Annotated in this window: 47 protein-coding genes and 2 pseudogenes (1 of these 49 cut by a window edge); 24 read left to right on the top strand and 25 right to left on the bottom strand. The window is 73.8% G+C overall.

Going from position 1 to position 56,446, the window contains the following annotated elements; genetic code table 11:
• The 3 genes from ACZ38L_RS08130 to ACZ38L_RS08120 all read left to right on the top strand — a co-directional run.
• Nucleotides 1-19 carry the 3' end of a sugar isomerase domain-containing protein gene (locus ACZ38L_RS08130; protein WP_465690400.1) on the top strand. 731 nt of this gene lie to the left of the window's left edge, so the window shows 19 of its 750 coding nt (coding positions 732-750); the start codon falls outside the window, past its left edge; it ends in the stop codon at nt 17-19.
• Between the two features lie 223 nt (nt 20-242).
• On the top strand, nt 243-1,172 hold the full coding sequence (locus ACZ38L_RS08125; protein ID WP_465690398.1) for a DUF4231 domain-containing protein: 930 nt from the start codon (nt 243-245) through the stop codon (nt 1,170-1,172).
• Nucleotides 1,173-1,234: 62 nt separating this feature from the next.
• Nucleotides 1,235-2,101, top strand: coding sequence for an alpha/beta fold hydrolase (locus ACZ38L_RS08120; RefSeq protein ID WP_465690396.1), 867 nt, complete (start codon nt 1,235-1,237; stop codon nt 2,099-2,101).
• 77 nt (nt 2,102-2,178) lie between these two features.
• Here the strand turns inward: ACZ38L_RS08120 and fxsT are convergent, their stop codons facing one another.
• The 6 genes from fxsT to pdxH form a co-directional block, all read right to left on the bottom strand.
• Nucleotides 2,179-6,246 carry an FxSxx-COOH system tetratricopeptide repeat protein gene (gene fxsT / locus ACZ38L_RS08115; protein ID WP_465690394.1) on the bottom strand — a complete coding sequence of 1,356 codons (4,068 nt, stop codon included), beginning with the start codon at nt 6,244-6,246 and terminating at the stop codon, nt 2,179-2,181.
• Nucleotides 6,236-7,567: a TIR-like protein FxsC gene (locus ACZ38L_RS08110; RefSeq protein WP_465690392.1), complete on the bottom strand. Its 1,332-nt coding sequence runs from the start codon at nt 7,565-7,567 to the stop codon at nt 6,236-6,238. Before ACZ38L_RS08110 ends, fxsT begins: the two co-directional genes overlap by 11 nt.
• 170 nt (nt 7,568-7,737) lie before the next feature.
• Nucleotides 7,738-8,547: an AAC(3) family N-acetyltransferase gene (locus ACZ38L_RS08105; protein WP_465690390.1), complete on the bottom strand. Its 810-nt coding sequence runs from the start codon at nt 8,545-8,547 to the stop codon at nt 7,738-7,740.
• Between the two features lie 5 nt (nt 8,548-8,552).
• Nucleotides 8,553-10,997: an FxsB family cyclophane-forming radical SAM/SPASM peptide maturase gene (locus ACZ38L_RS08100; RefSeq protein ID WP_465690388.1), complete on the bottom strand. Its 2,445-nt coding sequence runs from the start codon at nt 10,995-10,997 to the stop codon at nt 8,553-8,555.
• A gap of 41 nt (nt 10,998-11,038) precedes the next feature.
• Nucleotides 11,039-11,215, bottom strand: coding sequence for a hypothetical protein (locus tag ACZ38L_RS08095; RefSeq protein WP_396558305.1), 177 nt, complete (start codon nt 11,213-11,215; stop codon nt 11,039-11,041).
• A gap of 383 nt (nt 11,216-11,598) precedes the next feature.
• Nucleotides 11,599-12,222: a pyridoxamine 5'-phosphate oxidase gene (gene pdxH / locus ACZ38L_RS08090; protein WP_465690595.1), complete on the bottom strand. Its 624-nt coding sequence runs from the start codon at nt 12,220-12,222 to the stop codon at nt 11,599-11,601.
• A 384-nt stretch (nt 12,223-12,606) separates the two neighbouring features.
• On the opposite strand from pdxH, the gene ACZ38L_RS08085 reads away from it, so the two are divergent.
• Entirely contained in the window at nt 12,607-13,707 is a 1,101-nt protein-coding gene (locus ACZ38L_RS08085; RefSeq protein WP_465690386.1) for a citrate synthase 2, read from the top strand.
• A gap of 155 nt (nt 13,708-13,862) precedes the next feature.
• Nucleotides 13,863-14,981: a phosphoserine transaminase gene (gene serC / locus ACZ38L_RS08080; RefSeq protein ID WP_465690384.1), complete on the top strand. Its 1,119-nt coding sequence runs from the start codon at nt 13,863-13,865 to the stop codon at nt 14,979-14,981.
• A gap of 178 nt (nt 14,982-15,159) precedes the next feature.
• Here the strand turns inward: serC and thpR are convergent, their stop codons facing one another.
• From thpR to ACZ38L_RS08065, 3 genes are all read right to left on the bottom strand, one after another.
• Entirely contained in the window at nt 15,160-15,738 is a 579-nt protein-coding gene (gene thpR / locus ACZ38L_RS08075) for an RNA 2',3'-cyclic phosphodiesterase (protein ID WP_465690382.1), read from the bottom strand.
• Between the two features lie 77 nt (nt 15,739-15,815).
• The gene (locus ACZ38L_RS08070; protein ID WP_465690593.1) at nt 15,816-17,099 is read right to left on the bottom strand and encodes an MFS transporter; all 1,284 of its coding nucleotides are present in this window, start codon (nt 17,097-17,099) and stop codon (nt 15,816-15,818) included.
• A gap of 458 nt (nt 17,100-17,557) precedes the next feature.
• Nucleotides 17,558-17,992: a MarR family winged helix-turn-helix transcriptional regulator gene (locus tag ACZ38L_RS08065; protein WP_465690380.1), complete on the bottom strand. Its 435-nt coding sequence runs from the start codon at nt 17,990-17,992 to the stop codon at nt 17,558-17,560.
• Nucleotides 17,993-18,262: 270 nt separating this feature from the next.
• Here ACZ38L_RS08065 and ACZ38L_RS08060 point away from each other — a divergent pair, with 270 nt between their 5' ends.
• Nucleotides 18,263-18,589 (top strand): hypothetical protein, encoded by a 327-nt coding sequence (locus ACZ38L_RS08060; protein WP_465690378.1) that lies wholly within the window; start codon nt 18,263-18,265, stop codon nt 18,587-18,589.
• 4 nt (nt 18,590-18,593) lie between these two features.
• On the opposite strand, the gene ACZ38L_RS08055 is transcribed toward ACZ38L_RS08060, so the two are convergent.
• Entirely contained in the window at nt 18,594-19,517 is a 924-nt protein-coding gene (locus ACZ38L_RS08055; protein WP_465690376.1) for a DUF4231 domain-containing protein, read from the bottom strand.
• A 186-nt stretch (nt 19,518-19,703) separates the two neighbouring features.
• Here ACZ38L_RS08055 and ACZ38L_RS08050 point away from each other — a divergent pair, with 186 nt between their 5' ends.
• Both ACZ38L_RS08050 and ACZ38L_RS08045 read left to right on the top strand, forming a co-directional pair.
• A complete protein-coding gene (locus ACZ38L_RS08050; protein ID WP_465690374.1) occupies nt 19,704-22,178 on the top strand; it encodes a ricin-type beta-trefoil lectin domain protein in 2,475 nt (824 codons plus the stop codon).
• Between the two features lie 149 nt (nt 22,179-22,327).
• Nucleotides 22,328-23,569, top strand: coding sequence for a hypothetical protein (locus ACZ38L_RS08045; RefSeq protein ID WP_465690372.1), 1,242 nt, complete (start codon nt 22,328-22,330; stop codon nt 23,567-23,569).
• Nucleotides 23,570-23,674: 105 nt separating this feature from the next.
• Here the strand turns inward: ACZ38L_RS08045 and ACZ38L_RS08040 are convergent, their stop codons facing one another.
• Nucleotides 23,675-26,284, bottom strand: a complete 2,610-nt coding sequence (locus ACZ38L_RS08040; RefSeq protein ID WP_465690370.1) for a SpoIIE family protein phosphatase — start codon at nt 26,282-26,284, stop codon at nt 23,675-23,677.
• A gap of 366 nt (nt 26,285-26,650) precedes the next feature.
• Nucleotides 26,651-27,712, bottom strand: a complete 1,062-nt coding sequence (locus tag ACZ38L_RS08035; protein ID WP_465690368.1) for a helix-turn-helix domain-containing protein — start codon at nt 27,710-27,712, stop codon at nt 26,651-26,653.
• A 141-nt stretch (nt 27,713-27,853) separates the two neighbouring features.
• Between ACZ38L_RS08035 and ACZ38L_RS08030 the strand changes: the two genes are divergently transcribed.
• From ACZ38L_RS08030 to ACZ38L_RS08020, 3 genes are read left to right on the top strand one after another with little or no spacing between them, the layout of a single operon-like run.
• On the top strand, nt 27,854-28,186 hold the full coding sequence (locus ACZ38L_RS08030; protein WP_465690366.1) for a hypothetical protein: 333 nt from the start codon (nt 27,854-27,856) through the stop codon (nt 28,184-28,186).
• 5 nt (nt 28,187-28,191) lie between these two features.
• Nucleotides 28,192-28,452, top strand: coding sequence for a hypothetical protein (locus ACZ38L_RS08025; protein WP_465690364.1), 261 nt, complete (start codon nt 28,192-28,194; stop codon nt 28,450-28,452).
• Nucleotides 28,449-29,390, top strand: a complete 942-nt coding sequence (locus tag ACZ38L_RS08020; protein ID WP_465690362.1) for a methyltransferase domain-containing protein — start codon at nt 28,449-28,451, stop codon at nt 29,388-29,390. Before ACZ38L_RS08025 ends, ACZ38L_RS08020 begins: the two co-directional genes overlap by 4 nt.
• Nucleotides 29,391-29,424: 34 nt before the next feature.
• Here the strand turns inward: ACZ38L_RS08020 and ACZ38L_RS08015 are convergent, their stop codons facing one another.
• Nucleotides 29,425-30,336: a helix-turn-helix domain-containing protein gene (locus tag ACZ38L_RS08015; protein WP_465690360.1), complete on the bottom strand. Its 912-nt coding sequence runs from the start codon at nt 30,334-30,336 to the stop codon at nt 29,425-29,427.
• A 72-nt stretch (nt 30,337-30,408) separates the two neighbouring features.
• Here ACZ38L_RS08015 and ACZ38L_RS08010 point away from each other — a divergent pair, with 72 nt between their 5' ends.
• A complete protein-coding gene (locus tag ACZ38L_RS08010; RefSeq protein ID WP_465690358.1) occupies nt 30,409-31,230 on the top strand; it encodes an alpha/beta fold hydrolase in 822 nt (273 codons plus the stop codon).
• Between the two features lie 128 nt (nt 31,231-31,358).
• Here ACZ38L_RS08010 and ACZ38L_RS08005 read toward each other — a convergent pair whose 3' ends face one another.
• From ACZ38L_RS08005 to ACZ38L_RS07990, 4 genes and pseudogenes are all read right to left on the bottom strand, one after another.
• Entirely contained in the window at nt 31,359-31,910 is a 552-nt protein-coding gene (locus ACZ38L_RS08005; RefSeq protein WP_465690356.1) for an NUDIX domain-containing protein, read from the bottom strand.
• Nucleotides 31,911-31,993: 83 nt separating this feature from the next.
• Nucleotides 31,994-32,410: pseudogene (locus ACZ38L_RS08000) on the bottom strand (PIN domain-containing protein); the annotation flags it as partial.
• The gene (locus ACZ38L_RS07995) at nt 32,407-32,607 is read right to left on the bottom strand and encodes a type II toxin-antitoxin system VapB family antitoxin (protein ID WP_465690354.1); all 201 of its coding nucleotides are present in this window, start codon (nt 32,605-32,607) and stop codon (nt 32,407-32,409) included. The pseudogene ACZ38L_RS08000 and the gene ACZ38L_RS07995, both read right to left, overlap by 4 nt.
• 123 nt (nt 32,608-32,730) lie before the next feature.
• Nucleotides 32,731-34,197: an NCS2 family permease gene (locus ACZ38L_RS07990; protein ID WP_465690352.1), complete on the bottom strand. Its 1,467-nt coding sequence runs from the start codon at nt 34,195-34,197 to the stop codon at nt 32,731-32,733.
• A gap of 276 nt (nt 34,198-34,473) precedes the next feature.
• Between ACZ38L_RS07990 and ACZ38L_RS07985 the strand changes: the two genes are divergently transcribed.
• Nucleotides 34,474-34,749 carry a DUF2530 domain-containing protein gene (locus ACZ38L_RS07985; protein WP_465690350.1) on the top strand — a complete coding sequence of 92 codons (276 nt, stop codon included), beginning with the start codon at nt 34,474-34,476 and terminating at the stop codon, nt 34,747-34,749.
• An 87-nt stretch (nt 34,750-34,836) separates the two neighbouring features.
• A complete protein-coding gene (locus ACZ38L_RS07980; RefSeq protein ID WP_465690348.1) occupies nt 34,837-37,350 on the top strand; it encodes an HAD-IC family P-type ATPase in 2,514 nt (837 codons plus the stop codon).
• A 36-nt stretch (nt 37,351-37,386) separates the two neighbouring features.
• Here ACZ38L_RS07980 and ACZ38L_RS07975 read toward each other — a convergent pair whose 3' ends face one another.
• Nucleotides 37,387-40,716, bottom strand: coding sequence for a sacsin N-terminal ATP-binding-like domain-containing protein (locus ACZ38L_RS07975; RefSeq protein ID WP_465690345.1), 3,330 nt, complete (start codon nt 40,714-40,716; stop codon nt 37,387-37,389).
• A 153-nt stretch (nt 40,717-40,869) separates the two neighbouring features.
• Nucleotides 40,870-41,748 carry a DUF3027 domain-containing protein gene (locus ACZ38L_RS07970; RefSeq protein ID WP_465690343.1) on the bottom strand — a complete coding sequence of 293 codons (879 nt, stop codon included), beginning with the start codon at nt 41,746-41,748 and terminating at the stop codon, nt 40,870-40,872.
• A gap of 545 nt (nt 41,749-42,293) precedes the next feature.
• Here ACZ38L_RS07970 and ACZ38L_RS07965 point away from each other — a divergent pair.
• The 4 genes from ACZ38L_RS07965 to ACZ38L_RS07950 are packed head-to-tail and all read left to right on the top strand — an operon-like array spanning nt 42,294 to nt 45,835.
• Entirely contained in the window at nt 42,294-43,682 is a 1,389-nt protein-coding gene (locus ACZ38L_RS07965; protein WP_465690591.1) for an MFS transporter, read from the top strand.
• Between the two features lie 26 nt (nt 43,683-43,708).
• Nucleotides 43,709-44,287 carry a hypothetical protein gene (locus tag ACZ38L_RS07960; protein WP_465690341.1) on the top strand — a complete coding sequence of 193 codons (579 nt, stop codon included), beginning with the start codon at nt 43,709-43,711 and terminating at the stop codon, nt 44,285-44,287.
• Complete coding sequence (locus tag ACZ38L_RS07955) at nt 44,284-44,964, top strand: futalosine hydrolase (protein ID WP_465690339.1); 681 nt, start codon at nt 44,284-44,286, stop codon at nt 44,962-44,964. The genes ACZ38L_RS07960 and ACZ38L_RS07955 overlap by 4 nt, the downstream gene beginning before the upstream one ends.
• Nucleotides 44,957-45,835, top strand: a complete 879-nt coding sequence (locus ACZ38L_RS07950) for a 1,4-dihydroxy-6-naphthoate synthase (protein WP_465690337.1) — start codon at nt 44,957-44,959, stop codon at nt 45,833-45,835. The genes ACZ38L_RS07955 and ACZ38L_RS07950 overlap by 8 nt, the downstream gene beginning before the upstream one ends.
• Nucleotides 45,836-45,930: 95 nt before the next feature.
• Here the strand turns inward: ACZ38L_RS07950 and ACZ38L_RS07945 are convergent, their stop codons facing one another.
• On the bottom strand, nt 45,931-46,314 hold the full coding sequence (locus tag ACZ38L_RS07945; protein ID WP_396566674.1) for a cold-shock protein: 384 nt from the start codon (nt 46,312-46,314) through the stop codon (nt 45,931-45,933).
• A gap of 438 nt (nt 46,315-46,752) precedes the next feature.
• On the opposite strand from ACZ38L_RS07945, the gene ACZ38L_RS07940 reads away from it, so the two are divergent.
• A complete protein-coding gene (locus ACZ38L_RS07940; RefSeq protein ID WP_396566673.1) occupies nt 46,753-46,977 on the top strand; it encodes a hypothetical protein in 225 nt (74 codons plus the stop codon).
• Nucleotides 46,978-46,983: 6 nt separating this feature from the next.
• Here ACZ38L_RS07940 and ACZ38L_RS07935 read toward each other — a convergent pair whose 3' ends face one another.
• Entirely contained in the window at nt 46,984-47,610 is a 627-nt protein-coding gene (locus ACZ38L_RS07935) for an HAD family hydrolase (protein WP_465690334.1), read from the bottom strand.
• A 115-nt stretch (nt 47,611-47,725) separates the two neighbouring features.
• Here ACZ38L_RS07935 and ACZ38L_RS07930 point away from each other — a divergent pair, with 115 nt between their 5' ends.
• On the top strand, nt 47,726-48,679 hold the full coding sequence (locus ACZ38L_RS07930) for an ABC transporter substrate-binding protein (RefSeq protein WP_465690332.1): 954 nt from the start codon (nt 47,726-47,728) through the stop codon (nt 48,677-48,679).
• Nucleotides 48,680-48,720: 41 nt separating this feature from the next.
• Nucleotides 48,721-49,608 carry a class I SAM-dependent methyltransferase gene (locus ACZ38L_RS07925; protein ID WP_465690330.1) on the top strand — a complete coding sequence of 296 codons (888 nt, stop codon included), beginning with the start codon at nt 48,721-48,723 and terminating at the stop codon, nt 49,606-49,608.
• Here ACZ38L_RS07925 and ACZ38L_RS07920 read toward each other — a convergent pair.
• Entirely contained in the window at nt 49,584-49,829 is a 246-nt protein-coding gene (locus tag ACZ38L_RS07920) for a hypothetical protein (RefSeq protein ID WP_465690328.1), read from the bottom strand. The two genes, ACZ38L_RS07925 and ACZ38L_RS07920, sit on opposite strands and share 25 nt — an antisense overlap.
• A gap of 117 nt (nt 49,830-49,946) precedes the next feature.
• Here ACZ38L_RS07920 and ACZ38L_RS07915 point away from each other — a divergent pair, with 117 nt between their 5' ends.
• A complete protein-coding gene (locus ACZ38L_RS07915) occupies nt 49,947-50,528 on the top strand; it encodes a TetR/AcrR family transcriptional regulator (protein ID WP_396566664.1) in 582 nt (193 codons plus the stop codon).
• Between the two features lie 40 nt (nt 50,529-50,568).
• On the opposite strand, the gene ACZ38L_RS07910 is transcribed toward ACZ38L_RS07915, so the two are convergent.
• Nucleotides 50,569-51,513, bottom strand: a complete 945-nt coding sequence (locus ACZ38L_RS07910) for a hypothetical protein (RefSeq protein WP_465690325.1) — start codon at nt 51,511-51,513, stop codon at nt 50,569-50,571.
• A 163-nt stretch (nt 51,514-51,676) separates the two neighbouring features.
• Here ACZ38L_RS07910 and ACZ38L_RS07905 point away from each other — a divergent pair, with 163 nt between their 5' ends.
• Both ACZ38L_RS07905 and pgeF read left to right on the top strand, forming a co-directional pair.
• Complete coding sequence (locus tag ACZ38L_RS07905) at nt 51,677-54,214, top strand: helicase-associated domain-containing protein (protein ID WP_465690323.1); 2,538 nt, start codon at nt 51,677-51,679, stop codon at nt 54,212-54,214.
• 24 nt (nt 54,215-54,238) lie between these two features.
• A complete protein-coding gene (gene pgeF / locus ACZ38L_RS07900; protein ID WP_465690321.1) occupies nt 54,239-54,964 on the top strand; it encodes a peptidoglycan editing factor PgeF in 726 nt (241 codons plus the stop codon).
• A 346-nt stretch (nt 54,965-55,310) separates the two neighbouring features.
• Here pgeF and ACZ38L_RS07895 read toward each other — a convergent pair.
• Nucleotides 55,311-55,904 (bottom strand): annotated as a pseudogene (locus tag ACZ38L_RS07895) (AAA family ATPase); the annotation flags it as partial.
• Between the two features lie 127 nt (nt 55,905-56,031).
• Nucleotides 56,032-56,334, bottom strand: coding sequence for an AAA family ATPase (locus ACZ38L_RS07890; RefSeq protein WP_465690319.1), 303 nt, complete (start codon nt 56,332-56,334; stop codon nt 56,032-56,034).
• Nucleotides 56,335-56,446: the final 112 nt, after the last annotated feature.

Below are 56,446 nucleotides of genomic sequence, written 5' to 3'. Positions count from 1 at the left end.
GATCTTCTACGCGTACTGAACGGGGCTTTCAGCCCCGCGCCCGCCGGTTCCCCGCGCCCACCGCCCGCCACCGCCACCCCGCGAGCCCCCCTTCACTCCGCTGCCCCCGAGAACGGCGCGTACCGACCTGTCCGCGGCGGCCCCGACCGCTCATACTGGCCGGACGCAAGGCGTAGTCGCCCTCCCCCGAGGGCAGTACGTCAGCGTCCGGACGACACGACGCCGCGCTACGGGGGGACCGGATGGCAGCCGGTACGGGACCGACGGGCTTCGTACGCGAGGCCGAGCTGCTGCCTGAGCTCTTCCGGATCGCCGACTCCGCCTCGCTGCGCGGCCAGCGCCGGGCCGTCACCCTCTCCCGTGGCGAACTGCTGCTGCTCACCGCCGCGGCCGCGGCCGGCTCGGTCGGCGGGGCACCCAGCGCCTGGCTGGCCGCCGCCGCCTACCTGGCCACCGCCTGCCTCGCCGTGCTGCTCAGCCGGCAGAACCCGCAGGGCCTCTGGTACGAGGGGCGGGCCGCGGCCGAGTCCGTCAAGACGCTCGCCTGGAAGTTCGCGGTCCGGGCCGACGCCTATCAGCCACCGCCGACCACCCTGCCGGACGCCGAGGGCCTCTACCGGCTCCAACTGCGCGGCATCCTGCGCGGGTTCGAGCACAGCCGGGCGCTCCCCGCGGACGCCGTCGCGCGGGCCGGCGGACTCACCGCGGCGATGCGGGAGTTGCGCGAGCAGCCGCTCACCGTGCGCCGCGAGGTGTACCTGCGCGAGCGGGTTCGGGCCCAACACGACTGGTACCAGGCCAAGGCCCGCTACTGCGCCGCCGCCAACCGGATCACCGGGCTGCTCGGGGTGGCCCTTCCACTGCTGGGCGTGGCGCTGGCGGTGCCGCGCGCGCTCGGCCGGCTCGACCACGCCCCGCTCGGAGCGGTCTCCGCCGTCGCCGCGGCGGTCACCGCCTGGGCCCACCTGCGGCAGTACCAGCCGCAGGCCACCGCCTACCAGCTCGCCGCCGACGAACTGGAACTGATCCGCACCCAGCTCACCGGCCTGGACCTCACCGCGACCGACGCGGAGGAGCTCTGGGCCCGGCTCGCCCGGGACGCCGAGGACGCCGTCTCGCGCGAGCACACCACCTGGCAGGCCCGCCGCGAGGTGCGCGGGCTGGACCGCTGACCGATCTTCCGAAACGCACAGCACCACCTCGTCCCTGTCCCCTAGGCATCGGAGGCCCCGGCGTGCAGCCGCGACTGGTCAAGACCGCCGACGGCCGGAAGCTGGCGGTGGAGACCTTCGGATTTCCCGCCGGCAAGCCGGTCTTCCTGCTCCACGGAACGCCCGGCAGCCGCATCGGGCCCACCCCACGCAGCACCGTGCTCTACAACCTGGGTGTCCGGCTGATCGCCTTCGACCGCCCCGGCTACGGCGGCTCGGACCGGCTGCAGGGCCGCCAGGTGGCCGCGGCCGCCGCCGACGTGCAGGCGATCGCCGACGAGTTCGGGCTCGCCCGGTTCGCCGTGGTCGGCCGCTCCGGCGGCGGCCCGCACGCGCTGGCCTGCGGCGCCCTGCTGCCCGGCCGGGTGCACCGGGTGGCGGCGCTGGTCAGTCTGGCCCCCTGGGACGCCGAGGGGCTGGACTGGTACGGCGGGATGACCCCCTCCAACGTCCGCGACTACCGGGCCGCCGAACGCGACCACCAGCGGATCGCCGCCACCATGGAGCTGCGCGCCCGCCGGATCCGGGACGACCCGGCCACCCTGCTGGCCGGCCTACGCCGCGAACTGCGCGGCAGCGACCGGGCGGTGGTCTCCGACGCGGGCATCCGTCGGATGCTGCAGCGCAACTACCGTGAGGCGTTCCGGCAGAACGCGGACGGCTGGATCGACGACGTGCTGGCCTTCACCACCGACTGGGGTTTCAAGGCCCAGGACGTCACCGCGGCCACCTGGCTCTGGCACGGCGCCGACGACGCCTTCTCCCCGGTCGACCACTCCCGCTGGCTGGCCGCCCACATCCCCGACGCCACCCTCTTCCTGGAGCCCGGCGCGGCCCACTTCAGCTCGTTCCGCGTGCTGACGGCGGCGCTGAAGTGGGCGGCGGGCTGAGCCGCCGTCGGGCGACCCGCGCCTCCGGGGCCGCGGGCGGGTGCCGCCGGCCCACCGGGCCGGCCGTTCCCGGACGCTCAGACCGGCTGCGGTTCCAGGTCGCGGTTGATGCGCTTCCAGCCGCGGGCGGAGACCGTGTTGGGGTGTTCCTCGCCCAGCTGGCGGATGAACTCGGCGACCGCGCGGGCGCGGAGTTCGGCGGCCTGGTTGGCGCGGCCCGCGCCGCGCAGGGTGATGGCGAGGTTGGCCTGGCAGGAGACCGCGTCCGGGTGGCGCGGGCTGTAGCGGGCGCACAGGCCGCGGTAGGAGGCCTGCTCCAGCTCCTCCGCCTCGGCGAACCGGCCGAGGTCGCCGTAGCAGTTGGCCAGGTTGATCATGCCGTTGAGGGTGAACGGGTGGTCCGGACCGAGCACCCGGCGCAGGGCGTCCACCGTCGCCCGGCCCAGCTCCGCGGCCTCCGCGACGCTGCCGCTGCCGCGCAGGTAGATCACCAGGTTGTTGGCGCAGGCCAGGGTGAACGGGTGCTCCTCGCCGAAGAGTTGCTGGTGACCGACGTGCACCTGGCGGGCCAGGTCGCGGGCCGCGTCCTTGTCGCCGCCGGCGCTGTAGTCGGCGGCCAGGTTGAGCGCGCAGGCCAGCGTGTCCGGGGCGTTCTCGCCGTAGCGCTCCAGGTAGCGCTCGTAGGTCTCCTTGGTGAGCCGGCGCGCCTCGGCCTGCCGGCCCGCCTTGCGCAGCGAGACGGCCAGCGACTTGGCGTTGCGCAGGATCTCCGGCACGTCGATGTCGAGCACCTCGGCGTAGGCCTCGACAACCTCCTGGTGGATCGTCACCGAGCCTTCGTAGTCGCCGCCTTCGCGCAGGTCGCGGGCCAGGTTGGACTTGCTGGAGAGGGTGTACGGGTGCTTCGGCCCGAGCACCAGGGCGCGCCGGTCCAGGGTGTCCTGGTCCAGCTCCTGGGCCGCCGTGCTGTCGCCGACCAGCCGGTAGTCGATGGCCAGGTTGTTGGCGATCGACAGGGTCCGCGGGTTGTCCTCGCCGAACTGCTCGCGGAACCGGTCCAGGATCTCCCGGTCCAGCTCCAGCGCCTTGGCGAACTCGCCCAGCGCCCGCCGGTCCGCGCTCAGCGAGCCGGCGGTCATCAGGGTGTACGGGTGGTGCTCGCCGAGCACCCGGCGCTGGCGTTCCAGGGTGTCCTCGTCCAGCTCCATGGCGTCCGCGTACTGGCCCTGCGAGCGCATCACGTTGGCGAGCTGGAAGCGCAGCAGCAGGGTCTGCCGGTCGTCCTGGCCGAGCTTGGCGGTCCAGGCCTCGTCCAACAGGTGGCCCATCCGCCGGGCCTGCGCGAACTCGCCGCGCTTCCACAGGTAGCGGACCCGGTCGATCATCAGCTGGCGGGTGTCGGACTCGTCGCAGTCGTGCGCCCGCGACGGCGACAGGTGCGGCCAGATCTCCTCGAACGCCGGCCAGTTGGCCGGGTCGTCGGTGTCGCCGACGACCGGCCGGGCACCGATCAGGATCCGATGCACCTCGTGCACGGTGTCGTTCTGCTCCTCCGGGGTCATCTCCGAACGGATGACCTCCTGGACCAGCCGGTGCACCTGGATGCTGTTGGCGCCCGCGTCCACCTTGGCCAGCGCGTACCGGCCGATCGCCTGGATCACCCGGCCGAGCAGGAACTTGTCGCTCAGCCCGGGGTCGAACGGGACCAGCGCCCGGATCATCTGGTCGCTGTAGAAGAGGTTCATCGAGATCGGCTCGGGCGCGAAGTACGCGCAGAGCTGGAGCATCCGGGCGGCGGCCGGGGACTGCTGGCGCAGCCGGGCGATGGAGACCCGCCAGGTGGCGCCGACGGTCATCGGGTAGTCCACCGGCCGGCCCAGCTCCAACACCCGGGCCGCCTCGGACTGGAGCGCGGCGATGTACTCGGCGACCGGGGTGCCGGTGGCCTTCAGCCAGGCGCCGGCGACCTCGACGGCCAGCGGCAGGTCGCCGACCGCCTCGGCCACCGCGTCGGCGTCGGTCCGGCTGAGCGCGCCCTCGGTGCGCCGGGTCAGGTGGTCGATGCTCTCGCCACGGGTGAAGACGTCCATGGTGAGCGCCTCGGCGTGGGTGGACCAGGCCTGGTTGCGCGAGGTGACCAGGATGTGGCCGGCCCCACCGGGGAAGTAGCGACGGATCTCGGACGGCTCGTCGGCGTTGTCGAAGATCAGCAGCCAGCGCTTGGCCCGCTCACCGCGGCGCAGCGCCTCCAACGCTATGTCCGCCGCGAGCGCCACCGGCTCGTTGCTGGCCCGGCCCATCTTCCGCGCGAGCTCGGCCAGTTGACCCTGGATCTCCTCCTCCTGCTCGGCCGAGATCCACCACACCAGGTCGTAGTCGGCCATGAACCGGTGCGCGTACTCCTGGGCCACCTGGGTCTTGCCGACCCCGCCGAGGCCGTACAGCGTCTGCGGCACCGGCAGCACCGCCGTGGTGCCGCCGCCGAGCTGGTTGCGCAGCCGTTCCAGCACCTCGGCCCGGCCGGTGAAGTAGGTGTTGCGCGGCGGCACGTTCCAGATCTCCGGCTGGGTGCCGGGGAACCGCGGGCCGACCGTCGGGTCGATGTGCGGCAGTTCCTCCCGCCCGAGCGCCTTGACCAGCGCCGCGAGTGCCTGCGGCTCCTTGAGGTTGACCAGGTCGACCGGGTTGCGGCTGCTGAACGGCGCGGCCAGCGGGGTGGAGCCGACCCGGACCGGGATCAGCTGGCGCCGGGTGCCGGACGGGTCGGACCCGACCACCGACTCCCACAGCGCCCGGGCCTGCGGCGAGCGCAGGTAGGCGGGCGAGAGCACCGCGACGGTCCGGAACGCGGCGTCCACCGAGCGCTCGGTCTCGGCCCGGGTGTCCGAGCCCGCGCCGACGTCCCGCGGCAGCACCCGGAAACCGGCGGCGCCGAGCACGTACTCGATCCAGTCCGCCCACATCCGGTCCTCGGGCACGTAGCTGAGGTAGATGTCGGCGGGCACCGCCGGGCGGCGCCGGGTGAACGCCTCGATGTAGCGCAGCCGCACCTCCTCGTCCATCGGCGGCAGCGCGGAGACCCGGCCCTCGGTGAGCACGTCGCAGAGCCGCTCGCAGGCGGAGAGCATGGTGGTCGGGGTGCCCGGCTTGTCGCCGAAGGTGGCCAGGATCTCCTCGTAGGCGTAGAACGGCCGGTACGGGATCTCCACCGAGCCCCAGTAGTGCACCAGGTCCTCGCCGACGTAGCCGGAGGGCAGACCGTCGAAGCGGATCCGGGCCAGCGAGCGGCCGGCGTCCGCCTTGTCCTTCTCGAAGTCGTCGATCCGCATCGGGACCGGCAGGATCCGGATGCCGCGGTCGCGGTAGCGGTCGGCGATGTGCTGGGCGATCCGGGAGGCGCCGTCGATGCTCTGGTCGCTCAACGTGAAGCAGACCACCAGGTCGTCGGGCATCTGCACGGTGCAGATCTCGGCCGTGTCGGAGAGACCGGTCCGGCTGTCGATCAGCACGTAGTCGTAGCGCCGGCGCATGTCGGCCCGGAGCGCGTCGAAGAACTGCCCGCCGTCGAACCGCTCGTAGAAGATGTCCCAGTCCAGGCCGCCCAGGGTGCCGGAGTAGTCCCGGTCCTGCCGGCCGGCCGAGAGGAACTCGATCCTGCCCCCGCCGGGGAACCCGTTCCAGGAGAGCGGCAGCGCGTGTCCGGCCACCTTGGCGTAGTCCAGGTGCCAGCCGGGCGTGTGGCCGATCGAGGCCAGCTCCTCCCGGTAGCGCTCGGGTTCCAGCAGGGCGTCGGCGTGCAGCTCGGTCTCCCGCAGCGCCTCCTCCCGGTAGTCGTTGATCAGCGTCATCACGCCCGGGGCCTCGACCAGTTCGGCCGGGTCCAGGAAGGGGTGGAAGAACTTGGCCAACCCGGGGGCCTCCAGGTCCCAGTCCACGGTGAGCACCCGGAAGCCGTTGGCGGCCAGGATCCAGGCGGTGTTGGCCAGCGCCATGGTGCGCCCGGTGCCGCCCTTGTAGGAGTAGAAGGTGATGATCCGCCCCTGGCGGTCCTCCTGGTCCCCCCGGGAGGGCACCGGGGCGCCCCCCGGTGCCTGGGCCGAACTGCGGCCGCTGACGCGGAGGTTACGGGTCCGTTCAGACGTCATGGAAGCCTCCGTCGTCGTCCTCGCCGGGCTCTGCCGGTCTGCTGGGAAGTGCGCGTGCGGTACCGCTGAACGCCCCCTGGAAGCTGGGTCGGCTCTCGCCGCCGCCGGCCGCCGGCCGGGACAGCCCGCGTTCCTTGAAGGCCTTCTGGGCACGGATCGCGGCGTGTTGGAAGACCAGGCCGAAGTCCCGCGCGGTGGGCACGCCTTCGGCGTCGGAGCCGTCCACCGGGCCGGGCCGGAAGGACGGTCGGGCGGAGGACCGGCCGCGCTGGCGCAGCACCTCGTCGCTGAGGGCCGCGAAGGCCGCGTTCTCCGCCGCGCACTGCGGGTCGTCCCGGTTCCACGGCTCCACGATGGTCACCCAGGCCGGGTTGCGGCGGGCGAACTCACGGACCACCTCCCGCCGCCCGGGGTCGCGCAGCACCCAGCGGTCGACCAGGACGACGCCCGGGCCGAGCGGCCGCTCCAGCTCCATCAGCCGGGCCGCCTCGACGTCGAACTCGTGGATGGTGGGATTGAGATCGCACTGCCGGGCGAGCTGGGCGGCCTTCTCGGCCAGCGCGACGTCCGAACCCCGCAGGTACGGCTGCCAGTCGACGCGGCGCTCGCCGTAGTACGCCGGGTCGCGGTGCGCGGGCAGCTCGGCGGCGGTGAACGACAGCACGGCTATGGTCAGTTCGTCGGCCGGCGAACGGCCGGGGAACGCCGAGGGGTTGGTGGTGAAGTCGACCGGCTCGACCACCGGGACGACGGTCTCCAGCGCCACCTCGACGATCCGCCGGGCGAGCTTGTAGACCACCTTCTCGTACAGGCCCTGGTGGTGCCGCTGGGCCATCAGCGCGTACAGGCCGTCCTCGGTGTAGGCGCGCGGGAAGCTGGAGTGGTTGTACTGCACCGCACTCGCCACCGGCGGCAGCGCGCCCTCCCGCATGCCGACCCAGAGCACCGGCACGATCGCGCTGTTCTGGGCCGGCCCGCCGGGCGCGTTGGCGGCCCGCTGCGCGAAGGTGTACCACTCCTGGCCGCAGGGCGTGCTGCGGAACAGCCGCGGGTGGTAGAGCGGCACGAACACCCGGCAGGTGGCCAGCGCCTCGGAGATCTTCGCCGCCCAGTTGTCGCCCTGGTGCATGGTCTCGTCCATGAAGCCCACCGGCTCGGCGGTGGGCAGCGGCGTCAACTGCAGGACGGCTTCGCAGAGGTCCTCGTAGAACTGGCTGACCCGCAGGTTGGGGTTGCGCGAGCCGACCGGCGGCATGTGCGCGTAGCTGAGGAAGAAGTGCGGCTTCGCCGAGGCCTTCCGCTCGCCGTCAGCGTCGTTCACCCGCGCCTCCCCCGGGCCAGTCGACCATCTGAACCCCCGCCGGGGCCTTCAGTGTAGGAAGGTCGGCTTCCCCAGGGGAATAGCGCAACCGGCCAACCCTCTGATCATGCGGCAGAGCACCGTCAACTGTCAGTCCCTTTGCCGGATCTGCCGATCAGCCGGGCCGGGGGTCAGCCGTCGAGCTGGTCGGCGAGCCAGCGGGTCGCCTGGTCGACGGCCGGGACGACCGGCAGCAGCACCGCCCGGGCCGCCCCGACCGTCCCCTCGCGCACCTCGGTGAGCCGCGGTCGGACGGTCTCCAGCATCCGCGGGAAGTGCCGGTCGTCCAGGTCGACCCCATCGAACCGGAGCCACTCGGGCCGGCCGTCGGCGCCCAGCACCCGGCAGCCGTAGCGCTTCCGCGGCACCTGCGGAAGGCGGTACTCGGCCAGGTGGAAGACGGTGCAGCGGGTCAGCGGCGCGCCCAGCATCAGCACCTGGGCGCCCGCCTTGTAGAGCCGCCCGACCGGGGAGCGCTCGCCCAGGTGGCACTCCGGCGGGTGGTCCTCCAGCAGCTCCCGGGCGAGCGGGCCGAGCGCGGCGAACGAGGTCTGCGGATGGGCACTGCGCAGCGCGCCCGGCGTGGTCCGCAGCTCCTCGGAGAGCCGGCCCATGGTCGGTGAGCAGGGCGTGCGCAGCGGGTCGAAGGGCGGCATGGCGGCCCGGTAGGCGGCCAGCGCGGCGGCGTCCAGCCCGGCGGTGGCCTCGGCGTGCAGCCGGGAGGTGTCGGAGTTCTCCGGCGTCGCGGTGTAGCCGACCACCGTGCCCTCCGGGCCGAGCGCGGCGCGCAACGCGGCCAGCAGCCCGGTCGAGCCGCCCGCCACCGGGCCGATCGCGCGCAGCGAGGCGTGCACCAGCAGGACGCCGGTACGCGGCGACAGCCCGAGCTCCCGGAGCGCGCCGGTCAGCTCCTCGACGGCGTGCCGCTCGACGGCGTGCACGGCCGTCAGGACCCCGCCGGCACCGGCGCGGCCCGCCGGGCCTGCCAGGCGGCCAGGTTCTCGGCGATCGCCCGCTCGGCGGCGGCCGTCGCGGCCGGCCCGACCGGGACGGCCAGCCAGGGCGCCACGGCGGCCCGCATGCCGCCCGCGAAGCGCTCGCCGAGCGGGGTGAGCGCGCCGGAGCCGGCCAGCGTGTCGATCGCCCGGTCGGTCAGTGCCCGCCAGGTGGCCAGCTGGGTCCGGGCGTGCTCGGCCGGCTCGCCGGGCAGCCCGTCGTAGGCGGCCACCCGGGTGCCCCAGAACTCGGTGACCGCGAGATGCGCGTACGTGCCCTGCAGCAGGCCCTCCAGCGGGCGCGGGTCGGGGCGCCAGGGGGCGTGGTAGCGGCCCTGGTCGGCCGGGTCGTAGAGGTCGTGGAAGTCCAGCACCGCACCCAGCTTGACGTGCTGGAACTCGTGCGCGACGAGCAGCGCGAGGATCGGCGCGGTGGCCGGGCGGGCGATCCCGACCGCGCCGAAGGCCTGCCGGGCGGCGGCGCTGACGTCCCGGCCGGCCGGACCGGGCCGCAGCGGGGTCAGGGTGCCGAGCCCGGCGGCGATCCCGGCCGCGTGGTCGGGCAGGTCACGGACGGTCAGCTCCCAGGCCTCACGCAGCGCGCCGGTCCAGCCGGCCAGCGCCTCGGCGGAGAGCCGGGGCTCGACCGGCCACTGGTGGCTGTCCCGCTGGGGGTCGGTGTCCTCCAGGGCCACCGTCCAGCCGGGCAGCGCGACGCGGCGGACCGGCTGCCAGCGCTCGTCGGCCTCCTGGTCCCAGCCGATCCGCAGCCGCTCGCCGTCGGGGGTGCGGACGGTGCAGCCCTCCGCCGTGCCGCGCAGCACGGCCGTGCCGCTGCCGCCGGTGAACAGCCGGCCCAGCGTGGGCAACTGGACGGCGCCGGCGCGCACCGGCAGCGCCAGCTCGTCCTGCCGGCCGGCCCGCAGCATCGCGGCGGCCGCCACCTCGGCCAGGCCGGCCTGGTCCGCGCCCGGCTCGCCGCGCAGGCAGCGCACCGCCCAGGTCCGCAGGTAGGGGTGGGCCAGCACCGCGTCCACCGCCTGCGGCGCGCGCTGGTCCAGCTCGGTGAGCAACGCCCAGGCCTCGCCCGGCGCGTCCGCTCCGACCGCCGCCAACAGGCCGCGGCTGAGCCCGAGTTCGGCCGCCGCCAGGGCCCGGACGGCGGCCTCGCCGCCGTGACCGCGGGCGAGCTCGTCGAGCTGGGGCTCGGTCAGCACCGGCGGCTGCGGCTCCCCGGCCGGCGGGGCGCCGGCCGCCTGGGCCGGCAGGACGGCGGCGGGAACGATCCGGTCCCGGATCGTGCCGATGAGCTGCATCAGGTCCCCGCAGAAGACGGACGGGTTGTCGAAGCCGCTGCCGGTGCGCCAGCGGTGCGCGTAGAGGCCGCCCCCGCAGCTGCGGACCACCGGGCAGGCCCGGCACTGCGCGCTGAGCCCGGCCAGGCCGGACTGCCGGGCCAGCATGCCCGGGTGCCGGGCGACCTCGTCGAGGCTGTGCCGGAAGACGTCGAAGCCGGTCGCGGGGGCGCCGTCGTAGGCGGTCTTCAGGCTGTCCGCCTGCTCCAGCGTGCCGTCCGTCTCGACCACCACCAGGTCGGCGGGGTCGAGGCCGAGCGACTCGGTGAGGCTGGAGGCGCCGCGCAGGGTGCGGTGCACGGAGTCGAAGGTGCGGACCGGCACCGGGCGGCCGTCGGCCTCCCAGCGCCGGTGGACGGCCAGCAGCCAGTCCGCGTACGGGGTGGGCCCGGCGCCGCCCGGGCGCGCGGGCGGGGTGTCCCAGGTGGCGTGCGGCAGCAGGAAGTCGATCCGGGGCGGTTCCAGCGCGACCAGCGCCCGGTACACCGCGATCGGGTCGTTCGCCACGTCGATGGTGCAGAGCAGGCCGGCGTAGAGGTGACGGTATTCGGGCCGGCGCAGCAGGGCGACGGCGGCCAGCACCTGCGGGTGGCTGCTGCGGCCGTCGGCGAAGCGCCGGTGCCGGTCGTTGGCGGCCCGGTCACCGTCGAGCGAGATGCCGACCTTGATGTCCAGCTCGGCGAAGAGCTCGCAGAACGCCTGGTCCAGCCGGACCCCGTTGGTATGGATCCGCAGGTCGAGCGCGCAGTCCGGCGGGAGCGCGGCGCGCAGGCTCTCGGCGGCCCGGCGCAGCAGCACCGGGCCGGCGAGCAGGGGTTCCCCGCCGTGCAGCACCACGTGGACGGCCGGCAGCCGGTGGGCGGCCGCGTGCTCCGCGATCCGCCGGGCCGTCTGGTCCAGCACCTCCGCGGCGATCGCCCTGGGCCGGCCCCGCCAACTGGTGTCGGCGTGTTCGTAGACGTAGCAGTGGTCACATGCCAGGTCACAGCGGCTGTGCACCTTCACCACGAACTGCGAGAAGGGGACCGCGGGGTGCGTCATGCGGATCTCCCGCCGAGGAGGTGGCCGCCCGAGGGGTGCGGTCAGATCGAGGAGTTGAAGGCCGCGACCGGGACCAGGCCCGAGTCGTCGGCGGGCAGCGCCCGTCGGTAGGCCGCCGTGAGCCGATCCGCGCCCTGGGCCGAGAGGGTCTCCAGTGGGACCCGGACGACCTGCTGCTCGATCTCGTCCACTGGCTTGACGTCCAGCATGGTAGGCATATCTGAGATCCCCTCAGAAATGATGCGCTTCAAGTGCATCGGGTGTGGGTAGAGAAGAGCATCGGGCGGATCCACGACACCCGAGCGTCCAAGGTATCCGCCCAACAGGCGATTATCACTCCCTGAAGTTGGCACACTTCGCCCCGGTTTGGCGCCGTGTGCTGCCGCGAGCTGCGCGGACGATCCCCGACGGGCCGATCGAAGTGAGCCGGTCAGCAGCCAGAACCACCCCCCAGGGTGAAATCGGGCTACGTCATTCGGCGTACCCGTGATCATGCCCGGTTACGCCGCCGTCCGCGCCGGCTGGACGCCCTGACAACGGTCGCGCCCCCGGCGCGCGAAACGGCGGAACCGGGGGCGCGCGGTACGTCGATCGCCCGGCCTCAGGGACAGAGCCGCTCGACCCGCCAGCCGTCCGGGGCCGCGGCGTAGCGCAGCCGGTCGTGCAGCCGGTTGAGTCGCCCCTGCCAGAACTCCACGGTCTCCGGCACCACCCGGTAGCCACCCCAGAACGGCGGCACCGGCACCCCCTCGCCCTCCGGGTAGCGGGTGGCCAACTCGGCGTACCGCCGCTCCAGCACCGCGCGGGAGTCCACCGGACTGGACTGCTCGCTCGCCCAGGCGCCCAGCTGCGAGCCGTGCGGCCGGGTCCGGAAGTACGCCGCGGTCTCGTCCCGGCCGGTCTTCTCGACCCGGCCGATGACGATCACCTGACGGTCCATCGGGTGCCACGGGAAGAGCAGCGACGCGTACGGGTTGACCGCCAGCTCGACGCCCTTGCGGGAGCCGTAGTTGGTGTAGAAGACGAAGCCGCGCCGGTCGAAGCCCTTGAGCAGGACGGTCCGCGAGCTCGGCCGCCCCTCGGCGTCCGCGGTGGAGAGCACCATCGCGTTGGGCTCGACGACCCCGGCCTGCTCGGCCTCGGCGAACCAGCGGACGAACTGGGCGACCGGGTCGGCGGCCAGATCCTGCTCGGCCAGGCCGGCCAGGGCGTACTGGCGGCGCATCGCGGCCGGATCGGGCACGGTACTCAGGGGCGCGGGCTGGGCGCGTTCCGGGGTCTGCACGTCAACATCATCCCGTACGACAAGCGACGGGCCGAGCTTCGCCTATGGAATCTCGACATCGAGAGATATGGTGTCTCGCCACCGCTTCGCCGCCCCTGCCTCGAAGATCTGTCCGGAATCGCCGGGTATGACCGGAAGATCCCCGGTCCATCGCCGGCTCCGGCGCGGAGGAAGCCGTCCCATAGGGGAAACATCACCGCAGTGGTGTATGGCGCAATGCACCCAGTGCCTGTCACTCTGGCACCGAGTGCCAAACACCCACTAACGGTCACAGGCCGCACCACCCACGGCGGCCGGCCGGTCACGTCACTGAGGAGCCGCGTGATGTCCGATTTCGTACCCGGGCTTGAGGGAGTCGTCGCCTTCGAGAGCGAGATCGCCGAGCCGGACCGCGAGGGCGGTGCGCTCCGCTACCGCGGCGTCGACATCGACGACCTGGTCGGCCACGTTTCCTTCGGGCACGTCTGGGGCCTGTTGGTGGACGGCCGTTTCAACCCCGGCCTGCCCGCCGCCGAGCCGTTCCCGATCCCGGTGCACTCCGGCGACATCCGGGTGGACGTGCAGTCCGCGCTCGCCATGCTGGCACCGGTCTGGGGCCTCAAGCCGCTGCTGGACATCTCCGCCGAGCAGGCCCGGGACGACCTCGCCCGGGCCGCCGTGATGGCGCTCTCCTACGTGGCCCAGTCGGCCCGCGGCCAGGGCCTGCCGATGGTCCCGCAGCGCGAGATCGACAAGGCCGAGACGGTGGTCGAGCGGTTCATGATCCGCTGGCGCGGCGAGCCGGACCCGAAGCACGTCAAGGCCGTCGACGCCTACTGGACGTCCGCCGCCGAGCACGGCATGAACGCCTCCACCTTCACCGCCCGGGTGATCGCCTCCACCGGCGCCGACGTGGCCGCCGCGCTCTCCGGCGCGGTCGGCGCGATGTCCGGCCCGCTGCACGGCGGTGCGCCGTCCCGGGTGCTCGGCATGATCGAGGAGATCGAGCGCACCGGCGACGCGGCCGGCTACGTCAAGAAGGCGCTGGACAAGGGCGAGCGGCTGATGGGCTTCGGCCACCGGGTCTACCGCGCCGAGGACCCGCGCGCCCGGGTGCTGCGCCGGACCGCCATGGAACTGGGCGCTCCGCGCTTCGAGATCGCCGAGGCGCTGGAGAAGGCCGCCCTGGAGGAGCTGCACAACCGCCGCCCGGACCGGGTGCTGGCGACGAACGTCGAGTTCTGGGCCGCCATCATGCTGGACTTCGCCGAGGTCCCGGCGCACATGTTCACCTCGATGTTCACCTGTGCCCGCACCGCCGGCTGGTCGGCGCACATCCTGGAGCAGAAGCGCACGGGCCGGCTCGTGCGTCCCTCCGCGCGCTACGTGGGTCCGGGCCCGCGCAGCCCGCGCGAGGTCGAGGGCTTCGAGGCCATCGCCGGCTGATCCGCGGCGCCGCCCGGCCCGGCGCGTTCCAGGTGAACGCACCGAGCCGGGCGGCGGCGCCTTCCGGGCCGCACGGCCGGAGACATCTCACCCCAGATGTCTCAACGGCCGGACAATCGGCGGACATCCACGATGTGGACCAGTAGGCTGCCCGGGTGGCCCAGATCCAGATCCCCGCTGACCTCAAGCCCGCCGACGGCCGTTTCGGCTGCGGCCCGTCCAAGGTGCGCCCCGAGGCCCTCCAGGCCCTCGCCGCCACCGGTACCTCGCTGCTCGGCACCTCGCACCGCCAGGCTCCGGTCAAGGACCTGGTGAAGCGCGTACGTGCCGGGGTGGCGAGCCTCTTCTCGCTCCCCGACGGCTACCAGGTGGTGCTCGGCAACGGCGGCTCGACCGCCTTCTGGGACATCGCCGCCTTCGGCCTGGTGCGCGAGAAGTCGCAGCACCTGACCTTCGGTGAGTTCTCCTCGAAGTTCGCCTCCTCGGTCAGGGCCGCCCCCTGGCTGGCCGAGCCGACCGTGGTCAAGAGCGAGCCCGGCACCCACCCGCTGCCGGTCGCCGAGGCCGGGGTGGACGTCTACGCGCTGACCCACAACGAGACCTCGACCGGCGTCGCGATGCCGATCCGCCGCCCGGCCGGCGCCGACCAGGACGCGCTGGTCCTGGTGGACGCCACCTCGGGCGCCGGCGGCCTGCCGGTGGACATCACCGAGACCGACGTCTACTACTTCGCGCCGCAGAAGTCCTTCGCCTCCGAGGGCGGTCTCTGGCTGGCCGTGTTCTCACCGGCCGCGCTGGAGCGGGCCACCTCGATCGCCGGCTCCGACCGCTACATCCCGCCGTTCTTCGACCTGCCGACCGCGATCGACAACTCCTCGAAGGACCAGACCTACAACACCCCGTCGATCTCCACCCTGTTCCTGCTGGCCGACCAGCTGGACTGGCTGAACGGCAACGGCGGCCTCGACTGGGCCGTCGCCCGTACGGCTGAATCCGCCGGGCACCTCTACGGCTGGGCCGAGAAGTCGCCGGTGGCCCGTCCGTTCGTCGCCGAGCCCTCGATGCGCTCCCAGGTGGTCGGCACGATCGACTTCGAGGACGGCGTCGACGCCGCCGCGATCGCCAAGGCGCTGCGCGCGAACGGGATCGTGGACACCGAGCCGTACCGCAAGCTCGGCCGCAACCAGCTGCGGATCGCGATGTTCCCGGCGGTCGACCCGGCCGACGTCCAGGCCCTCACGGCCTGCATCGACCACGTGGTCGAGCGGCTCTGACCCGGTACCGGTGGAGGGGGTCAGCGCCCCCTCCACCGGTCACTTCAGCAGGTCACTCCAGCAGGTCACTTCAGCAGGGAGCCGATCACCACGGCTGCCAGCAGCAGCACCAGAGCGCCGGTGACGATACGCATACGAGTCTTGGGGTCCACAGTCCCCGAGCGTACCCGGGTCGCCCTCAGCCCGTGCGGGCGGCCGGTTCGGCCCCGGCCAGCGGCCAACTGCGCAGCACCGTGTAGCGCGACCGCCCGCCCGTGAAGTCGCTGCGGACCAGGTGGAACTCCGCCACCTCCCACTCGGTGCCGCGGAAGTCCGCCAGCGCCGCCGCCTCCTCGCGCAGCGCGCCACGCCGCCGGTGACGCCCGGAGCGGGCCACCGTGAGGTGCGGGTGGAACGAGAACTCGCCCTCCCCGCAGCCGAGTTCATCGGCCACCTGGGTCACCGCGCGGGCCAGCGCGTGCAACGCCCAGGTCTCCCCGTCCAGTCCGACCCAGAGCGTCCGGTCACCGAACCGCCCGCCGCCGGCCAGCCGCAGTCGATGCGCCCGGTAGCCGGCGGCAGCCTGGGCCAACCCGTCCTCCAGCGCGGGCACCCGCTCCTCGGCCACCTCACCGAGGAAGGCCAGCGTCAGGTGCCAACCGTCGACCGGCGCCCAGCGCAGCTCGGCGGCGCCCGGCAGCGCGCGCAGCGGCGCGACCTCGGCGGCGAGCTCCGCGAGCGCCCGTTCGGGCGGCATCACGGCCACGAAGAGCCTCATGGCTCCATCCTGCCCCGCCCTCTCCGCTTCCGCTCCGAGCGGGCCGGAAGCGGAGAGGGCGGGAAAGGAGTGCGGCCTCAGCAGGCGGTCGCCAGCTCGGACGCCGGCTTCGCCGCCTGGCGCGGCACGAAGGCCACCACCCGGCTGCCCCGGTGCAGGTCCACCCGCAGCCGCAGGTCGGCGCAGCGCGCCAGCACCAGGCCGACCGAGACCGCCGCCACCGCGGAGACCGCGCCGCAGGCCAGCAGGCCCACCCGGGCGCCGTAGGCGCTGGTCACCCAGCCGACCAGCGGCGCGCCGATCGGCGTCCCGCCGGTGAAGACCAGCACCAGCAGGCCCATCACCCGACCGCGCATCTCCGGCTCGGTGGCGAGCTGGATGAACGAGTTGACCGAGGTGTTGAAGGTCAGCCCGCAGACCCCGACCAGGGTCAGCAGCACCGCGAAGGCCCAGTAGTCGGGCGCACCCGAGGCGGCCACCTCCAGCACGCCGAAGCCCACCGCGGCACCGACCAGCCAGCGCAGCCGCGGGGCACCGCGGCGCGCCGCGTAGAGCGCGCCGGCCAGCGAGCCGAGCGCCATCGCGGTGTTCAGCAGGCCGTACTGGCCCGGACCGACGTGGAACGTGCCGTACGCGAAGCCCGACAGCAGGGTCGGGAAGTTGAACCCGAAGGTCCCGATGAACCCGGCCAGCACCAGCGGCCACATCAACTCGGGACGCTCGCGCACGTAGCGCAGTCCCTCGCGGAGCTGGCCCCGCTCGCGCGGAATCCGTTCCACCGGCCGGAGTTCGCTGGTCCGCATCGCCAGCAGGCCGCCGATCACGGCCGCGAAGGAGAGCGCGTTGAGCGCGAACGCCCAGCCGCTGCCGACCGCCGCGATCAGCAGACCGGCCACCGCCGGGCCGACCAGGCGGGCGGTCTGGAAGTTGGCCGCGTTCAGGCTGACCGCGTTGCTGAGGTGCTCCGGGCCGACCATCTCGGAGACGAAGGCCTGCCGGGTCGGGGTGTCCACCACGGTGACCATGCCGAGCAGCAGCGCGAAGGCGTAGACGTAGTACGCGGTCACCACACCGCTCATGGTCATCGCGGCCAGGCCGGCGGCCAGCAGACCCATGGTGCCCTGGGTGACGACCAGCAGCCGGCGCTTGGGCATCCGGTCCGCGAGCACGCCGCCGAACAGGCCGAGCAGCAGCGTGGGCAGGAACTGCATGGCGGTGGTGATGCCGACCGCGAGCGGACTGTGGGTGAGGCTCAGCACCAGCCAGTCCTGCGCGATGCGCTGCATCCAGCTACCGGTGTTGCTGACGATCTGGCCGGCGAAGAAGTACCGGTAGTTGCGCACCCGCAGGGAGGAGAACATCCCTCCGGGTCGGGTGAAGCGGGCCCCGGTGGGGCCGGTCGCCCCGCTGGGGCCGGATGCGACGGGGGAGTCCGCCGCGGTCCGTTCGCAGGGGTCGTCGTCGCCGGGCAGGTTCACCGGCGAGGGCACCGCGGCGGCAGCGGCCGGCGGTACGGGGGTGGTGGTCGAGGTCTGGGCGGTGGTGTCGTCGGGACGGGTTGCGGCGCTGGCGGCGGCCGGCGTGGTCACGTTCTTCTCCCCTCGGTGCGCGGCTGTGGCCGCGCTGCTGGTTTTCCTGGACTGGGCTGCGGTGATGCCGTGTCCTCTCGTTCCGACCCGGCGGGTACTTCCCGCCGGGGCCGTCCCCCGGTGGCCGGGTCCGTCCCGGCCGGGGGCCAACAGGTGCTACGGGTTTTGCGGGCTTGGCAGTTCTTGCGGGTGTCGCAGGTGTGGCCGATCCCACACCGGTGTCACGGGTCCTACAGGTGCGCGAGCTTGTAGAGCGCGGGAGCCGCCGCGCGGATCGTCTCCCACTCCTCCTCGGTCAGTCCGGAGGCCAGGTCCGCGAGCCAGGCGTTGCGCTGCCGGCGGCTCTCGACGAGGATCTCCTCGGCCTGCTCCGTCATGCTGACCACCACCTGGCGGCGGTCGTCCGGGTGCGGCTCGCGCCGCACCAGGGCCTTCTCCTCCAACATCGCGATGATCCGGGTCATCGACGGCGGCTGGACGTGCTCCCGCCGCGCCAACTCCCCCGGGGTGGCGCTGCCGCACCGGGCGAGCGTGCCGAGCACGCCCATCTCGGTCGGGCTGAGCGACTTCTCGACGTGCTGGTGCCGCAGGCGGCGGGCAAGGCGCATCACGGACGACCGCAGCTGACTGACGGCAGCGAGGTCGCCCTCGGACATCTCGGGCATGTGCTTAGCTTAGCTCATTACTCTTCCTAACAAAAACTGATTAACGTTTCTCCACCCCCAGGTCGGGCGCGGTTCACCTCGCGCGCCTTGGATTGACCGCATCAGAGCACGGTCCGACCTTGCTTTCCTTGGGAACCGCCGGCGGCACCGGGGCCCGGACTGCGCCATTCCGGCGACACGCGGCACGCAGCAGGAGAATCGTTTCCCCTCGAGTCGGTGACTCTAGGGTTTCGCCCAGAAGCCCTGAGCAACCAGAAAGAGGGGTCCCTCATGCGTGTCCGCCAGACCGTCGCCGCCGCGCTCGGCGCGCTCGCGCTCGTCGTCGCCGTGCCCAACTCCGCCTACGCGGCCACCGGCACCTTCGAGTACAGGGACGGTATCGGCCTCCCCCAGGTGCTCCTCAACCCGCAGAGCCGCGACTGCATCGACCTGCCCGGGGCGACCGACGAGCTGCCGGCCTTCGCCCCGAAGAACTTCACCGACGCCACGGCCACGGTCTTCCTCGACTTCGACTGCGCGGGCGACACCTCCTACGTGATGCCCCCCGGCAAGCAGCTGGGCGACCGCCTCAAGCTCCGCTCGGTCGTCTTCTCCTGAGACCTCAGCGCGGGAAGGCCCGGCGGGCGCGCCAGCTGGTGTGTTCCCGGGCCACCGTGTCCTCGACGTCCCCGGCCAGCCGCGACCAGGCGGCCTCGGCGTCCGGCCCGGCGAGGTCCAGCGTCGACAACTTGCCCCACACCACGTCCAGTTCCTTCGCCGCCAGCTGGTACGCCGACACCAGCGGGCGCAACTGCTTCAGCTGGGTCCAGGCGATCACCGCGGTGGCCCCCGCCGAGCAGGCGCCGAACAGGTCGAGCGAGAGCGCCCCGGCGGCCTGCGCCACCGCGGCCGCCACACCGAGGATCATCAGGGCGGCGATCCCGAGCCCCCAGGAGACCGACTGCGACTCGCAGGCGTCGGCCTTGGCCCGGTACCAGGTGCGCTGACCCTCAACCCGCAGCCGCAGGTAGAACATGCGCCGGGCCATCAGGCTCGATGCGCGCAACTCCCGCATGCCCTCGGTGATCTCGGGCACGGCACCGGGAGAGATCACCCCGGAGTCCTCGAACGCCCGCAACACGTCGGCCACTTGCTCCCGGTAGTCCTCGTCCACCTCCGGCGAGTTCGCCGGACCGTCGAACGGCCGGGCCCGCACGGTGTACTTCCAGGCCAGTGTCTTCACCGACTCGGCCGCCGCCCGGGCCTCGTGCCAGCGCGCCTGCGGGTTGCTCTGCCGCAACCGGGTCCAGAAGTATCCGGCCACCAGGAACGCCGCCACCGACACCAGCGGCGCGAGGTCGGTCCGCCCGTGCTTCGGCGCCCCGACCACCGCGCTGACCACGGCGGCGGCCACCAGCATGAGGATCAGCCCGCGGTACCAGCGCAGCGCCTGCCGCTGACCGGAAATCGACGCCTGGTCAGCCGTCTGGAACGACTCGGGCAGGAAGTCCGCCTCGCCGATCACGGTTGGGTCCCATCGCGCCATCAGCCAGTGCCCCCTCACGACTCACCGGCCAGTATGCCCATCTCCCAACTCCAATACACAGCACGCTTTTCGGTCATCCACCGGACCGACCGAACCACCCACTTGATCAGCGTCTCCCCCGGCCCTGGTATATCTGTCGCCCTCGAACCATCAACCGGGCCCGACCACGGCCCTGAGGGGAAATCCATGCGGGAGCGTTCTGACGCCCCGATACGTCGGCTGCCCGGCCTGGCCGGGCGGCTCGCGGCCGTCGCCGCACTGACCAGCCTGGCGGGTGGCCTCGCGGCCCCCGCCCAGGCCGCCGCCCCTCACGCGTCCGCCGCGCCGGGAGTGGCGGTCCCGGGCGACCTCACCGGGGCCGGCTTCCCCGACGACATCGTGATCTCGGGCAACGCGAACGCCTCGTCGTTCTACGTGTTCTCCAACGGCGCCGCGCCGTACCGGGCCTCGGACGACGCGCACAGCCCGGAGCACAACAGCTGGGACCGGTACCTCGTCACCCACCGCGGCAGCCTCACCGGCTCCCGGACCGACGACCTGTTCGCGCTGAGCCAGGCCTCGCACAAGCTCTACCTCTACCCGAACGACGCCAACTACGGTGGGACGTCGGGTCACTTCACCCACCCCGAGCACGCGATGACGATCGCCAAGCCCGCCTGCTCCGGCGCCGACTGCACCGGCTACGACCCGACGTGGAACTCCACCACGCAGCTGGTCGCCAGCGACGGCATCGAGAACTCCGCCGGCCTGCCCGATCTGATCACCGTCGAGAACGGCAAGCTCTGGTACTACCCCGGCCGGGCGGACACCATCCTGGGCAACCCCGTGCTGCTCGGCAGCGGTGACTGGTCCAGGACCACCGTCGTCGCGCCCGGCAAGGTCAACGGCGCTCCCACCCTGTGGGTTCGCGACACCAACACCAGTGCGCTGGTCAGCCGCACCCTGGCGTTCAACGCCGACGGCACGCCCACCGCGCTGCTCACCCCGCCGGTCGCGTCGAGCATCCAGTCCGGCCTGCCCGGCGCCGGCCCGCTCTGCCTCCAGATCCTCGCCGGGGCGACTGCCGCCGCCTGTCCCGCGGCCCCCGGGCCCGACCTCAGCTGGGTGCTCGGCACCGACGGCACGCTGCGCACGGATGGTCAGTGCCTGGACTCCGCCGACCACGTCGTCGGCACCACGCATGAGCTGACCGAGCAGAACTGCGACGGCCGGCCGACCGAACGGTGGCAGCCCGGCCCGTCCGGCTCCCTGATCGCCGCTCAGGGCGGCCAGTGCCTCACCGCCGCGATCTCGGGCGACGGCAGCTGGGCAGCGGTGACCCTGACCACCTGTGTCGGCTCGGCCGGCCAGAGCTGGGGCAGCGCAGGGTCGGGTCAGGGCCTCGGTCCGCTGCCCACCCAGCAAGCGGTGGCCGCGCAGAGCATCCAGCAATACCTCAACAGCTCCACCGCATCCATCTCGTCGGGCGGTGACGCGAACGGGACCATCAACCCAGGCCTGTTCGTGACCGACATGGACGTCTACGAGTACCCCGGTGAGCCGGCCGCAGCCGACGGAACGCCGAACCTCGGTGCGCGTCAGTCGCTCGGCATCGAGGTCCCGGAGCTGCGTTCATCGATAGGTGCCGCCCATCCCGGGACCTCCACGGTGTACACGGACTACCCCCTGTACTCGGCCTGCGCGCGGCTGGGCCTGGACGACAACGGCAACCTGGTGCTGACCGAGCTCAAGACCGGCCGGCAGCTCTTCTCCGCCGATGTCCAGAGCCCCAACGGCCCTGGCTACCTGGACGTGTCGGCCGCCGGCCTCACCCTGTACGACGGCAACGGCAAGCTGCTGTGGTCCGCCGGCCCGGCCAACGAGGGCACCAACGCGACGCTGACCCTCCAGGACGACTGTGACCTGGTCCTGCGGGACAGTTCCGGCACCCCGGTCTGGTCCACCCGTACCTACGACGCGAGTTACGACACCACCGGCCAGGTCGTCGCCCCCGGCACCACCCTGCAGTCCGGCACCACCATCACCGCCGCGCAGACCAAGCTCAGCATGCAGCCGGACGGCAACCTCGTCCTCTACTCGCAGCGCAGCGGCCAGCCGCTCTGGTCCACCGGCACCTACGGCAACCCCGGTGCCCACGCCGTGCTGCGGAACGACGGCGGCTTCCTGGTCCTCGCCGCCGGCGACGCCACCCTGTGGTCCAGCGGCACCTCGGGGAACCCCGGCGCGCACCTGACCGTGCAGAACGACAGCAACGTCGTCCTGTACGACACCGACGACAAGCCGCTCTGGAACAGCGGCACTTACTACGCCAACCCGGCCCTGCTCGGCCACGCCATCACCAGCGGCGGCACCGTGGAGTCCGGTACCGACATCGGCTGGAGCCGCGGCAGGCTGAGCATGCAGGCCGACGGCAACCTGGTGCTCTACACCACCAACAACCGCGCGGTCTGGAACACCGGGACCTACGGTCACCCCGGCGCCTACCTGACCATGCAGACCGACGGGAACCTCGTCCTCCACAGCGCCACCGGCAGCGCACTCTGGTACAGCGGCACCTACGGCAACCCCGGCGCCCAGGCCGTGATGCAGAACGACGGCAACTTCGTCATCTACACCGCCGACGGCAAGGCCATCTGGTCCACCAACACCTACGGCGTCTGACCCCGCAACACCCCGCGGCCCGGCACTCCGGCAGTGCGGGGCCGCGGGGTGTTGCGCGGGCCCTCCCTGCGGATCCGTCCTTGGTCCTTGGTATACCTATCGCAGCTCATCACTGATCAGGCCTGTTCAGGCCCCAGGGGGAGGAACCCATGCGGGAGCGTTCAAGCGCCCCGAGACACCGCCTGTCCACCACCACCGGACGGCTGGCGGCCATCGCCGCACTGACCACCATCGCGGCCGGCCTCGCCGGGCCCGCGTACGCCGACGGGCGTGGCCCCGCGCCCACCAACTCCGGTACGGCCACCACCGCCCAGGCCGCGCCCGCCGCCGCCCGCCCCTCGACCAGCTCGGTGCTCGGCGGCGGTTCGGACACCCAGCTCGCCGCGGGCGCCAGCATGTCCTCGGGCTGCGCGCAGTTGACCCTGCAGAGCAGCGGCAACCTGGTGCTGACCGAGCTCAAGACCGGCAAGGTGCTCTTCACCACCAACGTCCAAGCCACCAACGGCGCGGGCTTCCTCAACGTGTCGACCGCCGGCCTCACCCTGTTCGACGGCAGCGGCCGACTGGTGTGGCAGGCCGGTCCGTCCGCCGAGGGCGGCAACGCGACGCTCACCGTGCAGGACGACTGCAACCTCGTGTTGCGCAACGGCTCCGGCACCCCGGTCTGGTCCACCCGCAGCTACAACGCGAAGTACGACACCACCGGCCAGGTCGTCACCGCCGGCACCACCCTGCAGTCCGGCACCACGGTGACGGCCGCGCAGACCAAGCTCAGCATGCAGCCGGACGGCAACCTCGTCCTCTACTCGCTGCGCAGCGGCCTGCCGCTCTGGTCCAGCGGTACCTACAACCACCCCGGCGCGTACGCCTTCGCCCAGCGTGACGGCAACTTCGTGATCTACGGCGCCGACGGCACCGCGCTCTGGTCCACCTGGTCCTGGGGCAATCCCGGCTCGCACCTGACCGTGCAGAACGACAGCAACGTCGTCCTGTACAACGCCGACGACAAGCCGGTCTGGAACAGCGGTACCTACTACGCCAACCCGGCCCAGCTCGGCACGGCCATCACCAGCGGCAGCACCGTGAAGTCCGGCGCCGCCGTCGCCTGGAGCCACGGCACGCTGAGCATGCAGGCCGACGGCAACCTCGTGCTCTACACCACCAACAACCGCGCGGTCTGGAACACCGGGACCTACGGTCACCCCGGCGCCTACCTGACCATGCAGACCGACGGAAACCTCGTCCTCCACAGCGCCACCGGCAGCCCGCTCTGGTACAGCGGCACCTACGGCAACCCCGGCGCCCAGGCGGTCATGCAGAACGACGGAAACTTCGTCATCTACACCGCCGACGGCAAGGCCGTCTGGTCCACCAACACCTACGGCGTCTGACCCCGTCCACGCGGCAACACCCCCGGCGGCCCGGCACTCCCGCAGTGCCGGGCCGCCGGCGTGGGTGCACACGAGCGGTGGCCGGCCGCCCGGGTCGACGGCCCGTCAGGCCGGTGTCGGGGCATTCGCGGGGAGCGCCTGCTCACACCAGATGATCTTTCCGTTCGCGGTCTGTCGCACGCCCCACCGCTGCGTGAGCTGCGCGACGAGCAGCAGTCCACGACCGCCCTCGTCGAGCACGCGGGCTCGGCGCAGGTGCGGTGCGGTACTGCTGCCGTCGGTCACCTCGCAGATCAGCGTCCGGTCGTGGATCAGCCGCAGCCGGATGGGCGCGCCACCGTACCGGACGGCGTTGGTGACCAGCTCGCTGACGACCAGTTCGGTGACGAAGGCGGCCTCGTCCAGGCCCCAGGCCGACAGCCGGCGGCTGGCGTCCGCGCGGATCCCGGCCACCGCCGCGGGATCGACGGGCACCTCCCAGGTGGCGACCCGCCCGCCGTCGAGGCGCCGGACCCGGGCCAGCAGCAGGGCGGCGTCATCGGCGGGGCGCTCCGGCAGCAGGGATTCGACGACCCGGTCGCACTGGGCGTCCAGGGAGAGTTCCGGGATGGCGAGCACCCGCCGCAGCTCGTCCAGCCCGGTGTCGATGGCACGCTGCCGGGACTCGACCAGGCCGTCGGTGTAGAGGGCGAGCAGGCTCCCCTCGGGCAGGACCGCCTCGACCGCCTCGAACGGAAGCCCACCGAGGCCGAGCGGGGGTCCGGTCGGCAGGTCCAGGACGGCCGGAGTGCCGTCCGGGTGGGTCAGGACGGGTGCCGGGTGTCCGGCGCGGGCCAGGGTGCAGCGCCCCGACACCGGGTCGTAGATCGCGTAGAGGCAGGTGGCGCCGATGTCCCCGGCCACGGCGAGGTCCGCGTCCGTCTCGGATTCGGCGGCCAGCCGGATGACGAGGTCGTCGAGCTGGGTGAGCAGCTCGTCCGGAGCCAGGTCGACGTCGGCGAGCGTCCGCACCGCGGAGCGCAGCCGGCCCATGGTCGCGGAGGCGTGGATGCCGCGCCCGACCACGTCGCCGACGACGAGCGCCACCCGCGCGCCGGACAGCGGGATCACGTCGAACCAGTCGCCCCCCACCCCCAGCCGGGGATCCGCCGGCAGGTACCGGAAGGCCGCCTCCACGGCGGACTGCGCCGGTGGCCGCCGGGGCAGCAGGCTGTGCTGCAGGGTGAGGGCCGCCGTGCGCTCGCGGTTGAAGCGCCGGGCGTTGTCCAGGGAGACGGCGGCCCGGGCGACCAGCTCCTCCGCCAGAGCCAGGTCATCGGTCTCGAACGGTTCGGGGCGCCGGTAGCGGACGAAGTCCGCCACGCCCAGCGTGATGCCCCGCGCGATCACCGGCACCTGGATCCACGAGTGGAACCCGTACCTGCGGCTCCTGGCCGAACGCGCGGGGTCCTCCGCCACCCAGGCGCCGATGGCCCGGTCCAGCACCGAGTGCAGCTCGGACCGCCCGGTCGCCAGGCAGCGGGCGTGCGGCGAGTGCTCCGTGTAGAGGTCGACCTCGCCCACCCTGACCACGGACTCCGGCGTGCCCTCCAGGAGCGAGTGGTGCGCCACCCGGCGCAGCACCGCGCCCGTGATCGGCCCCGGGAGCGGCTCGTCCCCGCTCAGCAGGGTCTCCAGCAGGTCGACGCTGACGAAGTCGGCGAGCCGGGGTACCGCCACCTCGGCCAGTTCCTGCGCCGTACGGCCGATGTCCAGGGTGGTGCCGATGCGCGTGCCGGCCTCGTTCAGCAGCTTCAGCCGGTCCTGGGCCTCCGCGGCCCGACCGGCCAGCGCACGGAGTTCCGTGGTGTCCCGCAGCGTGGCCACGGACCAGGAGGGCCCACCGTGGACCGCCGTGGGCCGGAGGTTGACGGCCAACAGGCGGTCCCCGGCCGGGTGCACCTCGTCGGTGACCGCGCGCCCGGACGCCAGCAGCGCGGCCATCTCAGGGGCCAGGCCCAGGTCGCGCAGCGGCAGCCCCTCCACGGGCGCTCGCAGGCCGAGCAGCTGACGGGCCTCGTCGTTGGCCAGCACCAACCGCTGGTCCGCGTCCAGGATCAGCACACCCTCGCGGACCGCGTGCAGGACGGCGTCGTGGTGCTCGTACATCCGGGTCATCTCGACCGGCCCCAGGCCGTGGGTCTGGGACCGCACCCGCCTGCTCACCACCGCCGCCCCGCCCGTGGCGAGAGCCAGCACGACCGCCGCGGCGCCGAACAGGAGTGGCAGCTGACGGTCGACCCTGGCGCCGATGTCCACCGTCTGCACGCCCGTGGAGACGATGCCGACCACGGCGCCGTGCGCGTCGGTGATGGGAACGAGGGCTCGCACCGCGTCCCACGGCCTGCCCTTGAAGACCTCGGTGAGGGGCTGCCCGGCCGCCGCCCGTCCGACGTCGCCCTGGGCACGCTGGCCGATCAGTTTCGGTACCGGGTCGGTGAGACGGATGCCGCTCGTGCTCAGCACGTCGACGAAGTCGACACCGGAACCCCGCTGGGCCGCCACGGTGAGCGGCTCGAGGACCGACGTGGGATCGGGCGAGCGCAGCGCCGGCGCCAGGCCCGGGGAGTGCGCGAAGCCCTCCGCGACAGCGAGTGACCGGTGGCGGGCGTCGTTCCGGGCGTCGTACGTGGTCTTGAGCACCAGGGCCGCGATCGCGGCGGCCGCAAGCAGCACGAGGACCGCCAGCTGCCAGACGAACGCCTGACCAGCGACGCTCCGCAGGCTGAAGAGCGAGGCCAGGGACTCCTTCCAGGACCGGCCGCCGGGTCGACGTGGGGCCGGGCCACCGTCTCCGGCCTCACGCCCTCGCTCGGGGCCCGAGTGGCCCCGCCGATGGCCTGGCTCCCTGTCGGGCGGCGGGCGGCGCGACGGCCAGGGCAGGCGACGGAAGACCGGAAACCGACCCAACCTGTACATATCGTCATTTCTAGCATCTGCCCTCATTCCGGACCGCCGACGCGGCGGGGTCCGGTGGGCAGGCGCCGTCACCACCCTCGCGCCAGCCTCGATCACGGCAAGTGACGGCGCGAGTGATCGCGATCAGACCGTGCCGAAGCGGCCCGCCTTGATGCCGTCGACGAACGCGGCGAAGGAGCCGGCGGGGAAGAGCAGCGCGGGGCCGTCTGGGTCCTTCGAGTCGCGAACCGGGGTGACGCTGTGGAAGCCGTCGGCGACCTCGATGCACTGACCGCTGTTCCCACCGGAATAGGTGGACTTGCGCCATGGGGCGCCCGGAAGTTCCTTGGGCGGCAGCATGTTGATCATCCCTTCCAGGATGGAGCGGATCAGGCGGGCCGACTCACCCACACTCAACGCATGGGCTTTTGCCTGATCATAGCGGCGTAGCCACTTCTGATACTCCGTCTGATCAGTAATGAGGTGTCCGCGCGTAAGGCTTTCGGAATAGACCACATGCCGACCATCTGCCATCTCAAGCAGGTTGATTGAGACACCCGGCCCAGCCAACTCGCCCAGCTCGAACGGAAGTACTTGCACGGTGATGTTGGGCCGCCGAAACGCCGCGAGGACTGCCTGGAGCTGCCGGTACATCACCACTGGGCCGCCGACCCGGCGACGAAGAGTATCCTCGTCGAGCAGGAGGTCCAGTGTCACGCTCTGATCGAACAGGCGCTGCTGCCGCTCCAGACGCGCCGTCACGCGCTCATCGATCTCAGCCGGAGTAGCGGTGGGATCGAAGTCGATGAAGAGCGCCCGCATGTACTCCTCGGTCTGCAGGAGCCCCGAGATGCGGCCCGTCTGCATCTCCCGGATCGCCCGGGCCCGCCGTTCGGCTTCGACGAACGCCCGGAACCAGTCGGGGTAGAGATCCTGCGACTCACACTCAATCGCGGGGATCATTCGGCTCAACACTCCTTGTGTGCCCAGGATTTGGTCTGCCGATTTGGCAAAGTCGGCCGTCGGCGTCCGTCGGGTGTTCTCGATCGCCGAGATCCAGGACTGATCGCAGTGCATCCGGCTCGCGAGCTCGGCCTGGGTCATCAGCGCGACCGACTCACGCCAGTGCCTCAGCTCGGCGCCGAACCGTTCGGCCGCGCTGTTGGCCGTCGTCGAGTCCGTCGTCACCCGTCTGCGAGGTGCCATCTCCCGCCGTCCTCTCTATGACAGATCGTCCGTCCTGCGGAAACGCTTGGTAGTCGGTTCGTCACCGGCCGACACTCAGTGTGACCCCGGCCGGCCCGACCTGTCCCGGGGTTCGTGGACAAAACACCTCGGGAGGACTTCATGTCGCACACCAGGCCGACCCCCGTACCGGACACGGCCCAGCTCCGCCAGGAACTGGACCACCGAGCGGAAGCGGAGTTGGCGGTGAGAACCCTTGTCCGAGCGTTGGAGGTGGCCGGACTCCCGCCGCTGGTCGGCCTGGAGGCGTTCCGGATCACCAACACCCGGCACGGCGCGCACGTCGAGCTCGGCGGCTGCGGCGCCCGGACGCTGCTGGCCATCGCCGAGCACCTCCTGGCGCACGCGCTCTGCGTCGCCCGGGTCATCCCCGGTGTGGCGGTGCCCGCTGGACTGGCCGAACTGCCCACTGTGCGGTCGGGGTTGAGCAAGTGAGCCGGATGACGATCCGCACCTACCGGATCACCACCACCGGCGAGCGGATCGACCTGGCCCCCGAAGCGACCTACCGGGCCGACCGCCGCGGCAGCTTCGCCCCGCTCGGGAACGGCCCGTGCGCGTGTCCCCGCTGCGGATGCACCGGGCCCCAGGAGTACGACCGCGGCCGCGAAGCCTTCCACGCCTCGGTCGCGAACGGCCTGCGCGACCTCGCCCGCTCACCGCTCAACACCGATCAGCTCCCGAGAGGCCCGCACACGTGACCGCCCCCGCCACCCCGCTCGAACAGCTCACCACCGTCGACCCCACGTGGCGCAGGGTCGCCGAGGCCGTGCCCCGGGAAGCCTTCCCCTCCAACGCCTTCGACGAGCTGGCCCTGCCGATGTGGCAACGGCTCGAAGTCCGCAGCGGTCACCGGGTGTTGGAGATCGGCACCGGCACCGGCTACTCCGCGGCCCTCGGCGCGCACCGGCTCGGCGACCAGAACATCGTCAGCGTCGAGGCGGACCCCGAGGCCGCCGACCGTGCCGCGACCGCGCTCAGGACCGCCGGGTACTGCCCCACGCTGGTGGTCGGGGACGAACTCGACGGCCACGCCGGAGCCGGCCCGTACGACCGGCTGATCGCCACCCGCGCGGTCCGCTACCTGCCGCACCGCTGGCTCCACCAGGTGAAGCCGGGCGGGAGGATCCTCGCCACGCTGTCCGGTTGGTCGCACGGCTCCGGGCTCGCCCTGCTCACCGTCACGGCACCCGGCCACGCCGCCGGCCGGTTCCTGCCCGACTGCCCGAACCTCCCACTGGCCCGGTCCCACACGCCGCCGCCCCGGCGGAGCGTCACCCTCGCCCCCGGCGACCAGCGGCCCAGCCGGATCGACCCCGCCACACTCGACACCTGCACGGGCGCCTGGGTGGCCCAGCTCGGCGCCCCCTCGGCGGAGCGCACGGGCGCGGGCGAGCGCCAGATCCTGCTGGACGTCGCCACCGGCTCGCAGGCCCGCACCGAACCGAACGTCGCCGGCGGCTGGACCGTCACCCAACGCGGACCGCTCCGCCTCTGGGACCAGGTGGAGCACGCGGTCCTCCAGTGGCAGCGCCAAGGCGCGCCGCGGCAAGGGGAGTTCGGGATCACGGTGACGCCACGAGGCCAGCTGGTCCGGCTCGGCGCCGAGGACGGCCCCGGCTGGCAGCTGCCGGTCTGAGCGGCCGGGAGCCGGAGTCGGCAAGGGCCGGGGTTCAGCGAGCCGACGAGGCGGGCTGAGCGTCCAGCGCGGTGCGGAGCCAGTCGTGGGCGGCGCCCATGGTCGGCTCCGGCGGGCCGGACAGCTCGGCGGCGAGCTGCCAGTAACGGCCGATCAGCGGATCCGCGGTCCGCGCGAGCCGGACGCCGAGCTGCCGGCGGAAGGCGGGCGTGTCCCGGGTGCCGCGGGAGTGGGCGTGCGCGGCGACGAAGCAGTCGAGCGCCTCGCCCTGATACGGCTGCCGCCGCGCCCGCAGGTCGGCCGAGGCCAGCGCGTACGCCTCGCCGAGCCCGTCGTAGAGCACGGCCGGGCGCTCGCCCTCGTGCCGGGCCTCGGGTCGGCACTGGTCGCTGTCGAACCGGGCCCGTGAGGTCAGAGCGTGCAGCCGGGCGAAGGCCAACACCTGGGCCGGGGTCGGATCCGCGGGCGGCTGCGGCACCGCCGCCTCGACGATCGCGGAGACCAGCCGGGCCGGCAACCGCGCGGGCAGCAGGCGACGCCAGAAGCGTGCCGGGGCGTCCGTACCGGGCGGAGTGGTCATGGCACCGACCAGGTGCAACCGGTCGGCGCGCTCCTCGGCGGGGCAGTCCCGGAGCAACTGGAGCGCGGCCTCCCGCCACCGCAGGGCGGCCAGTTGCGAGCCGACCTGCCGCAGCTGGCCGGCGATGACGTCCTCCAGCGCGTCCTCTTCCGCCAGGACCCGGCCCACCTCCGGGACCGGCAGGTCGAGGGTGCGCAGCGCGCGGATCATGCGCAGCCGGTCGAGCGCCTCGAGGCCGTACCGGCGGTGTCCCCCGGCACTGCGGACGGCCTCGGGCAGCAGGCCGCGATCGGAGTAGAAGCGGACGGTCTTGACGGTGACGCCCGCGCGCTCGGCGAGCTCTCCGATACTCCAGGTGCCGGACAAGACTTGAACCTCCCTCAGGGGGAGTTCCTACCGTACCGGGGAGCGCGGAGCACCGCGCGGGAGGAGGAGACCATGACGACGTTCGTGCTGGTGTCGGGTGGCTACACCGGCGGCTGGATCTGGCGTGAAGTGACCGTTCGGCTGCGGGAGTCGGGATCGGAGGCGCACCCGGCGACGCTCACCGGCCTCGGCGACCGCCGGCACCTGGCGGGACCCGGCACCGACCTGGAGACGCACATCGAGGACCTGGTGCAGCTGATCGACCACGTGGACGCCGGCGACGCGGGGCTGGTGCTGGTCGGGCACTGCTACGGCATCTACCCGGTGCTCGGCGCCGCCGACCGGCGCCCGGAGCGGATCGCCCGGGTCGTCTACCTGGACGCGCCGATGCCGGAGGACGGCCTCTCGGTGCTCGAGCAGACGCCCTGCGAGCTGCGCGAGCGGGTGCGGCAGCGGGCCGGGGCGTCCGGGGACGGCCGGTCGATCCCCCCGCCGCCACTCGAGGACCGGGAGATCTGGGGGAGCCTGGCCGGCATCTCCGAGGACGCCCGGGCCCGGCTGGTCCGCCTGGCCGCACCGCAGCCGCTGGGCACCCTCACCCAGCCGCTGCGGCTGTCCGGAGCGGTCGCCGCGATCCCGACGTCCGGGGTCTTCTGCACGGACAACGGCCTGAGCATCGCCATGGCCCGGAGCCTGGTGGCCACCGGCGACCCGCGCTTCCAGGTGCTCGCCGACCCCCGGGTGGGTTTCTTCGAACTCCCCACCGGGCACTGGCCGATGCTCTCCTCCCCCGTCGAACTCACCGACGTCCTGCTCCGGGCCGCCGCGGGCGAGGGGCACCGGCTGGCCGGCCCGAAGGCGGCGCCACCCGTGGAGCGGAACGTCCGCGCGTAGGCGCCACCGGCGCCGCGGGTCCGGGTGAACGGCGCGCGGCCGAGCCGTCGGCGAGCCGGTGGCCACGGGGGAGCCACCGGCTCGCCGGCGCGCCCGGAGAGGATCGGGCGGCATCGCCGCCCGACGCCTCAGACCGCTTGCCCTGCCTGCGAGTTGTCGACATCCAGCAGCAGGTGCAGCACGCCCACCAAGGTCGCGCTGCTGACGATCTCCCGGCGGTCGATCATGCCGCGCAGCTCGGAGAGCGGGATCCACTCGATCCGGTCCGACTCGTTGCGCTCGGTCGGCGGCCCGGCGTACTCGACGGGGTCGGCCCGGAACACGAAGTGCTCGGAGTCGGTGATCCCGGCCGCCGGCTGGGCGTAGACCAGCGGCCGGACCCCGTCGACCCGCCAGCCGGTCTCCTCCAGCGCCTCCCGGGCCGCCGCCTCGGCCGGGCTCTCGCCGGCCTCGACCAGGCCCATCGGCAGCTCCCAGGCCCAGGTGTCGGTGATGAAGCGGTGCCGCCACATCATCAGCAGCTCCCGCTCCCCGTTCACCACGGCGGCCACCGCGAGATCCCGCAACTTGACCACGTGGTGCTCGAAGCGGTTCCCGTCCGGTTGCTCGACATCGGCCAACCACAGGTCCAGCCACGGATCCTGGTAGACCGGCCGCTCCCCGTGCACCTTCCACCGCATCGCTCCCGCCCCTCTCCGTGATCACGCCGTTGCGAGCGGGAAGCTACCAAAGACGCTCGCCGACCGGTCGGCCCCCTGCCTCGGTCGGCGGTGCCCGCTGGGACGACCCAGCGGGTGGGCTGTCCGGTGATGGCCGCGATCACGTCGTAGTCGCCGTCATGGCGCAGGACGGTGACGCCGTGGCGCTCGGCCGTCGCCGCGATGAGCACGTCGGCCATGGACAAGGCGCGATGACTGCCCCGGAGCAGCGCCTGATGCTGGATGTCCTTCGCACGGTCCCAGACTTCGTCCGTACAGGGGAGGTAGTCGAAGCCGGTGAGGAGGTGTCGAAGCCGGTCCGCCGCCGCGGCCGAGCGAGCGCTGTGCAGAACCTCCATCTCGACTGCCGCACTCACGGCGAGCAGCGCCCGCTGTGAGAGGTCGTCGAGCAGTGGCCGCACGGTGGGCTTGCCCCACCGGGCGAGAGCCGATCTGTCGATCAGATAGCGCTCCCGGCTCACGCCGCCGCCTGATCGCCCGGCTCGTCCAGGAGGTTGAACTCGCCGTTGGCGATGGCGTCCGCGAGCTCTGTCCGGCGAGCCAGCTTCACCACCTCCAACAGGGCGGCGTTGACCGTTGCCACCTTGGTCGTGGTCCCGAAGAGGCGCTGCGCTTCGGCCAGGAGGTCGTCGTCGAGGTCGATGACGGTTCGTGCCATGGTCACTCCTCCAGTAGCCGACTACGAGAAACGATGTCGAAAGCAGCGGAACTCAGATATCGAAATCCCCGGCCCTCTCGCGCGGGGCGCGGGAGGGCCGGGGACTCGGGCTGCGAGCGGGGGCTACTTCGCCAGGCCCAGGGCCGGCATCAGGTAGTAGAACGCGAAGACCGCCGCCACCACGTACAGGGCGACCGGGACCGAGCGCCCCCGGCCGGTGGCGAGGCGCAGCACGCAGAAGGTGATGAAGCCCATGCCGATGCCGTTGGTGATGCTGTACGTGAACGGCATCAGGACCATGGTCAGGAACGCCGGGATGGCGATCGTGAAGTCGGCCCAGTCGATCTCCCGGATCGAGTTCGCCAGGATCAGGAAGCCGACGGTGACCAGGGCCGGGGTGGCGGCCTGGGCCGGGACCATGGTGGCCAGCGGGGTGAGGAAGAGCGCGACCAGGAAGAGGCCGCCGGTGACCAGGCTGGCGAAGCCGGTGCGGGCGCCCTCGCCGACGCCCGCCGTGGACTCGACGAAGCAGGTGTTGGCGGAGGCGGAGGTGGCGCCGCCGGCGGCGGTGGCGATGCCGTCGACCATCAGGATCCGGTTGATGCCGGGCAGGTCGCCCTTGGCGTCCAGCAGGTGGGCCTCGTCGGCGACGCCGAGGATGGTGCCCATCGCGTCGAAGAAGCAGCTCATCAACACGGTGAAGACGAAGAGGATCCCGGTCAGCGGGCCGACCCGGTGGAAGCCGCCGAACAGGCTGACGTTGCCGACCAGGCCGAAGTCCGGCGCGGCGACCGGGTTGCCCGGCCACTTCGGGACGGTCAGGCCCCAGAGGTCGGCCGGGACGGTGGCCAGCTCGTCGATCACCAGGGCCAGCACGGTCATCGCCACGATGGAGATCAGGATCGCGCCGGGCACCTTGCGCACCACCAGCACCATGGTGAGCAGCAGCCCCAGCACGAAGACCAGCACCGGCCAGTGCAGCAGGTGGCCGGTGCCGCCGAGCTGCAGCGGGACGGTGGTGTGCGCGGCGTCCGGGATCCGGCTGACGAAGCCGGAGTCGACCAGGCCGACCAGGGAGATGAAGAGGCCGATCCCGATCGCGATGGCCTTGCGCAGGCCGAGCGGCACCGCGCTCATCACCCGCTCGCGCAGTCCGGTGGCGACCAGCAGCATGATGCAGAAGCCGGCCAGCACGACCATGCCCATGGCGTCCGGCCAGGTCATCTTGGGGGCCAGCTGGAGCGCCACGATGGTGTTCACGCCCAGGCCGGCGGCCAGCCCGATCGGGACGTTGCCGATCACGCCCATCAGCAGGGTGGTCAGACCGGCGGTGAGGGCCGTGGCGGTGACCAGCTGGGCGCCGTTGAGGTGGGTGCCGTTGATGTCGACCGCGTTCGACAGGATGATCGGGTTCAGCACGAGGATGTACGCCATCGTGAAGAAGGTGGCGACGCCGCCGCGGACCTCGCGGACGAAGCTGGAGCCGCGCTCGGAGATCCGGAAGAAGCGGTCGACAGCGCCGGCCGAGGCGTTCGGCGACTGCTGGCTGGGCTCGGGCGACTCGATGGTCGGCTGGGCCACGGGTGGCATGCGGTGTCCTCTGGTGGGGGCGGAGGAGGCGGGTGGCAGGAGGCCGGGGCGACGGTGACCGGCACTGCGGCGGGGATGGCGAAGCAGCAGGTCAGGCTGATGGGCAAGCTGACACGCCGCGATCAACCGGCGTCTTTAGTATGAATTGCCGTTCGGGCCCGCGCTATCTTCGCGCGTAGAGCAGCGCCACTTACCGCGTGGCGCCCGGTCGCTTCCCGCCTGGCGGCCGGCCGGCCAGCCCGGCCGGCCGCCAGGCAGCAAGTAAGCTTGCTCCTCGTGCCGAAGATCCCGCTGCGCCCCGCGCCCCCGCCGCTGGAAGCCAACGACGTCGCGATCGTCGGCGCCGGCACGGTGCTCTGGTTCGTCGCCTTCCTGGTGCTGCTCCCGTTCCACCACAGGCTGACCGCCGACGGCCACGGCAACTGGCAGTGGATCTGCCTCTCCGGTGGCCTGCTCGGGCTGATCGGCCTCTGGTACTGCCGCTCCCGCCGGGCCGCCATCCAGCGCAGCCGCGCGCAGCAGGAGGCGGAGTCCGGCCCCGCGGCCGGCTGACCCCCACCCGAGTCCCCCCACCCGGTCGGCCGGAGATAGGGCTTTAGTAGCACGCACCGGACATTTCACCCCCGTAGAGTCGGTGCCATGACGCACCCCGCGGAGGAGACCACCGACCCGGACGACGCCGTGGCGGCCGCCGGCTCGGCAGCGGCCCCCGGGGCACACGCCTGCGGCCCGTCCGGCGGCCGGCGCGGTGGGCTGAGCAGCGCCGAGGTGGCCGAGCGGGTGGCCCGCGGCCAGGTCAACGACGTGCCGGCGCGCTCCAGCCGCTCGGTGGCCGAGATCGTCCGGGCCAACGTGTTCACCCGGTTCAACGCGATCATCGGCGTGCTCTTCGCGATCATCCTGGTGGTCGGCCCGATCCAGGACGGCCTGTTCGGCCTGGTGATCGTGGCCAACACGGCGATCGGCATCGTCCAGGAGATCCGCGCCAAGCGCACCCTGGACAGCCTGGCGCTGATCGGCGAGGCGAGACCCGAGGTCCGCCGGGACGGCCAGCCCCGGCAGATCGCGGTCGCCGGTATCGTGCTGGACGACACCGTGCTGCTCGGCACCGGCGACAAGGTGATCGTGGACGGCGAGGTCACCGAGGCGGACGGCCTGGAGATCGACGAGTCGCTGCTCACCGGCGAGCCCGACCCGGTGCTCAAGCAGCCGGGCGATGCGGTGATGTCCGGCAGCTTCGTGGTGGCGGGGGTCGGCGCGTTCACCGCCACCAAGGTCGGCCGGGAGGCCTACGCCGCCCAGCTCGCCGAGGAGGCCAGCCGGTTCACCCTGGTGAAGTCGGAGCTGCGCACCGGCATCAACAGCATCCTGCGGTTCATCACCTACCTGCTGATCCCGACCGCGCTCGGCCTGGTGATCAGCCAGTGGACGGTGGAGCACAACGACTGGCGCGAGGCGGTACGCCGGACGGTCGCCGGGATCGTGCCGATGGTCCCCGAGGGCCTGGTGCTGCTGACCTCGGTGGCCTTCGCGATCGGCGTGGTGCGGCTCGGCCGCCGGCACTGCCTGGTGCAGGAGCTGCCGGCGATCGAGGGCCTGGCCCGGGTGGACACCGTCTGCCTGGACAAGACCGGCACCCTCACCGAGGGCGGCATGGACGTGCTGGCGCTGCGCCCGCTGGACGGCGCCACCCTCACCACGGCCGCCGACGGGACCGGTCCGGGCGGCCGGGCCCCGCTGGACCACGGCGCGCTGCGCCAGGCGCTCGGGGTGATGGCGGGTGCGGACGCCCGGCCCAACCCGAGCATGCAGGCGGTGGCCGACGCCTTCGGTGCGGACGGCCGGCAGCCGGACGGCCGGGAGCGCGAGGACTGGCGGGTGCTGGAGGCCATGCCGTTCTCCTCCGCCCGCAAGTGGAGCGGGGTGCAGCTGCTGGAGCCGACCGGCGGCGAGGCCAGCTGGCTGCTCGGCGCACCCGACGTGCTGCTGCCGGCCGGGCACCCGGCGCTGACCGAGGTGGACGAGCTCGGCGCGCGGGGCCTGCGGGTGCTGCTGCTCGGCCGGACCCCGGTGCCGCTGGACGCGCCCGACCCGGCCGCGCGCCTGCAGCCGCTGGCCCTCGTGGTGCTCCAGCAGCGGGTCCGCGCGGACGCCGCCGCCACCCTGCGCTACTTCGCCGACCAGCGGGTCGAGGCCAAGGTGATCTCCGGCGACAGCGCCGTCTCGGTCGGCGCGGTCGCGGCCGGCCTCGAACTACCGGGCGCCGAGCACCCGTTGGACGCCCGGGCGCTGCCCGCCGAACCCGGCCGGCTGGCCGACACCGCCGAGCGCACCACGGTCTTCGGTCGGGTCACCCCGCGGCAGAAGCGCGCGCTGGTCGGCGCCCTGCAGTCGCGCGGGCGGACGGTCGCGATGACCGGCGACGGCGTCAACGACGTGCTGGCGCTCAAGGACGCCGACATCGGCGTGGCGATGGGCTCGGGCAGTGAGGCGACCCGGGCGGTCGCGCAGATCGTGCTGCTCGACGACCGGTTCGCCACGCTGCCCTCGGTGGTGGCCGAGGGCCGCCGGGTGATCGGCAACATCGAACGCGTCGCGAGCCTGTTCCTGGTGAAGACCGTCTACTCGGTGCTGCTGGCGCTGCTGGTGGTCTTCACCCAGCTGCCCTACCCGTTCCTGCCCCGGCACTCCACCGTGCTGAGCGCGCTGACCATCGGGATCCCGGCGTTCTTCCTGGCCCTGGCGCCGAACAGCGAGCGGGCCCGGACCGGCTTCGTCCGCCGGGTGCTGCGGCTCGCGGTGCCGGCCGGGGTGATCGCCGGCGCGGCCACCTTCACGGCGTACGCGCTGGCCCGCGCCGACCGGGGCACCGACCTGACCGCGGACACCAGCGTGGCCACCCTGACGCTCTTCCTGGTGGCGATCTGGGTGCTGGCGATCGTGACCCGGCCGTACAGCTGGTGGCGGCTGCTGCTGATCGGCACGATGGGGCTGGCCTTCACCCTGGTGCTGACCGTGCCGTTCCTCTCCGACTTCTTCCAGCTCAGGCTGGTCGGCGAGCGCGACCCGTGGACCGGGGTCGCGCTCGCGCTGGTCGCCGGCGCGCTGCTGGAAGTGGTCTGGCACCACATCCGGCGCGGCCTGGATCAGTAGACCGACAACAGCCGCGCCGGACGGTGGGTCACCGCGTCAGGACTCGAAGTCCCGGGCCGCCGACAGCTCGTAGGCGCGGTCCGGCTCGGTGAGCGCGGCCAGCACCTCGAACCGGCGGTGCCACTGGCCGACCGACCAGGCGAGCCCGGCCGCCAGGCCCTCCGGGGTCGCCGCGTGCAGCAGTCCGGGAACCGGCGGGTTCTCGAACTCGTCGTCCTCATCAGCGAGTTCGGTCGACTCCGGGTCATAGGGCAGCTCCGGTGCGGGCGCCGAGGTGTCCCAGCGCCAGTCCACCGCCGCCTCCTCGCCGTCGGGGCCGACCACCAGCAGCTCCTCGTGCTCCTCGTAGGCCACCGGGCAGCCGGGCAGCAACTCCCGCACGAACGCCGGGACTCGATGCAGCGATCCCTCCGAGAGCACCCGGCCGCCGGCGATCTCGCTGGCCAGCGAGACGTGCAGCCGCTCGGCCAACTCGGCCGCCAGCGCGGGCGCCACCGGCACCAGCGGGTACGGGTGCAGCAGTTGCACCAGGTCGGGGGCGTCCGCGACGACCGCCTCGGTGGCGTCCACCAGCACGGTGTGCGCCGGGCGCCGGCCGGTCGCCGGGTCCAGCGGCGGCAACGCCCGTACCGTGTCCTGGGGGGAAGCCGGCGCCGGCTCCACCTCCGCCCCGGCCAACGCCGAGTAGACGCCGTGCAGTTGACGGTGCCCGACCTCGCTCGCCGGGTCGGTCAGCCGGTCCAGCAGCTCGTCCGGACCGTGCGGCTCGGCGAGCAGCGCGGCCAGCGTGGTGCGCACCCCGAGCGCGTGCAGGAACTCCTCGTCCAGCGTGGTCCGCGCCTCGTCGTAGAGACCGCGCAGCAGCGGGTCGGCGCCGGCCGCGCGCAGCCCGGCCGGCTCCCGGCCGTCCAGCACCGGGTGGTCGCGCAGCCACCAGGCGGTGTACGGCGGCAGGTCGGCGTACCGGCCGTCCGCCAGCAGCGCGCGGACCGGGGCGACCACCGCGTCCCGGTACGGCGGCCGGGCCAGCAGCGCGAGCGCCTGCGGCCAGGCGTCCTCGTCCACCAGGTCGAGGTCGCGGACGGCCAGCAGCTCGGCGGCCACCGGCGGCACCCCGAGCGCCGCGGCGTCCCCGGCGTCCGCGTAGACCGCCTCCAGCGTCTCCTCGCACCAGTCGGCCAGCCCGTCCGGCGCCTCGTCCAACAGGCCGGTCGGCGCGCCGCCGGAGGCCCGGTCGTGCGGCACCGTCGGGTCCAGTCGCTCCAGGTCGTCCGGGTCCAGCACTACGTCCTCCGCCCGGACCAGCACGAACTCGCTCAGGACCCCGACCGCGGAGAGGACTTCGACACCCCAGCGGTCCAGCAACTCCTCGTCCACGTACGGCGCGTCCTCCGGGCGGACCAGCGCCGCCAACGGGCTGTTCGGCAGCACCAGTTCACCGGCTCGGACCGGTTCGCCCTCGTCGTCCAGCAGCGCGAGGCGGGCCAACCACGGGTGGTCGCCCGGCTTCGCGTCCGCCGCCTTGACCAACGCCAGGACGGCGTCGGCGAGTTCGCCGGCCATCTCGTCGTCGTCCTCGGCGATGTCCAGCGAACGGGCCACCGCGGCCCGCACCTCGGGGGTCTCCAACACCCCGGCCGGGGTGGCGGTGACCGCGCCCAGTTTGGCCAGCAGCGGGTGCGCGGCGTCGGGGTGGGCCAGCCGCAGGTCGAGCAGGGCCAGCGCCTCGGCCAGCGCTTCCGGGTAGCCGGGGAAACCGGCCCAGTTGGCCGCGTCCGAGGGCAGCAGCACCCGGCGCGGGCCGGTCACCGTCCGGCCGGTGGCCAGCGGCACCGGCAGCGCGCCGAGCGCCTCCGGATCGGCCCCGGCCAGCGCCCCGTACAGGCTGCGCCACCAGGCCGGCTCCCGCTCCAGACCGCCGAGCTGGTCCACCACCTCGGCCAGCGGCACCCGCCGCACCTGCAGCGCGCGCAGCTCGGCCCGCCGCTCCAGGCCGGCCGGCAGCAGCCCGGGGAAGATCGGCGCGAGCGCCTCGACCACCGAACTGTCCGCCCCCTCCAGCAGGGTGGCGTCCTTCGGGCGCAGCGCCGGGGTGCCCGGCTCGACCGCCGCCGGGTGCGGCAGGAACGCGGTGCCCGGCAGCCGGCCGAGCACCGCGGTGCGCAGCGCGTTGTCCAGCGCGCCCTGGCCGAGCGGCCCGGGCACGAGCGCGAGCGAGCCGAGGTCGGCGCCGCGGGCCCGCAGCAGGTCGGTGTAGGCGTCCGCGGCCCGCTCGGTGACGAAGTCGGCCAGCGACCCGGGCGCCACGTGCCGGCGGGTCGGGTCCAGCGGGTAGGAGGCGATCAGCAGCGCCGGGATGCCCAGCGGCTCCTCGCTCGGGGTCGGCGCGTGCAGCACCGGGGCGACCGGCAGCGGCTGCGGGGTGCCCACGGCGGAGACCGGGACCGCCCAGGTCACCGTCCAGTACGGCCGGGCCCGCTCCTCCACCGGACGGTCCGCCAGCAGCTCGGGCGGCAGCGCGCCGGTCGCGGTGACGGTCTGCCAGAACGACTCCTCGATGCGGTCCGCAGTGCGGTCGGTGAGGGTGACCGTGCCGAGGCCGTCCTCGGTGCGGGTGGCGGCCGAGCGGGTCAGCGTGCGGCGGCCGCCCTCCGGGGTCTCCACCACCAGCTCGGCGATCCCGGGCAGGGTGAGCAGCAGCGCGTCGTCGATCCCGTCCAGCAGCCGGCGGGCCAGGTCCTCCGCGGCGGCGTCCCGCAGCGGCAGCAGCACCACGGTGTCGTAGCCGGCAGGCGGGGTGCCCTCAGTCGGCAACGGCAGCCGCAGCAGCGGCAGATGGCCACCCCGGCGGAGCAACTCGTCGGCCAGCTCCGGGTGTTCGGCGGCCGACTGGTCGAGCAGCCCGCGCGCCTCGCCGAGCGACCAGCGGACCCCGCCCGAGCCGCTGAGGATCGCCGGCTCGTCACTGACCGCCAGCACGGCGGCGAAGCCGATGCCGAACCGGCCCACGGTCGGGCCGGCGTCGGCCCGCTTGGAGGAGGCCCGCAGGGTGGAGAGCGACTCCACCGCGCTGGCGTCCAGCGGCACGCCGGTGTTGGCGGCGGCCAGCACACCGTCGGCCAGGGTCAGCCGCAGCCGGCCCGCGCCACGACCGGCCCGGGCGGCGGCGTCCGCGGCGTTCTGCGCCAGCTCGACCACCAGCCGGTCCCGGTAGCCACCGAGGGCCAGCTCCTCCTCGGCGTTGGCGTCCTCACGGAACCGGGCCGGGGAGGCCGTCCAGGCGTCCAGCACACGTCGGCGCAGCGCGGCCGTGCCGAAGGGGTCCGCGACCTGCTCGTCGCCGCTGCCGATGATGCGAGGCTCCACTGGACCCGCCGCCTTCCCCGTCTGTCACACCAGGACCTGCCGTCTGGGGCATTCTCCCCCGAGTGAGCGGTCCGACCGACCAACAGGGCCCTTGACAGCCGCACGCCGCGGCCCGTTCTCGGGTCGCGGCGGGTACGGAACAGCGGGGTGGGGTCAGGAGTGGCCCAGTTCCTCGGCCGGGGCGTCCGGCTCGACCGAGCCGCCGGCCCGGTCCGGGTGCAGCTGCATCGGCTCGACCACCGTCTCGTCCAGGATCAGCTCGGCCGGCACCGGCGGGGCCGGCAGCACGGCGGCCTCCGAGTGCCCGCCGCAGCCGTAGGCGAGCGAGACGATCTGGCCGTCGGCCGGACCGTACTCGTTGCCGCAGACGCCGAAGGCCTGGCCCAGCGAGCCACCGATCGGGATCAGGAAGCCGCAGCTGGTGCAGCTGGCCGGCGCGGACTGGGCCATCGCGGTCTGCGGGCCGTACGCCTTCTCCCAGCGGTCGGCGGCCAGGTGCAGGCCGAGCCGGGAGAGCACCCGGGCCCGGGACATCCCCAGCTCCTCGGCGACCGCGCCGATCTGGGCGCGGGCCGGCGCGGGCTGCACCGTCGGGTCGGTGACCTCGAGGTCCTCCTCGCCGTCGAAGACGGCCGAGTTGGGCGCCGGCTCGTCCTCGCCGGTCCAGCCGGGCTCCAGCCGCAGGTCGTGCGCGTCGGTCGGCAGCAGGTCGCCCGGGCCCAGGTCGCCGGGGCGCAGCCGCTCGCTCCACGGCACCCACTGCGGGGCCAGCACGGCGTCCGGGCCGGGCAGCAGCACGGTCTCGTCCAGGGTCACCACCTTGGCGCGCGGCGCCCGCGCCACGGTGACCGCCCAGTGCCAGCCGCGGTAGGCGGCGTCCAGGCACTCGAAGGTGTGGGTGACAACCCGCTCGCCCTCGGCACGGGCTCCCAGGTGGGCACCGACGACCTCCGCGCCGACCGCCTCGTCCGCTGCTTGCCTGGCGAGTTCGACGGCCTCGGCACAGAGCCGGTCGGGGGTACGGCTTCGCATCGCAGCACTCACGGCGTCGGTTCTCTCCCAGTCTTCTTACCTGCAGCCTATCGCCGGCGGCCAGCGGCCGTGGCCGGAACGGCGCGGCCACCGGACGGCGGCGGCCCACCGGGGCCCGGACCTCCGGACCCGTGGCCGCCGCGCCGTACCGTAGTGCCCGCGCCGGTACCGCTCGCTCGTGGTACCGCCCCTATTCTGCGCGACCCGGAGCGGTCCGCGGTCCGGCCGCGCCGCCGCCGGCGACGCCGTCCGCACGCGCGCCCTGAGCGATACGTGTAGTGCAGGCTACCCGCCGCCCGGGCCGCCGCGACAGCCCGGCGATCCGGCGCGCGGCCCGACCGCGCCGAGCGAACCGGAATCCCTCGTCCCGCGGCGGTTCGTCGGGCAGGATGGGCAGCGTGGCGGACGACACCCCGTCGCAGCACGCCCTGCCCGGCCCGCCCCCGAACAGGCCGGGCGAACCGGTGGCGGAGCCGGCCGACGTGCCGCGACTGCAGCCCGCGGTCCCCCCTGTGGACGGTCCACAGTCGGCGGACGGCTCGCCGGTGCCCGAACCGGACGCCGAGCAGCGCCCCGGCCCGCTGGTCCGCCTCGCCTCCGCCGCCGGCCTGGGTACCGGCCGGGTGGTGCACGGCACCGGCCGCCGGATCCGCCGGGCCACCTCCGCCGACGGCGCCGGCGAGTCCGGCCTGGCCAAGCTGATCGAGCTGCACGCGCTGAACTCCTTCGGCGACATGCTGATCACCGTCGCGCTCGCGTCCACCATCTTCTTCTCCGTCCCCACCGGCGAGGCCCGCGGCCGGGTGGCGCTCTACCTGCTGGTCACCATGGCGCCGTTCGCGCTGCTCGCCCCGGTGATCGGCCCGCTGCTGGACCGGGTCCCGCACGGCCGGCGGGCCGCGATGGCGATGGCGATGCTGACCCGGGCGGTGCTCGCCTGGAGCATGGCCGGCTCGATCGGCGGCGGCGACCTGACGCTCTATCCCGAGGCGCTCGGCGTGCTGGTCGCGTCCAAGGCGTACGGCGTGGTGCGCAGCGTGGTGGTGCCGCGGCTGAAGCCGGCCCGGGTGACCCTGGTCAAGGCCAACTCCCGGGTCACCCTGGCCGGCCTGCTGGCCACCGGCCTGGCCGCGCCGGTGGGCGGACTGCTGCACCTGGCCGGGCCGTCCTGGCCGCTGCGCGGCGCGTTCCTGGTCTTCGTGATCGGCACCCTGATGGCCTTTCACCTGCCGCACCAGGTGGACTCCGCCAAGGGCGAGCAGCGCGCCGTGCTGCACGCCGGCGCCGAGCCGGACGCACCGTCCGTTCCCGGCGCCCCGCCGGCCCCGACGCGCGGGCGGCTGCGCACGGTCGGCCCGGCCGTGGTGCTGGGCCTGCGCGCGGTGGCCGCGCTGCGTGGGCTCTCCGGCTTCCTCACCCTCTTCCTGGCCTTCCTGCTGCGGGTCGACCCGGTCGGCGGGCTGCCCGCGACGGCCGCGCTGGGCCTGCTGGCGGTCGCCGCGGGCGTCGGCAACGCACTCGGCTCGGTGCTCGGCTCCTGGCTGCGCACCCGGGGCTCGGAGCCGACCATCACCGCGATGCTGCTGCTCGCCACCGGTGCGGCCACCGCCGCCGCGCTCTGGTACGGCCTGCCGACCGTGCTGCTGGTGGCCGCGGTCGCCGGGGTGGCCGGCTCGCTGGGCAAGCTGGCGCTGGACGCGCTGATCCAGCGGGACGTCCCGGAGGCGGTGCGCACCTCGACGTTCGCCCGTTCGGAGACCCTGATGCAGCTGTCCTGGGTGGCCGGGGGCGCGCTGGGCATCCTGCTGCCACTGGACGGGACGCTCGGGCTGGCCATCGCGGCGGGGCTGGTCGGGGTGGCGCTGCTCTGGACGGTGGTGGCACTGCTCCGGCTGGGCGTCCGTGGCGGCGCACCGCACCCCCGCGTAGCGTGACGGGCGGAGTTGGATAGCCTTCGTCCATGAGCCTCAGCACCCGTGCCATCGCCGGTCTCGGCGCCGTGGTCGTGATCGGCGCCGGCACGCTCGGCGGGTCCATCGCGTACGCGTCCAGTCAGCCGGCCCCGATCAAGACGCAGGCCACTGTGACGGTCGGCCGCAACTCGTTCCACTTCGAGCCGCCGGCCGCCTGCTGGAACGGCGGCCAGCCGCTGACCGACGCGGGCAACACCGCCTGCGGCAACCTGTCCAAGAACCCGGCGCAGTTCCCGGTGATCACGGTCAACAGCACCGACCGGATCGGCGTCGGCGTCGACCCGGACACCGCCAACAACGGCTGGCGCGCCTACACCAACGGCGGCGGCGCCCAGGGCAGCGCGACGATCGCGTCCTACCAGAAGGGCAACACCTTCTCCGGCCTGCAGCCGGCCTCGGACGTGCTCACCACGAGCCGCGACACCACGCTGACCGTGATCGAGTTCGACCCGAAGACCGCCAACTCGGCCCAGCCCGGCATCCTCGGGGTCTGGTTCTTCACCCTGCGCGACAACGCCCTGCCGCCGGCCGCGGCCGGTTCGCAGGACACCAGCACCGGCCAGTGACCGAGGCGCGCCCCGACGACGAGCGGCCGGAGCACCGGCTGCTCGTCGTCGTCGCCGTCCCGGCCGAGGCCGAGGCGGTGCTGCGCGGCGCGCCGGACGGCCGGGTGACCGTGCTGGCCGCCGGCGTCGGGCCGGCCGCCGCCGCGGCGGCCACCGCGACCGCGCTGGCCGCCCGCCGCCACCCGCTGGTGCTCTCCGCCGGGATCGCCGGCGGCTTCGCGCCGCACGCCCCGGTCGGGGCCGTGGTGGTCGCCGACGCGATCGTCGCCGCCGACCTCGGCGCCCAGACGCCGGACGGCTTCCAGGACGTGGCCGAACTGGGCTTCGGCAGTGTCCGGCACACCCCGCCACCCGCCGCGGTGGCCCTGCTGGCCGCCGCCACCGGCGCGGTCACCGGGCCGGTGCTGACCGTCTCCACGGTCACCGGGAGCGCCGCGCGGGCCGCCGAGCTGGCCGCCCGGCACCCCGGCGCCGCCGCCGAGGCGATGGAGGGCTTCGGGGTGGCCGAGGCCGCCGCCCGGCACGGCGTCCCCGCCCTCGAACTGCGGACCGTCTCCAACGCCGTCGGCCCCCGTGACCGGTCCGCCTGGCGGATCGGTGAGGCGCTCGGCGCGCTGGAGCGGGCCTTCGCCACCCTGCCGTACGAGAGACTGCTCAAGGAGGTCGCCGGTGGTTGAGCCGCTGCGGATCGCGTACTCGCCCTGCCCGAACGACACCTTCGTCTTCCACGCCTGGGCGCACGGCCTGCTGCCCGGCGCCGACGCGCCCGAGGTGCTCTTCGCCGACATCGACGTCACCAACGGCCTGGCCGGAGCAGGTGGGGGCACCTCCCGGCCGGAGGCCGGGGCAGAGCTGGACGTGCTGAAGATCAGCTACGGCGCGCTGCCCTGGGTGCTGGACGAGTACGCGCTGCTGCCGTGCGGCGGGGCGCTCGGCCGTGGCTGCGGCCCGCTGGTGCTCACCCGGCCGGACGGGCCGGGCGACCTGACCGGGCGTACGGTCGCGGTGCCCAGCGAGCGTTCGACGGCCTACCTGCTGTTCCGGCTCTGGGCCGCCCGGGCGGTGCCCGGCGGCTTCGGCCGGATCGTGGTGCTGCCGTTCCACGAGATCATGCCCGCGGTCCGGGACGGGCGGGTGGACGCCGGCCTGGTGATCCACGAGGCCCGGTTCACCTACCAGCGGTACGGCCTCAGCTGCCTCGCCGACATGGGCGAGGCCTGGGAGGCGGAGACCGGCCTGCCGATCCCGCTGGGTGCGATCATCGCCCGCCGCTCGCTGGGCGCGGACCGGCTGCGCGAGCTGGCCGGCACGATCCGCAGCTCGGTCGAGGCGGCCTGGGCCGACCCGGCGGCCTCCCGGGAATACGTGCGTGCACACGCACAGGAGCTGGACCCGGCCGTCGCCGACCAGCACATCGCGCTCTACGTCAACGCGTTCACCGGTGACCTGGGCGAGGCCGGGTACGCGGCGGTGCGCGCGTTGCTAGACCGGGCCGCGGCCGAGGGGCTGGTCCCCGCGGTCGGCCCGGACGCGCTGGCCTTCCCGTAGGCATCGCCGGCCCGCCCGTGACCGCGCCCGTCGCGGTTCACGGGAGCGGTCACGATCGGGGTCGCGGTCGCGCAGGGACCGGCGGGGGCGGCGCGTCAGACGTCGAACTGGTCGGCCACCGCCCGCAGCAGGGTGGCCAGCTTCTGACCGGTCGGCTTGGCCGGGTAGCGGCCGCGCTGCAGCCCGGGCAGCACCGTGTCCAGCGTGGTGATCAGGTCCTGCACGATCGGTGCCATGTCGTCGGCGCTGCGCCGCTGGGCGGCGGCCACCGAGGGCAGCGCGTCCAGCAGGGTGACCGACATCGCCTGCTCACCGCGGTGCCCGGCGACCACCCCGAACTCCACCCGTTGGCCCGGCTTGAGCGTGCTCACCCCGGCGGGCAGCGCCTTGCTGTGGACGAAGACGTCGTCCCCGTCGTCGCGCGACAGGAAGCCGAAACCCTTCGTCTCGTTGAACCACTTGACCTGGCCGGTGGGCATCTGGAAGTTCCTCGGTGTGGTGTCGGGCGCCCGACGGCATGGCCGGGGGCGGGAGGTGGCGGGGTTAGCCGGATCGGTACCGGCGTGGGCGGACGGGCCTGGTGGCGGGGTGGCCGACCGGACGGGCGCCCGATCGTCGGCAGCAGACTAACGACCGCTCGGGGGTTTCATTCGCGTGTGGCCGGCGGTAGGTGACCGGCTCTGGCGCGGGGGGCCAGCGGGACGGCATGACGAGGACGCGACGCGGCGCTCTCCACTGGCTCACACCCCCTGGCAGGAAGCGGGGCCCTGGGTGACCCCGTGCGAGACCTGCATACCCCTGTCTGCCTGCGGTCAAAACTCCCTGTCCGCGAGAAACCGCAGGCAGTGACGGGCCGCCGGAGGGCGGGGGGTCTGTCAGACTTGGCGGGTCCGATCGTGCGTGGTGAGGGAGTCGTGGTGAGCAGCGAGTCGGGAGAACGCCTGGTCCGGTCCGGTGCCGTGGTCTTCTGCGTGGGTGCCGTGGCCACCATCGCGACCTTCGTCCCGCTCTTCCTGCACCTCACCCCGCTACCGACTCCGGCGTACTGGGCGAGCATGCTGATGCCGCTCGGCTTCCTGATCGCGCTGGTCGGCCTGCTGCGCTCGGCCCGGGCCGGGCGGCGGCGCGCCGGCGGGCAGTAGCCCCGCTCAGCCCAGGTGGCCGGCCAGCCAGGCCGGGAACCCGGTGAGCCCGGCCAGCACCACGTCCGCGCCGGCCGCGGTCAGCTCGGCGGCGTCGCACGGACCGGTGGCCACGCCGACCGCCACCGCGCCGGCCGCCCGGGCACCCAGCATGTCGCCGCGGTGGTCGCCGACGTAGACGCTCGCGCCCTGCGCGCGCAGGGCTTCGCCCTTGGTCTCCGCCCAGAGGTCGCCGGCCAGCGCGTCGAAGGCGATCCCCGCGTGCTCCAGGTGCAGCCGGGCGTTGGGCTCGTACTTGCCGGTGATCACGGCGACCCGGCCGCCGCGCTCGCGCACCGCCTCGACCGCCGCCAGCGCGCCCGGCAGCGGGACGGTCGGCGCGAAGGCGTGCTCCAGGTAGAGCTCGCGGTAGCGGTCGGTCATCGCCGGTATCCGTTCGGCCGGGAACCAGTTGGCGAGTTCCATGGCCAGCGGCGGGCCGAGCCGGGTGACCACCAGGTCGGCGTCGATCTCGGTGCCGGTCTCGGCGGACAGCGCCAGGTAGGTGGCCCGGATCCCGGGGCGGGTGTCCAGCAGGGTCATGTCGAGGTCGAAGCCGACCGTGAGCGGGGCGGGCGCGGGGATCGTGGGCATGCGGCCCAGCCTACGGGGGCCCGCCGCCGGCCCACCCAGCGCGCCGGACCCGGCCCGGGGCGCGATGGGCGATAGACAGGAGTTCCCACCGCTCCACCGGCCCCCTGGGAGAGCCATGCACCGTCAGCCGGCCCGCCGGACGGTCCTGGGCGCGGCGGCGGCCGCCGCCCTCGGCGGCTGCACCGGGACCGGCCCGGGCGGCCAGGTCCCGAACGCCCCGGCCGGCCCGAGCACGACCGTCACCGCCGCGAACGGGCCGGTGCCGCTGCCCAGCGCGCCGCTGCGGGTGGCCGTGCTGGACACCGCCGAGCTGGACTCCGCGATGACGCTGGGGATCACCCCGGTCGGCGCCTCCCGGGCCCCCGCCGACCGGACCGTGCCGGACTACTGGCCGGCCCGCCGACTCGCCGAGCTGGCCGACACCGGGACCGTCGGCAGCCCCGACCTGGACCGGCTCCACGCGCTGCGGCCCGAGCTGATCCTGAGCAGCCAGACCCGGGACGCCGCCAACTACGACGCGCTGCGGGCGATCGCCCCCACCGTGCTCAGCCAGACCACCGGCTACCCGTGGAAGGACAACGTCCAGCTGCACGCCCGGGCGCTCGGCCGGTTGCCGGAGGCCGACGCGCTGGCCGACGCCTACCGCGGCCAGGTCGCCCAGCTGCTGCGCCAGATCGGCGGCCCGGGACCGGCCGGCGGGCGCCGGGTCAGCGTGGTGCGCTTCGTCGAGGGCCGGATCCGGCTCTACGGCCGGCAGAACTTCCTCGGCACGATCCTCGCCGACCTCCAGCTCGGCCGCCCGGACGCGCAGAACGTCGACCGGTTCGACGTCGAGACCACGCCCGACCAGCTCGCCGGCGCCGACGGCGACCTGCTGCTCTACTCCTCGTACGGCAACCCGGACGCGGCCGGCGCCACCCCCGTGCTGACCGGTCCCGGCTGGCAGGCGCTCGGCGCGGTCAGGGCGCACCGCGCCTTCCCGGTCGACGACCTGCTCTGGTTCCAGGGGATCGGCTACACCGGGGCCGGTCTGGTGCTCGCCCAACTACAGCAGCTGCTCAGCTTCTGACGTCTTGTGAGCCGCGCCACACCGGGACCACCATGGGCGGTATGCCGAACACTCAGACCCGAGGTGAGTCACCCTCCGCCGAAGCCGCGGACGAGGGCCGACGTCGCAAGGCCGCCCTCGCCCAGGCCTTCTCGCTCGCCGCCGACGAGTACGACGAGGCGAACGGGCACTTCTTCAACCCGATCGGTGCCCGACTGGCCCGGCTGGCCGGGCTGCGCGCCGGTGACCGGGTACTCGACGTCGGCTGCGGCCGGGGCGCGGTGCTCTTCGCCGCGCTCGCCGAGGTCGGCCCCGAGGGGTACGTGGCCGGAGTGGATCTGGCGCCCGGGATGGTCCGGGCGACCGCGGCGCAGGCCGCCGGCCGCGGGCTGCGCAACGTCGCCGTGCGGGTGGACGACGCCGAGTCGCTGGGGTTCCCGGACGGCTCGTTCGAGGCGGCGCTCTCCTCGTTCGCGGTGATCTTCACGCCGGACCCGGTGGCGGCGCTCGGCTCGGTCCGACGGGTGCTGGTGCCCGGCGGCCGGCTCGGGTTCACCGCGTTCGGCGCGGACCAGGCCGGCTGGGACCGGCCGCGGGCGGCGCTGAACGCCTTCCTGCCCGCCGAGGCGGCCCGGCGGCGGCAGAGCCGGGCGGCCCGGTACAACGCGCTGGGCCGCAGCCCCGAGGAGGCGGCCGAGCTGCTGCACCGGGCCGGGTTCACCGACGTGCGGACGGTCGAGCACCCCGCCGCGACCCACTACCCGGACGCCGAGGCCTGGTGGCGCTCGGTGCGCGCCTGTGCCTGGCGCGACCTGCTGGAGGCGGTCCCGGCCGGTCGGCTGGACGAGGCCCGGCAGGCCGCCTTCGCCGCGCTCGCCCCGCTGGCCGCGCCGGACGGCAGCCTGGTGCGGCGGACGGCGGTCCGCTACACCACCGCGCTGCGCGAGTGACGGCCCGCCCGGCGCCGGGCGGCGGCGCCGTGCGCCTTCGTCAGCAGCGGCACCAGCGCGTAGCTCACGACCGGGACGACCAGCACGGTCAGGACCAGCGTCCGCAGCAGCACCGGCAGGTGGACGGTGTAGGGGGCCAGCAGGATCGAAGCCACGCTGATCGTCGGGTAGACCGCGAGCCAGGTTATGACGGCGCGGTGGTGCGCGGTGGGAACGGACATGGCTGACCTCCAGGCTCGGTTCGCCGTCGGAGCCAATCTCCAACTGGCGAGTTGGAGTCTGCCACGGCCGCCCCGGCAAAGTCCAACTCGTGAGTTGGAGATTGCTATCCTGAACCCATGGCATGGGACACCGCGAAGACCAAGCAGCTGCTGCTGGACGCCGCCGTACAGGAGTTCGCCGCGTACGGCCCCGAGGGCGCCCGGATGGACCGGATCGCCAAGCAGGCCGGTGTCAACAAGGAGCGGATCTACCAGTACTTCGGCAACAAGGAGCAACTCTTCGGGCACGTCCTCGACCAGGAGCTGCCCAAGGTGGTGGCCGCCGCCTCGCCCGACCCCGCGGGCTGCGCCGACCTCGGCGAGTTCGCCGGCCGGCTGTTCGACTGGCTGGTCGCCAACCCCTCCTTCCTGCGCCTGCTGCGCTGGGAGGGCCTGCTGGTCGGCGAGCAGCCGACCGAACGGGACGCCGAGCGGGCCGCGCTGTACGGCGAGCGGATCGAGGCGCTGATCCGCGCCCAGCAGGCCGGCACGGTCACCACGGACCTCGCCCCGCAGCACCTGCTCTACGCGGTCTTCGCGCTCTCCTCCTGGTGGTTCACCGCGCCCAAGGTGATCACCATGGTGATGTCCGGACTGGCCGAGGACTCCCTGGAGACCCGGCGGGCGGCGCTGGTCGAGATGGTGCGCCGGATCGGCTGACGCTTCCCTCCCCGCTCCTCAGCGCTTCCTTCCCGGCTCCTCAGCGCTTCCCTCCCGGCCTCGCCGGGCGCCGCATCGTCACGCCGAGCAGGAAGAGCGCCGAGAGCACCGCCGCGAGCCGAAGCACCCCGGGCGCGGCCTGCAGCGTGGCGTGCGTCATCGGCGCGCCCTTGGCCAGCGGGTCACCCCAGCGGCCCTCGGTCCGCCCCCAGAACCAGAGGCTGGAGGCGCTCATGGTGATCAGCGGGATGCCGAGCACCGCGAACTTCTTGACCAGGTCGCTCATCCGGGCCGACAGGTAGGCCAGCCCCCAGCCGGCCAGCATCACCAGGATCACCCCGCTCACCGCGCCACCCACCAGCACCCCGGCGGCGAGCAGCAGCAGCAGGGACGGCCGGCGGCCGGCCAGCAGGCTGCGGGTCAGGCCGGGCCCGGCCGGCTCGGCGACGTCGTCACCGTCCTCGGGCGACCGGCGCGGGGCGGGGACGGTACCGCCGGACGACTCCGGCTCGGCCGGCACGGTGTCGTCCGGCGGGAACTCGATGGTCACCTCGTCCCAGCCGGGGAAGTCGGCGACGGTCGGCGGCCGGACCGGTCCCGGGGCGGCCGGCGCGATCGACCAGGCCGCAGGCGGTCCGGCGGGCGACTCCGACTCGGCCGGCGGCTCCCCGACGGGCCGCCGCTTGCGGAAGAACGAGCGCTGCCGGTCGCTCCCCGCCCCGGCGCCGACCGGCGCCTGCGGACCGGACAAGGGCACCTCGGGGGCCGGGGGCCCGGCCGGCCTCGGTGGCACCGAGCGGTGGACGGCCGGCTCGGGCTCGGGCTCGGCGACGTACACGCCGTCCCCTTCGGGGTCCGCCGCCCCGGACGTCGCCCCGAGCACCCGCCGGGGCCCGTCCACCCGCCACCACTCGCCGCCGGACAGACCGCCCGTCAACCCGCCGGACCGCTCCTCCGGCCGTCCGTCCGACTGCCCACCCGCCATTGGCCGCCACCCTGTTCCGTGCTCCAGCCCGCTGCCCGCAGACGCTACCGACTGCCGCACCACCGCGCGAGCCCATCCGCCCTATGCCCAGCGCGCGTCCGCACCACCCTCATCAGCTTCCCGGCGCGGACGGGACGGCCACTCGCCGACTACTCTGGATCGGATGACCACCGAGCCGAACGGACCGTCCGGCGGGGCCCGCACCCTCGCCGAAGAACTCCGTGCCCGCAGCGACCAGGCCCTCACCACCCTGCTGCGGCTGCGCCCCGATCTGCTCGCCCCGGTGCCCACCGACCTCACCCAGCTCGCCGCCCGGCTCTCCAGCCGGGCCTCCGCGCTGCGCGCGCTGGAGCGGCTCGACCGGTTCACCCTGCAGGTCGCCGAGGCGCTGGCGGCCGCGCCGGACGGCAGCCCGGTCACCGTGGTCCGCGACCTGCTGGCCGGTCCGGCCCGGGTCAAGCCGCACCCCGGCGCCGAACCGGTGGACCGGGCCGCCGTGGTCGCCGCGCTGCCGGCGGCGCTGACCGCGCTGCGGGACCGGGCGCTGCTCTGGGGTCCGGACTCCGCGCTGCGGCTGGTGCTCGCGGTCCGCGAGGCGCTGGCCCCGAGCGGCAGCGCGCCGGGCGGCACCGGCCTCGGCCCGACGCTGGCCGAGGCCACCCTCGGGATGTCCCCGGCCCGGCTCCAGCAGCTGGTGGCCGGCGCCGGCCTGCCCGGCACGCCCGACCCGGTGACCGCGGTGGCCGCGCTGACCGGCCTGCTCACCGACCGCAAGCGGTGCGCCGCGCTGCTCGCCGAGGTCCCGCCGGCCGCGCTCGGCGTGCTGGACAAGCTGCTCTGGGGCCCGCCCACCGGAACCGTCCCGGACGCCGCCCGCCCGGTGACCACGGACGAGGCGCGCAGCCCGGTGGAGTGGCTGCTGGCCCGCGGACTGCTGCTGCCCTCCGGCCCGAGCAGCGTGGTGCTCCCCCGCGAGCTGGCGCTGCACCTGCGCGGCGGGCGCAGCCACCGCGCCGTCGAGCCCGCGCCGCCCGCGCTGGACGTGCACACCCAGCGCGATCCACAGGCTGTGGACAGAGCCGCGGCCGGCCAGGCGTACACCGCGGTGCGCACGGTCGAGGAACTGCTCGACCTCTGGGGCCTGCAGCCGCCGCCCACGCTGCGCGCCGGGGGCCTCGGCGTGCGCGACCTCAAGCGCACCGCGCAGGCTCTGGAGTGCACCGAGCCGCAGGCCGCCTTCTGGCTCGAACTCGCCTACGGTGCCGGCCTGGTGGCCCCGGACGGGGAGTCCTCCGACCCCTCCGTGCGGACCGGCGAGGTGTGGGCCCCCACCCCCGCCTACGACGCCTGGCTGCAGCTGCCGGTCGCCGAGCGCTGGACCGAGCTGGCCCGCGGCTGGCTGGCCGCCACCCGGGTGGCCGGCCTGGTCGGCGGCCTGGACGGCAAGGGCAAGGCCCGCGCCGCGCTCGGCCCCGAGCTGGACCGCACGCTGGCCCCGGCCACCCGGCGGGCCGTGCTCAGCCTGCTCGCCGAACTCCCACCCGGCGGCGTGGCCGACGCCGCCGCACTGCTGCCCGTGCAGCGCTGGTACCGCCCGCTGCGCGGCGGTGCCACCGGCCCGGACGGCCTGGAGCTGCGCGAGCACCTGACCAGCTGGACGCTCGCCGAGGCCGAGCTGCTCGGGATCACCGGACGCGGCGCGCTGGCCGCCCCGGCCCGCGCCCTGCTGGCCGGCGACGCCCCGACGCCGGTGCTCGCCCCGCTGCTGCCGCAGCCGCTGGACCACGTGATCCTGCAACCCGACCTCACCGCGATCGCGCCCGGCCCGCTGCACACCCCGCTGGCCCAGGCGCTGGCGCTCTGCGCGGAGATCGAGTCCAAGGGTGGCGCGACCGTCTACCGGTTCACCGGCGAATCGATCCGCCGCGCGCTGGACGCCGGCCGCACCGCCGCCGACCTGCACGCCTTCCTGGAGCAGCACTCCCGCACGCCGGTCCCGCAGCCGCTGGAGTACCTGATCGACGACGTGGCCCGCCGGCACGGCGTGCTCCGGGTCGGCGCCGCCTCCGCCTACCTGCGCTGCGACGACTCCGCGCTGCTCGCCGAGGTGCTGGCCGACCGCCGCACCGTCGAGCTGCGGCTGCGGCTGCTCGCGCCGACCGTGCTGGCCGCCCAGGCGCCACCGGAGACCGTGCTCACGGTGCTGAGGACGATCGGGCTGGCGCCGGCCGCCGAGTCGGCCGAGGGCGACCTGGTGGTCACCCGGCCGGACAGCTACCGCACCCCGCCGCGCACCGCGCCCGCGCCGGTCGCGGACGGCCCGGCCGCTCCGGACGAGGTGCTGCTCGGCGCCGCGGTCAAGGCCATCCGGGCAGGTGACCGGGCGGCCACCGCGACCCGTCGGGAGACCGTGGCCGGCCCGGCCGCCGTCCGTCCCGAGCACGGCCCGGCCCGCACCGACACCCGCCGGCTGCCGCGCACCGCGGCCGCCGACACGCTGGCCGCGCTGCAGACCGCGGTACTGCTCGGCGAGCGGATGTGGATCGGCTACATCAACGCCGAGGGGCTGGCCTCGCAGCGGGTGATCGACCCGGTCCGGGTGGAGGGCGGCTTCGTCACGGCCTTCGACCACCACGCCGAGGCGGTCCGCACCTTCGCGCTGCACCGGATCACCGGGGTCGCCGAGCTGGACGAGCCGTAACCGGCGGGACGTAGGGTCGGCGCCATGGACTTCGCGGAACTCGCCCCCGGCATCCGATACGCCGTCACCGACCGCCACGGCGGCGTGAGCCAGGCCCCCTTCGCCTCGCGCAACCTCGGCCTCTCCACCGACGACCGCCCGGAGGACGTCGCCCGCAACCGTGAACTGACCGCCCGCGAGCTGGGGTTGGCGCCGGACCGGGTGGTCTGGATGCGCCAGGTGCACAGCGCCCGGGTGACCCGGGTGACCGCCGCCTCGGTCGTGGAGCGGCCCGAGCTGGACGCGGTCTTCACCACCGAGCCGAACCTCGCGCTGGCCGCGCTGGCCGCCGACTGCGCGCCGGTGCTGCTGGCCGATCCGGTGGCCGGGATGGTCGGTGCCGCGCACTCCGGCCGGGTCGGCACGCTCGGCCGCGTCGTCCCCAACCTGGTCGCCGCGATGACCGCCGCGGGCGCCGACCCGGCCCGGATGACCGCCCTGATCGGCCCGCTGGCCTGCGGCGCCTGCTACGAGGTGCCGGACGCGATGCGCGCCGAGGCGAGTGCGGCCCTGCCGGAACTCTTCGCCACCACCCGCCGGGGCACCCCGGCCCTGGACATCCGCGCCGCCATCACCGCCCAACTGGCCCGCGCCGGCGTCCCGGACGTCCGCCAGGACGACCGCTGCACCATCGAGGACCCGTCCCTCTTCTCCCACCGCCGCGAGCAGCCCACCGGCCGCCTGGCCGCCTACGTCTGGCTGGCCACCTGACCGGCACGGAGGTCCCGGTTCGTCTGCCCACACACGTTACGGCGGCGGCAACCCGCTCGGTTGCCGCCTTTCGTGGCCAAGCGACTGCGATCCGCTCCCCCAACAGATCGTCCTCCAGATGGGGAACGGCTCCGAAGCGGCCCGCCAGATACCGCTTCTCAAGGTTCTCGCCCTCGTCGCGCACCTTGAAGTCCGTCAGCGGAAAGAGGCGGCTGGCCCCGCTGGCGGCGTCCTTCTCCGTGAACCACACCTGGTCCCGGAAGAGTTCCGTCCGCGAGTTCCGCCCGAGGAGCGAGGCGTCATGGGTGCTGAACACCAACTGCGCACCGCGTCGGTTGACCTTCGCCGACTGGAACATACCGACCAGGGCATCCACCAGATAGGGATGCAGCCGGGCATCGAGTTCGTCGACGCAGAGCACCGATCCGTCCGCCAGAGTGGTGGCACCCGGGCCGAGGAGGCCGATCCACGTCCGGGTTCCGCTGGACTCCTCCGCGAGCCGCAGGCCGAAAGTCCCCTCGGCGGTGCGGTGTGCCACTCGGACCCGGTCCTCCGGGCCCTCCTGCAGCTCGAGCCGCTCACCGACGACTTCCCGTAGCGCGGTGAGGACGCGGCGACGCTCCTCCCCGGCATCCGGCTCGGGCCCGGGAACCGCCAGGTCCGATACCCCGAGGTCCGCGAAGCGGAGCAGCTCCACCAGACGCCGTTCGCTGCCGAGATCACGCTCGGCCTGATGCAGCGCAAGCCTGTGTTGCAGACGGCTGGAGAAGTCGAAGTCGCTTGCCACTCGCAGACCTTGACTGAACCAGCCGTAAATCCGTCGCAGCAGCTCATGCCCCTGCGCCGCCGCGACGGAGAGGTACAGACTGTTGGGGCGGAGCAACTCGGCAATGATCTCGCGCCGACCGGTCATGGCGCGCCCGAACTGCACCTGAAGCCCTGCGCTTCGTTCGAAGAGGCGGCGGCGCTTGCCCTCCGGATAGGAGTAGAGCCACCTCCAGGACGCGGTCGTCGTCGACGCTGAACCCGTACTCGTAGCGCACGCCGTCCACCACGAAGTCGAGCGCTTAGGTGCTGGGGTGCCGGCCTACGGCCTCTCGCAGCGCGAACGGCCGCCGGGGGACGCCGCCGGCCGGATCCCAGTGGCGGAACGACGAGAGCACCGCGTAGCGCATCCACATCACCGCATCGATGACATTGGACTTGCCCGAGGCGTTCGGTCCGTAAATCGCGGCGACGGGAACCGTCCGATGACGCGTGCCGGACGCGGTCTGTTCCGCCCGGCCCCGGTGCACGCCGTCGGCGATCTGGGACAGCTCCTGCTCGTCGCGGAGCGATCCGTGATTGGTCACGTGGAAGCGCGACAGCATGCCGTCCTCCTGCCCTCGATGGCGTCCCGCTGTGTGGTGTAGCCGATCACGGTTGAGGTGTGCGCTGGCTCGCTCCCGGGGCGCACACCTGCGAGGGATTCACGCTCCCTGA

The organism is Kitasatospora sp. NPDC024654, assembly GCF_055559155.1.
The sequence above is the reverse complement of the archived record's forward strand: the minus strand, read 5'-3'. Positions and strand labels throughout refer to the sequence as shown.

Excerpts from the sequence above, each read along its gene's own strand:
- ACZ38L_RS08125 (WP_465690398.1), top strand. The coding sequence starts at position 243 with ATGGCAGCCGGTACGGGACCGACGGGCTTCGTACGCGAGGCCGAGCTG.
- fxsT (WP_465690394.1), bottom strand. The coding sequence starts at position 6,246 with ATGACGTCTGAACGGACCCGTAACCTCCGCGTCAGCGGCCGCAGTTCG.
- ACZ38L_RS08100 (WP_465690388.1), bottom strand. The coding sequence starts at position 10,997 with ATGACGCACCCCGCGGTCCCCTTCTCGCAGTTCGTGGTGAAGGTGCAC.
- ACZ38L_RS08095 (WP_396558305.1), bottom strand. The coding sequence starts at position 11,215 with ATGCCTACCATGCTGGACGTCAAGCCAGTGGACGAGATCGAGCAGCAG.
- pdxH (WP_465690595.1), bottom strand. The coding sequence starts at position 12,222 with ATGCGCCGCCAGTACGCCCTGGCCGGCCTGGCCGAGCAGGATCTGGCC.
- ACZ38L_RS08085 (WP_465690386.1), top strand. The coding sequence starts at position 12,607 with ATGTCCGATTTCGTACCCGGGCTTGAGGGAGTCGTCGCCTTCGAGAGC.
- thpR (WP_465690382.1), bottom strand. The coding sequence starts at position 15,738 with ATGAGGCTCTTCGTGGCCGTGATGCCGCCCGAACGGGCGCTCGCGGAG.
- ACZ38L_RS08070 (WP_465690593.1), bottom strand. The coding sequence starts at position 17,099 with ATGTTCTCCTCCCTGCGGGTGCGCAACTACCGGTACTTCTTCGCCGGC.
- ACZ38L_RS08065 (WP_465690380.1), bottom strand. The coding sequence starts at position 17,992 with ATGCCCGAGATGTCCGAGGGCGACCTCGCTGCCGTCAGTCAGCTGCGG.
- ACZ38L_RS08060 (WP_465690378.1), top strand. The coding sequence starts at position 18,263 with ATGCGTGTCCGCCAGACCGTCGCCGCCGCGCTCGGCGCGCTCGCGCTC.
- ACZ38L_RS08055 (WP_465690376.1), bottom strand. The coding sequence starts at position 19,517 with ATGGCGCGATGGGACCCAACCGTGATCGGCGAGGCGGACTTCCTGCCC.
- ACZ38L_RS08050 (WP_465690374.1), top strand. The coding sequence starts at position 19,704 with ATGCGGGAGCGTTCTGACGCCCCGATACGTCGGCTGCCCGGCCTGGCC.
- ACZ38L_RS08045 (WP_465690372.1), top strand. The coding sequence starts at position 22,328 with ATGCGGGAGCGTTCAAGCGCCCCGAGACACCGCCTGTCCACCACCACC.
- ACZ38L_RS08035 (WP_465690368.1), bottom strand. The coding sequence starts at position 27,712 with ATGGCACCTCGCAGACGGGTGACGACGGACTCGACGACGGCCAACAGC.
- ACZ38L_RS08030 (WP_465690366.1), top strand. The coding sequence starts at position 27,854 with ATGTCGCACACCAGGCCGACCCCCGTACCGGACACGGCCCAGCTCCGC.
- ACZ38L_RS08025 (WP_465690364.1), top strand. The coding sequence starts at position 28,192 with ATGACGATCCGCACCTACCGGATCACCACCACCGGCGAGCGGATCGAC.
- ACZ38L_RS08010 (WP_465690358.1), top strand. The coding sequence starts at position 30,409 with ATGACGACGTTCGTGCTGGTGTCGGGTGGCTACACCGGCGGCTGGATC.
- ACZ38L_RS08005 (WP_465690356.1), bottom strand. The coding sequence starts at position 31,910 with ATGCGGTGGAAGGTGCACGGGGAGCGGCCGGTCTACCAGGATCCGTGG.
- ACZ38L_RS07995 (WP_465690354.1), bottom strand. The coding sequence starts at position 32,607 with ATGGCACGAACCGTCATCGACCTCGACGACGACCTCCTGGCCGAAGCG.
- ACZ38L_RS07990 (WP_465690352.1), bottom strand. The coding sequence starts at position 34,197 with ATGCCACCCGTGGCCCAGCCGACCATCGAGTCGCCCGAGCCCAGCCAG.
- ACZ38L_RS07980 (WP_465690348.1), top strand. The coding sequence starts at position 34,837 with ATGACGCACCCCGCGGAGGAGACCACCGACCCGGACGACGCCGTGGCG.
- ACZ38L_RS07970 (WP_465690343.1), bottom strand. The coding sequence starts at position 41,748 with ATGCGAAGCCGTACCCCCGACCGGCTCTGTGCCGAGGCCGTCGAACTC.
- ACZ38L_RS07960 (WP_465690341.1), top strand. The coding sequence starts at position 43,709 with ATGAGCCTCAGCACCCGTGCCATCGCCGGTCTCGGCGCCGTGGTCGTG.
- ACZ38L_RS07945 (WP_396566674.1), bottom strand. The coding sequence starts at position 46,314 with ATGCCCACCGGCCAGGTCAAGTGGTTCAACGAGACGAAGGGTTTCGGC.
- ACZ38L_RS07935 (WP_465690334.1), bottom strand. The coding sequence starts at position 47,610 with ATGCCCACGATCCCCGCGCCCGCCCCGCTCACGGTCGGCTTCGACCTC.
- ACZ38L_RS07930 (WP_465690332.1), top strand. The coding sequence starts at position 47,726 with ATGCACCGTCAGCCGGCCCGCCGGACGGTCCTGGGCGCGGCGGCGGCC.
- ACZ38L_RS07925 (WP_465690330.1), top strand. The coding sequence starts at position 48,721 with ATGCCGAACACTCAGACCCGAGGTGAGTCACCCTCCGCCGAAGCCGCG.
- ACZ38L_RS07920 (WP_465690328.1), bottom strand. The coding sequence starts at position 49,829 with ATGTCCGTTCCCACCGCGCACCACCGCGCCGTCATAACCTGGCTCGCG.
- ACZ38L_RS07915 (WP_396566664.1), top strand. The coding sequence starts at position 49,947 with ATGGCATGGGACACCGCGAAGACCAAGCAGCTGCTGCTGGACGCCGCC.
- ACZ38L_RS07910 (WP_465690325.1), bottom strand. The coding sequence starts at position 51,513 with ATGGCGGGTGGGCAGTCGGACGGACGGCCGGAGGAGCGGTCCGGCGGG.
- ACZ38L_RS07905 (WP_465690323.1), top strand. The coding sequence starts at position 51,677 with ATGACCACCGAGCCGAACGGACCGTCCGGCGGGGCCCGCACCCTCGCC.
- pgeF (WP_465690321.1), top strand. The coding sequence starts at position 54,239 with ATGGACTTCGCGGAACTCGCCCCCGGCATCCGATACGCCGTCACCGAC.
- ACZ38L_RS07890 (WP_465690319.1), bottom strand. The coding sequence starts at position 56,334 with ATGCTGTCGCGCTTCCACGTGACCAATCACGGATCGCTCCGCGACGAG.